Genomic DNA, 44140 nt, shown 5'->3' with positions numbered 1-44140 from the left:
GCAAGACGCTCGGCTGGAATACCCCAGCCGAGCGTCTACGTGATCTACTCACCACCTAAAACCAAGTGGTGTTGCGACGACCCCTTGAACCCAAGCCACTCCCCGGGGGCCGTCCGTCGTTCCGGCCGTACTGCGGTCGTTCCGGCCGTCCTACTGGGTGACGCGCAGCAGCAGGTTGGGGCTGCCGCTGCCGATCGAGGTGAGCACGCCGCTGGTGGCGGCCGCGGTGAGGGCGCTGGTGACGCTCGCCGGGGTGTCCCCCGGGTGGTACGAGAGGTAGATCGCGGCGGCGCCGGCCACGTGCGGACTGGCCATCGACGTACCGGAGATGGTGTTGGTGGCCGTGTCACTGGTGTTCCAGGCCGAGGTGATGTTCGTGCCGGGGGCGAAGATGTCCACCCGGCTGCCGTAGTTGGAGTAACTGGCCTTGGCGTCCGTGTCGGTGGTCGCGCCGACGGTGATCGCGGTCGGGACCCTCGCCGGGGAGTAGTTCTGCGCCGGGGCGGCGGAGTTGCCGGCCGCGATGGCGTAGGTGACGCCGGAGGCGATCGAGTTGGCCACGGCGCTGTCCAGCGTGGTGCTGGGCGAGCCGCCGAGGCTGAGGTTGGCGACGGCGGGCTTCTTCGCGTTCTGGGTGACCCAGTTGACGCCGGCGATCACGCCGGCCGTGGTGCCGGAGCCGTTGTTGTCGAGCACCCGGACGCCGACCACCTTGGCGCTCTTGGCCACGCCGTAGGCGCTGCCCGCGATGGTCGCGGCGACGTGCGTGCCGTGGCCGTTGCCGTCCTGGGCGACGGCGTCGTTGTCGACGAAGTCGTAGCCGTCGGAGGCCCGGCCGCCGAAGTCGGTGTGCGAGACCCGTACGCCGGTGTCGATGACGTACGCGGTCACCCCGGCGCCGGCCGCGTCGGGGTAGGTGTAGCGGGAGTCGAGCGGGAGAGCCGGCTGGTCGATCCGGTCCAGGCCCCAGGACGGCGGGTTGACCTGGGTCGCGGCGACGGTGAAGGTCTGGTTGGCCTCGACCGCCGCGACGGCCGGATCGGCGGCCAGCCGGCGGGCCTGTTCGGCCGTCAGGGCGGCCTCGTAGCCGTTCACCGCCCGGTCCCAGGTCTGCCGGACCTGGCCGCCGTGCCGGGCCACCACCTGCCGGCCCTGCGCGGAGCCGGCCTTGATGCCCGAGGCCGCCTTGAGGATGACGATGTAGCTGCCCGGGACGGCGGTCGGCGAGTCGGCCTGCTGGACGACGCCTTCCGGGAGCTCTGCCGCGCCGGCCGGCAGGGTGGCGGCGCCGCAGAGGACGGCGGTGGCGATCGCGGTGGTGAGGGCGGCCGCGGTCCGGCGGCGGGTGATGCGCTGCACTGCCATGAGAGGTGTTCCTCCTCGTCGGTGGTACGGAGCGGGGTCCGGGCGGTGTCACGGCCCGGGGTCATCAGGATTCGGCCGATGGCAGGAACGCGACAAGAAGGGTTTCGGGTCGTCATGGGGCCGCTATGCCGGGGACATTGCGGAGACACTCCGGGGACACGCGGAGTCGCGGCCAAAGCGGATGAAACGGGCATCCGGCGGGCGTCGGCCCGGCCTCGGTGCCACCCGGGGCCATCCGGGCGTCACCGGCCGATACCGTTCCTCAACGCCGTGGTCGCGCGGTGCCCCGTCGAGGCGGCCGGAACGCGTCGGACGGCGCCGCGGAACGCCGTCCGGGCGGCGTGCCCGGGGGCGCCAGGGGTGTCAGGGGTGTCAGGGGTGCCCGGGAAGTGCGGGAGGCACAGGAAGTGCGGGGAGGCGCTGGGAGCGCCGGGAAGGGCCGGAAACGCCGAAGCCCCGGCGCGGTGGCCGGGGCTTCGGACGGGACGGCTGAGTGGAGGTCAGTTCTCCAGCCGGATCGAGGAGCGCGCCGAGACCTGGCCGCCGGAGAGGCCGGCGAGGTCGGCGACCACCAGGTAGGTGCCGGCCGTGGCGGGCGCCGGGTCGGCCGTGGCGCACTGCTGCTTGCTGCGGCTGCGGTCCCAGGTGAAGGTCTCGGTCATGCCGCCGTTCGCCGGGACCTGCACCCAGCTGCTGCCACGGTCCGCCGGGCAGTCGCCGGAGGACCAGATCCGGTCGCCGTTGGCGGCCGTCACGGTGATGGCGGAGGTCGTCCGGCCCAGGTCCACCCGGCAGTTGCTGCCGGCGGCGTTGTGGATGGTCAGCGCCAGCCGGGGCTTGTCCTTGGGCTGGTAGGAGTTCTGCGCGCTGGCCAGCTCCAGCGTCACCTGCGACGAGGCGCAGACCGGCAGGGCCATCACCTCGGTGGTGTTCACCGGCGGCGTGCCGCCACCGTTGCCGCCGGTCGAGCCGCCGCTGCCGCCCGCGCCGCCCGTACCACCGCCCGCGCCGCCGGGGGCCGGGCTGGGCGCACTGCCCCCGCCGGTGCCGCCGGTGCTGAGGCTGACATCGCCGCCGCCGGAGCCGGCGACCGCGCCGCCGCTCGGAGCGGCACCGCCGCCGGGGCGTGCGCCGCTCACGGGGCCGCTCGGGGAGGCGCCGGGCGTGATCGCCTGGGCGGGTGACTGGGACTGGGACTGGGACGGCACGGCCTGGGCGGCCTTGCCCTGGGAGTCGTCGCCACCGCCGCCCTGATCGGACATCAGCCAGAGAATCAGGGCGATGACCACGACGGCGGCGGCGAGCACGACGATGCGCCGGCGCCAGTAGATCGAGGCCGGCAGTGGTCCCACGGGTTGACGCAGAGAAGGCACGCCCAAACTCTACGAGACAGTGTGTGTCCCTTGACGTACCAACACCGCACAGTCGCCCCTTCCTTCACATGATCCGCCATTTGCGCCGTTCGGGGGAGACCGAAACGAGGGTTTTTCCGTAGACCATCCGGAGCAGCGCGCTCCGATTCGGCCGGGGGCGCGGGCGTGAGCGCGGTCGTGGGAGGATCGAAGGGCCATGGCTGCCATCACCGTCACCCCCGCCGTCCCCGCACCCGCCGCCGCCCCGTCGGCGCTGCCGCTGCCGGTGCTGCACTCGACCGTCCTCGGCTGGTACGAGGCCAACGCGCGCGATCTTCCGTGGCGGACGCCGGAGGCCTCGCCCTGGGCGGTGATGGTGAGCGAGTTCATGCTCCAGCAGACCCCGGTGAAGCGGGTGCTGCCCGCGTACCGGGCGTGGCTGGAGCGCTGGCCCACCCCCGCGGACCTGGCGGCGGACGCGCCCGGCGAGGCCGTCCGGATGTGGGGGCGACTGGGTTACCCCCGGCGGGCGCTGCGGCTGCACGCGGCGGCGGTGGCGATCACCGAGGGGCACGACGGCCAGGTGCCGGACGACCACGCGACGCTGCTCTCGCTGCCCGGGGTGGGGGAGTACACGGCGGCGGCGGTGGCCTCGTTCGCCTTCCGCCAGCGGCATGTGGTGCTGGACACCAACGTCCGCCGGGTCTTCGCCCGCGCCGTGACGGGCGTGGAGTACCCCGCGCAGGCCACCACGGCGGCCGAGCGGCGGACGGCGACCGCGTTGCTGCCGGACGCGGCCGAGACGGCGGCGACCTGGGCGGTCGGTGTGATGGAACTGGGCGCGCTGGTCTGCACCGCGCGCAGCCCCGAGTGCGGCGGCTGCCCGCTGTTCAGCCACTGCGCCTGGCAGCGGGCCGGCTGCCCGCCCTACGAGGGCCCGGCCCGGCGCGGCCAGTCGTACGAGGGCACCGACCGGCAGGTGCGCGGCAAGCTGCTGGCGGTGCTGCGGGACGCGCACGGCTCGGTGGAGCAGGCCCGGCTGGACGCCGTCTGGCCGGACGCGGTGCAGCGGGCCCGGGCGCTGGACGGGCTGGTGGCCGACGGCCTGATCGAGCCGGTCGAGCAGGGTGTCTACCGCCTGCCGCAATGACGTGACGAACTCCGGGGCGGAGCCCGGAGAAAAAGAAATCCCCCCTCTCGGGTGAGAGGGGGGATTTGCGTAAGGTCAGATCGCCACTGCCTCGGCGTTGAGCTCGGCGGACTTCCCGCCGTCCTTCCCGTCCTCCGGCGGCGTCCCGGCGCCGCGCAGCGGCACCTCGCGCATGAAGACCGCGGCGGCGATCGCGATCACCGCGACCCCCGCGCCCCAGAGGAAGACGGTGTGCATGCCGTTGGCCACCGCGTGGTGGTAGGCGTCCTGGACCGGGGCGGGCAGCGCCCGGAGCGCGGCCGGGCTCATCTGGCCCGGGTCGGCCTGCGCGCCGCCGCCCGAGGCCGCGTCGCCGAGCCGCTCCTTCATGGTCGCGGTGACCCGGTTGTTGAACAGCGCGCCGAACAGCGCCACACCGAAGGAGCCGCCGATGGTGCGGAACAGGGTGGCGGTGGAGCTGGCCACGCCCATGTCCTTGAGCTCGACGCTGTTCTGCGCGACCAGCATGGTGATCTGCATCAGGAAGCCCATGCCGGCGCCCAGTACCACCATCCAGCAGGCGGAGGTGAAGCTGCTGGTCTCGGTGGAGAGGGTGGAGAGCAGCGCCATGCCGACGGTCATCACGATCGTGCCGATGATCGGGAAGATCCGGTACTTGCCGGTCTTGGTCACCGCCTGGCCGACCACCAGCGAGACCACCAGCATGCCGAACATCATCGGCATCAGCAGCAGGCCGGAGTTGGTGGCCGAGGCGCCCTGCACGGTCTGCTGGTAGAGCGGCAGGAAGACGGTCGAGCCGAACATCACGAAGCCGACGACGAAGCCGATCAGCGAGACCAGGGTGAAGTTCAGGTTCTTGAACAGGTCGAGCGGGAGCATCGGCTCCTGGACCCGCTGCTCGACGTAGCAGAAGGCGATCAGGGTGGCGGCGGCGAGCGCGGCCAGGCCCAGGATCTGCTTGGAGCCCCAGGCGTACTCCTGGCCGCCCCAGGTGGTGATCAGGGTGAGGGAGGTGATGCCGGTGGTGAGCAGGACGGCGCCGAGGTAGTCGATCCGGGCCTTGCTGCGGACCTTCGGCAGCTTCAGGGTGACCACCACGACGGCGAGGGCGACGACGCCGAGCGGCAGGTTGATGTAGAAGGTCCAGTGCCAGCTCAGGTGGTCGGTGATGAAGCCGCCGACCAGCGGGCCGCCGATGGTCGCGAGCGCCATCACCGCGGCGAACATGCCCTGGTACTTGCCGCGGTCGCGCGGCGGGACCAGCGCGCCCATGATCGACATCACGCCGACCATCAGACCGCCGGCGCCGAGGCCCTGGAGGGCGCGGAAGCCGATCAGCTCGTTCATGTTCTGCGAGAGCCCGGAGAGGGCCGAGCCCGCCAGGAAGATCACGATCGAGGTGAGGAAGGTGCCCTTGCGGCCGTAGAGGTCGCCGATCTTGCCCCAGATCGGGGTGGAGGCGGCGGTGGCCAGGGTGTACGAGGTGACCACCCAGGACAGGTGCTCGGCACCGCCCAGGTCGCCGACGATCGTCGGCATCGCGGTGCCGACGATCAGGTTGTCGAGCATGGCCAGCAGCATGGTGACCACCAGGCCGACCATGACCAGGCGGATCTCGCGGGGTGACCGCGGCACCTCCTCCTCGGCCGTCCTCTTCTCCGGTGCCGGGTTGTCGGCCTTCGGTTGTGACATGGGTTCCGTGTCTCCCGGACTGGATGTTGGACGACCGTCGGGCCTGCAACGGCTTACTTACTTGTCGCCCGGCTAGTTTCCTGACCGTCGGCACGGTAGGTTGTTTACCAGCCGGGCGTCAAGCCAGTTTTCCCACGGATCTCCGGGCCAGGGAGAATGAGCCCGAGGCGGGCGCTCCGACCGGCGCCCGCCGAGCGCAGCAGCAGTCACCGACGCAGTCATGAGGCAGGCCATGGGCACCACGCACAGCCCCCGAAGCGACACCCGGGCCCGCATCATCGCGGTCGCACTGGAGCTCTTCGCCGAGCACGGCTACGAGCAGACCTCGCTGCGTGAGATCGCCGACCGGCTCGGTGTCACCAAGGCCGCGCTCTACTACCACTTCAAGACCAAGGACGACATCGTCCACGGCATCGTGCAGAGCATGGCCGCGCCGATCGACGACACCATCGCGTGGGGCCGCGAGCAGCCGTGGACGCCGGAGCTCCGGGACGAGCTGATCCGGCGGTTCGCGGCCGGAATGTCCGAGCGGGCGCCGCTGCTGCGGTTCTTCCACGAGAACCAGCCCGCGCTGCGCGAGTCGCCGGCCGGGCTGGAGTTCAAGGAGCGCATGGTCGCGATGATCCGGCTGGTGCACGGCCCGGACGCGAGCTTCCAGAACCGGCTGCGCGCCGCGATGTCGCTGTTCACCATCAACTCGGCGCTGTTCATGCTCAAGCAGGACATCTCCGAATGCCAGGCGGCGGACCACCCGCAGGACGGCGAGGCGAAGGTGGCCACCCTGGGGGAGGCCATGACGGCCGCGCAGCAGGTCGCGCTGGAGATCGGCGGCCTGATCGGCCACCCGGCCGCGCACGTCTGACCCGCCCGCGCCCGTCCGGTCCACACGCCCGGTCCACACGTCCGGTCCACACGTCCGACCCGCAGCCGGCTCGTGGCCGCCCGGGCCGACCCGCAGCCGGCTCGTGGCCGCCCGGGCCGCCCCGCGGCGGAGCACACCGAAGGGCGGCCCGACCGGCGAAAGCGCCGGTGACCGGGCCGCCCGGCCACCGGCGCGGTCGTCAGAACCCGGTGACCCCGTGCCCGGAGAGGTACGCGATCGGGTTGATCACCGCGCCGTAGTGGTTGCTGGCACGGATCTCGAAGTGCAGGTGGGGCCCGGTCGAGTTGCCGGTGTTCCCGGACCGGCCGATCTCCTCGGCCGCCGCCACCCGGTCGCCCGTCGACACCGAGACCGACGACAGGTGCGCGTACTGCGCGAAGCGCCCGTCCGCCAGCCGCAGGACGACCTCCTTGCCGTAGGCGCCGTCCCAGCCGGCCGAGACCACGGTGGCGTTCCCGACCGCGAGCAGCGGGGTGCCCGGGGCGACCGCGAAGTCCACCCCGGTGTGATAGCCGGCCGCGTACTCCGGGTTGGCCACGCCGTACGGGTTGCTGGTGGGCGCGCCGGGCACCGGGGCGGACCACTCCGGCGCGGGGGCGGGCGCCGGCTCCGGGGCCGGTTCGGGCGCGGGCGCCTGGTCCTCGGCGGGGGCCGGCTCGGCGGGCACCTCGGCGGGCGGCTCGACGGGCAGGAGATTCGCGGCGACCGTCACGTACTCCTGTGCCGAGTCCTGCTCGTGCGGCAGCTTGTACGGGCTCGGCCCCGACACCTGGACCAGGCCTGGGGCGGGGGCCGCGCCCTGCGGGGCGGTGAAGGCCGAGCTGCCGGGGGTGGTGGGTATGACCGTCTGGGCCGAGGCGCTGCCCGGGGAAGCGACCAGCAGGGCGCCGGACAGTATCACCGCGGTGGCGCCGACCGCGGTGACGGTGCGGTGCCGGTCGTCCCAGAGCCGGGTGCCGGGCAGGGCGGGAGCGGGCGCCGCGAGTGCGCGCAGCGGTGCGGTATGGGTGCGGACGGCGCGGCCGAGCCTGGGCTGCCAGGCCGCCGCCTGGGCCGCCGTGCGGGCGGCGAGGCGGCGCAGAGCCGGCCCCATGGGCGGGACAGAGGACATCGGTAGCTCAACCTCACGAACGTACGGGGGCAGCACAGGGGCCCGTTCGGGCGTGCTGAGCGGGGGACCACTCAGGTTTAACCGTCACCGAGCGGAGTCCCAAACGGTGTGACCTACTACGGCGTGTAGTCAGCGTTGCGTCGGAGATTCAAGCCGACGGAGTAACGATCATGTGATCCGATCGTCAGTTCACGGCTTTCGTCGCCCCGGCCGGCCACCGCACCGCTCTACTACCGCCGCTCGTATCGGAGCGCGGCGCTGTGACCAGTGCCACCCGCCGCCGGGGTTTGGCCGTCCGCCCCTGTCCGCACCGCTGACCGGACGGTCCCGCTGCGGGACCATCAACGCATGTATGCCAATAGGAGCAAAGAGACCGAAGGCGGCGACCGGCAGAGCATCCAGGACCGCCGCTTCGCCGCACTGCGCGGCTGTGAGCGGCTGCTCTCCGGCGCCCGGCCGCAGAGCCTGCGCGACCGCCTCGCCGCCCTGGCCGAGGAGGGCGCGAGCGTGTACGACCTGGACCGCCGGCCGGACATGTACGGCGACGGCGTGGTCCGGACCCTGGAGTGCCGGATCGCTGGGCTGCTCGGCACCGAGGACGCGGCCTTCTTCCCCACCGGCACCATGGCGCAGCAGATCGCGCTGCGGATCCACGCCGAGGCCGCCGGGCTGCGGACCGTCGCGGCGCATCCGCTCGGCCACACCGAGCAGCACGAGCGGCACGCGCTCAGCGCCCTCAGCGGGCTGCGCAGCGTCTGGCCCACCATCGCGCCGCGTCTGCCCACGGTGGCCGAGCTCCGCGGCTTCGACGAGCCGTACGCCGCCATGATCCTGGAGCTGCCGTTGCGCGAGGCCGGGTTCGTCCTGCCGGACTGGGAGGAACTGGCGGCCGTCGCCGAGGTCGTCCGGGCGGAGCACGGCGCGGCGCTGCACCTCGACGGCGCCCGGATCTGGGAGTCGGTGGTCCATCTCGGCCGCCCGCTGCCGGAGATCGTCGCGCTGACCGACTCGGTCTACGTCTCCTTCTACAAGACCCTCGGCGGGCTCAGCGGCGCCGCGCTGGCCGGCGGGGCCGGCTTCGTCCGGACCGCCAGGACCTGGCGGCACCGGTACGGTGGCCAGCTCTTCCAGCAGTGGCCGGCCGCGCTGGCCGCGCTCGCCGGGCTGGATCGTGAACTGCCGCTCCTGGAGGGGTATGTGACGCATGCGAGGACCGTCGCGGCGGCCCTGGCCGAGGCGTTCGCGGCCGTGCCGGGGGCCCGGGTCCACCCGGCCCCGCCGCACACCCACCAGTTCCAGCTCTGGCTTCCCCACGCTCCCGGGGAGCTGGAGGAGGCGGGTCTGCGGCTGGCGGAGGAGTCGCGGACCGCGCTGTTCGGCGGCTGGCGCGAGAACGGCCTGCCGGGTCTGTCGATGACGGAGGTCACGGTGGCCGCCGACGCCCTGGAGTGGACGGCCGCGGACGTCGCCGAGGCCGCGGCGGCCTTCCTCGCCCTGCTGCCGCGCCGGTCGGCCTGAACAGACGTCCGGCCCGCCCCCCGCGCGGTGCGGGGACGGGCCGGACAGGGTGTATCAGTGCTGCCTGGTCACAGGCTGATCGTCACTGCTCGGTTCGATCAGTTGTCGACGGGGCGGACGCGGATCCAGGTCTCGAGGTAGTTCGAGGACTCGTTCTCGACCTCGATGCTGGTGCCGGTCTTGGGGACGATGACGCTGCTGTACGGGTTGTCCGCCGACCAGTACGACTTCAGGTCGCTGAACGAGTCGATGCCCTTGGCCTTCGGGACGACCGTCTCGACGCCGTTCTTGTGCAGGGTCAGGCTGTCGACCTTGCGCGAGCCGAAGGTGGAGTCGTAGCCCTGGATGCGCGGGCGCATCAGGGTGCCGTCGTTCCACTTCAGCGGGGTCGGGTGCGAGTCGATCGGGAGGAGCAGGCCCGAACCCTTGTGGTTGGTGACGTTGTTGTCGCTCTGGGAGGTGTCCCACAGCCAGATCAGCAGACCGGCCTGGTAGGGGTAGTGCTCCACCCAGTTCGGCCTGTCGGCGAAGCCGAAGTTGTACGGGCCGGTCTTCAGGGTCCGGTCGTACGAGATCGGCTGACGGTTCTCGGCGATGTAGTACTGGGCGTAGTCCTGGGTGAACTTGCCGGTGGTCCGCGAGAAGCCGTTGGCGGTCCAGCCGTTGTCACCGTTCTCGGCACCGTCGGAGAAGACGGTGGCACCGTTGGCGGTGACGGCGATGTCGTCCAGGGCCAGGCCCTTGAGGTGCAGGCCGCCGTCCGTGGTGTTGTGGAAGCGGACCTTGACGGCCTTGCCGGCGTAGGCGTCCAGCGGGAAGACCAGGTCGCCCCACTTGTTGCCCGAGGTGCCGCTCAGGGCGGCGTTGTCGGCCGGGTCGTGCGGGAGGGCGACGCCGTTGAAGGTGCCGTCCAGGGCCTTCCAGGTGGCGCCACCGTCGGTGGAGACCTCGCCGTAGGCGTAGTCGAAGTCCTGCTCCAGCTCGTACCAGGCCTTCGCGGTGAGCGAGGCGGTGGTCTTGCCGGTCAGGTCGACGTCGCGGGTCAGCGTGACGTTCAGGTCGTCGGCGCTGCCGCTCCACCACTCGTTGGCACCCGCGTACGGGGTGTTGATCACGGTGGTGACGGGCTTCTTCGGGAGGTCGACGACCAGTGCCTGCGGCAGCTTGGTGTTGAACTCGACCGGGCCGATGTGGTGGGTCGACTCGGTGCCGGCCTTGGCCTTGTCGAACTTCAGCCAGCCGAGCTTGAGCTTGCTCCAGGCGTCGAGGTCGTTCGGCATGTCGCCGATCGAGTTCTTGCCCTCGCCGAGCCAGGAGCCGGAGGACATCAGCGACCAGAAGCCGACCGAGTTGTCGATTCCGCTGCCCGTGGTGTCGTACAGGTCCGGGAGGCCGAGGTCGTGACCGTACTCGTGGGCGAAGACACCGAGGCCGCCGTTCTCGGGCTGCATGGTGTAGTCGCCGATCCAGATGCCGGTGTCGCCGACCGGGGTGCCACCCAGCTTGTTGTCGGACGGGCCGGTGGAGCCGGCCTGGGTGCTGTAGACGTACGAGCGGTGGGCCCAGAGCGCGTCGGTGCCCTGCTTGCCACCGCCGGCCGACTGGTCCTCACCGGCGTGCACGATCTGGAAGTGGTCGATGTAACCGTCCGGCTCGTTGAAGTTGCCGTTGTGGTTGTAGTCGTACCGGTCCCACTGGTCGTACTGCGAGATCGTGGCCTTGATCTGAGCGTCCGTCTGGCCCTTGGCCTTCTGGTCGGCGACCCAGGCGTTGATGCCGTCGCGGATCAGGTCCTGCGCGTTGTTGCAGACGTGCTGGCCGCAGAAGTCCGAGCCGTAGCGGGCCTCGTTCCACGGCACCCGCACCCAGTCGGTGACCTGACCGTCCACCGAGTAGCGGCCCGAGGACTGCTTCTCGTAGTAGGTCTTCAGCGAGTCCTGGTTCTTGCTGAAGTACAGGTCCTGGTAGTGCTGCTGGTTGTAGTCGGCCTGCCACAGCGTCGAGTTGTTGGTGGCCGGGTCCGGCTTCTCGATCTGGTTGCGCTGCGGGCCGGGGGTGCCGCCGTACTTGATCTTGCCATCGGCGGTCTTGGTGGTGTTGTCCACCTGGTCGCTGAAGTCGACCAGGATGGTGAAGATCTTGTCCGTGCGCTCACGGGCGAGCTCGACGTACTTGTCCTTGCCGAGCTTGATGCTGCTGCCGCCGCCGTGCTGCTCGATCTTGGCGGTGCCGGCGAGCAGCTGCTCGGTGGCGAGCTTCTGCTCGGCCTCGACCTTCTCGGTCAGCGGGCCCGGAATGTTGTGATCAGTGCTGATCTGAACGGCGTCGGCCGGGTCGTTCGGGACGGGGGCAGAGCCGGCCGCGACGGCCATGCTCGGGAACAGCCCCGCGCCGAGCGCGGCTATGACCGCCCCGGCCGTGGCGGCCGCAGCGGCTTTCCTGGTCATCTTCAACGTTGTGACGTCCTCCCCAAACCGGTCCGGCTCTTGGCCTTCCGGTGAACCAATGAAAGACAGGTGGGACGTATTTGATCCAAGCGGGGGCGGAAAAGATAGACCTTGACCGTGACATGGCCACAGCGCTATGCTCCGCGACTCCCTATCAGCTGACGATCTGTCAATATCCGTAGCGTTAAAGTTGCCTTGAAATCCGGTCGCACGCACACCAGCCCCCGGCCGGGCCCGCCAGCTGCGACTTCGTGGGACGCGTCACGGCTTCCGCGACGCCACGCAAAACGGCCCGGGCCCCTGGCGCGAACGCCAGGGGCCCAGACCGTGTGCTGTTATCTGTTAACTGTTGCTACTTCGTCAGGTCCGGACCCGACGAGGCGACCGCGGCCGGAGTGTCCGCGACCGCGGACTTCTCCTCGCCCCGGAAGGTGAACTTCGCTTCCTTGCCCTCGCCCTCGACCCCGACGACCACGATGTGGCCGGCCCGCAGCTCGCCGAAGAGGATCTTCTCGGAGAGGTGGTCCTCGATCTCGCGCTGGATGGTGCGGCGCAGCGGACGGGCACCGAGCAGCGGGTCGTAGCCGCGCTTGGCCAGCAGCTTCTTGGCCTCGATGCTGAGCTCCAGGCCCATGTCACGGTCCCTGAGCCGACCGTCCACCTTGTCGATCATCAGGTCGACGATCTGGATGATGTCTTCCTCGGACAGCTGGTGGAAGACCACGATGTCGTCGACACGGTTCAGGAACTCGGGGCGGAAGTGCTGCTTGAGCTCCTCGCCGACCTTCGCCTTCATCCGCTCGTACCCGGTGGTGGAGTCGCCCGTGGCCGCGAAGCCCAGGTTGAACCCCTTGGAGATGTCCCGGGTGCCGAGGTTGGTCGTCATGATGATGACGGTGTTCTTGAAGTCGACCACGCGGCCCTGGGAGTCGGTCAGCCGACCGTCCTCCAGGATCTGCAGCAGCGAGTTGAAGATGTCCGGGTGGGCCTTCTCCACCTCGTCGAAGAGGACGACGGAGAACGGCTTGCGGCGCACCTTCTCGGTCAGCTGGCCGCCCTCCTCGTAGCCCACGTAGCCGGGGGGCGAACCGAAGAGCCGGGAGACGGTGTGCTTCTCCGAGAACTCGGACATGTCGAGCGAGATCAGTGCGTCCTCGTCGCCGAAGAGGAACTCGGCGAGCGTCTTGGACAGCTCGGTCTTACCGACACCGGACGGGCCGGCGAAGATGAACGAGCCGCCGGGGCGCTTCGGGTCCTTGAGGCCCGCGCGGGTGCGCCGGATGGCCTGGGAGAGCGCCTTGATGGCGTCCTTCTGGCCGATGACGCGCTTGTGCAGCTCGTCCTCCATGCGCAGCAGCCGCGAGGACTCCTCCTCGGTGAGCTTGAAGACCGGGATGCCGGTGGCGGTGGCCAGGACCTCGGCGATGAGCTCCTCGTCCACCTCCGCGACGACGTCCATGTCGCCGGCCTTCCACTCCTTCTCGCGCTTGGTCTTGGCCTGCAGGAGCTGCTTCTCGTCGTCGCGCAGGGACGCGGCCTTCTCGAAGTCCTGCGCGTCGATCGCGCTCTCCTTCTCGCGGCGCACGTCGGCGATCTTCTCGTCGAACTCGCGCAGGTCCGGCGGCGCGGTCATCCGGCGGATGCGCATGCGCGAACCGGCCTCGTCGATCAGGTCGATGGCCTTGTCCGGCAGGAAGCGGTCCGAGATGTACCGGTCGGCCAGGGTGGCGGCGGCGACCAGGGCGGCGTCCGTGATGGAGACCCGGTGATGGGCCTCGTAGCGGTCGCGCAGACCCTTGAGGATCTCGATGGTGTGCGGCAGCGAGGGCTCGGCGACCTGGATCGGCTGGAAGCGGCGCTCCAGCGCGGCGTCCTTCTCCAGGTGCTTGCGGTACTCGTCCAGGGTGGTGGCACCGATGGTCTGCAGCTCGCCGCGGGCCAGCATCGGCTTGAGGATGCTGGCGGCGTCGATGGCGCCCTCGGCGGCGCCCGCGCCGACCAGGGTGTGCAGCTCGTCGATGAACAGGATGATGTCGCCGCGGGTGCGGATCTCCTTGAGGACCTTCTTCAGGCGCTCCTCGAAGTCACCGCGGTAGCGGGAGCCGGCCACCAGGGCGCCCAGGTCCAGCGTGTAGAGCTGCTTGTCCTTGAGCGTCTCCGGGACCTCGCCCTTGACGATCGCCTGGGCCAGGCCCTCGACCACGGCCGTCTTGCCGACGCCGGGCTCACCGATCAGCACGGGGTTGTTCTTGGTGCGGCGGGACAGCACCTGCATGACCCGCTCGATTTCCTTCTCGCGCCCGATCACCGGGTCGAGCTTGGCCTCGCGGGCGGCCTGGGTGAGGTTGCGGCCGAACTGGTCCAGGACCAGCGAGGTCGACGGGGTGCCCTCGGCGGGCCCGCCGGCCGTGGCCGACTCCTTGCCGCCCCCGGTCTGGTAGCCGGAGAGCAGCTGGATGACCTGCTGGCGCACCCGGTTGAGGTCGGCGCCGAGCTTCACCAGGACCTGGGCGGCGACGCCCTCGCCCTCGCGGATGAGGCCGAGCAGGATGTGCTCGGTGCCGATGTAGTTGTGACCGAGCTGCAGGGCCTCCCGGAGCGACAGCTCCAGGACCTTCTTCGCCCGGGGGGTGAAGGGAATGTGACCGGACGGGGCCTGCTGGCCCTGGCCGATGATCTCCTCGACCTGCTGGCGAACGGCCTCAAGAGAAATCCCGAGGCTCTCCAGGGCCTTAGCGGCGACACCCTCACCCTCGTGGATCAGACCCAGGAGGATGTGCTCGGTGCCGATGTAGTTGTGGTTGAGCATCCGGGCTTCTTCCTGAGCCAGGACGACAACCCGCCGCGCGCGGTCGGTGAACCTCTCGAACATCGTTTATCGCTCCTCAGAGCGGTCGGGCAGTTCGGGGTCGGTCCCCGCCCTGTCCTTCCGCATGCTAGTCCCGCTCAGCGGCGCGGCCCACGGATTCACTCCCCGCTACGGGAGCGAGATGCTGCGCGACCAGCCGACACCAATCCCAACCTGATGCTGGGAGACGGTGTTCCCACAGGTGGGCCGGATGCACCGGATACCGCTACGCCATCGGCGAACAACACCTGCCTCGGCGCAGCCGGACGGCCCCCGGCCGGTCACGCGTACTGCCCCGGGCGGGGTACACGACCCCGTCCACCGGCATTCATACCCGGTATCGGGGTGGTTCTCGCGCAGTTTCCGTGGCGATGGTGTTCGCCTGGCGAGAAGTCGGCCGGCGGTGACGGTGGTTCAGCCGCGGCCGTCGCACCGTCCCGGTGGTGTCCGCGTTACCGCTTCGCCCTTACAGCGTTGCACGGCTCGTGATTGTTCCGCCGCCCGAGCCGGTGCCCCGGACGCCCGGGCCGGCGGCGGGCACCGGGGGCGCACCGCGGGGCGCGGAGGAGATTCCCCCCGCGCCCCGCACGTGTGCCGTGTGACGTCTCACGCGGCCGCCGGAGCCCCGCATCCGCTCCGGCGGTCGGACGGCGCCGGAATCAGGACGCGTTGGCCTTGTCGTAGGCCTCGCGGACGGTGCTCGGCACCCGGCCGCGGTCGTTGACCTCCAGGCCCTGCTCCTTGGCCCACGCGCGGATCTTGGCGGTGTCCGGAGCGCTGCCGGACGGGCGCGGTGCCGTGCCGCGGCCGGGGCGCCGGGCGCCGGCCAGCCGGCCGCTCTGCTTGCGGCCCTTCTCCACATACGGCGCCAGCAGACCGCGCAGCTTGTCCGCGTTGGCGCTCTTCAGGTCGATCTCGTAGGCAACGCCGTCGAGCGCGAACGTCACCGTCTCGTCCGCCGAACCACCGTCGAGATCGTCTTCAAGAATGACCTGCACCCTCTGTGCCACGGGCTTCCCTTTCCGTTAAACGACCCATTGCCTAAGGAAAGGAAAGCGCCTTTCCCCGGAAAACACAAACCCCTGACCGCGCCGGGAGCCGCTCAGAGGTGCAGCAGCATGCGTGAGTTGCCCAGTGTGTTGGGCTTCACCCGCTCCAGGTCCAGGAACTCCGCGACACCTTCATCGTACGAGCGGAGAAGTTCTTCATAGACATCCGTAGCGACCGCCGCCGGGTCTGTCGTACCATCATCGGTTTCCTGGAGCTCATCGATCTCGACGAAACCGTGTTTCGCGAAGAAGGGCACCTCGAACGTCAAGCAGAAAATCCGACGGACGCCGAGCCAGCGCGCGGTCTGCAGCAGCTTCTCCAGAAGGAGGTGTCCCACCCCGTGTCCGCGGCAGGACGGATCCACCGCGAGTGTGCGCACCTCGGCGAGGTCTTCCCACATCACGTGCAGCGCGCCGCAGGCCACCACGGCCCCGTTGTCGTCGCGTTCCGCGACCCAGAACTCCTGGACGGATTCGAACAGGGTGACGGTGGGCTTGTCGAGCAGAATGCCGTCGCGTGAGTAGGCGTCGATGAGCCCGCGTACGGCCCGCACGTCCGTGGTCCGCGCCCGGCGGATGGTGACCTCCATGGCGGGACGCTATCGCGTCGGGCCCGGCGCGGTCTCCTCGGTATCCGGGCTATCCGGATCGGGCGGGAACAGAGCGGCCACCCGCAACGCGTCGCGGAGTGCCTCCCGTTGCTCGGGGGACATCAGGCCGAAGAAGTGCACCAGGGCCGCCGCGGGATTGTCACTGGTGGCCCAGGCATCGTTCATCAGGGCCGCCGTGTAGGCCTCGCGGGACGAGACCGGCTCATATCGATAGGCCCGTCCGGCGCGCTCGCGGCGCAGCCAGCCCTTTCTGTGGAGCTTGTCGAGGACGGTCATCACGGTGGTGTACGCGATATCGCGTTCCGACTGCAGATCCACGAGAACCTCGCGAACCGTCACCGGTCGGTTCCACTGCCACACCCGGGTCATGATGGCGTTCTCAAGTTCGCCGAGTTGCCGGACCATAGTGCGGCCAGGATAGGGAGTGAATGGGGCAAATCTTGTGAAGTACCGCCAAACCGGCGCGCCGCCACCCCCGGAATCGGGAATGGCGGCGCGGTGGTGTTCGCGGACGGCCGACAGGTCAGTCGGCCAGATCCTCCTTGGCCTTCTGGGCTCCGCCCTGGCTGCGGATGATGGCCCGCACCAGGAAGCCGAAGCCGATCGCCATGACCAGCGGCGGGACGATCGCGCTGACGTAGTCCATCAGGTCACTCCTCCTCGGTCTTCTCCGCCGCGGTGGCGGCGGACGCCTTGGGTTCCGGCTTCACCAGCGGGAAGAGCACGGTCTCCCGGATGTTCTTGCCGGTGAGCAGCATGATCAGGCGGTCCACCCCGAGGCCGAGGCCGCCGGTGGGCGGCATCGCGTACTCCAGGGCCCGCAGGAAGTCCTCGTCGACCTGCATCGCCTCGACGTCGCCGCCGGCCGCCAGCAGGGACTGCGCGGTGAGGCGGGCCCGCTGCTCGACCGGGTCGACCAGCTCGGAGTAGGCGGTGCCGATCTCGGTGCCGAAGATCACCAGGTCCCACTTCTCGGCCACGCCCGGGACCGAGCGGTGCTGGCGGGTCAGCGGGGAGACCTCGGTCGGGTAGTCCTTGATGAAGGTCGGCCGGACGGCGTTCTCCTCCAGCAGGCGCTCGACCATCTCCAGCACGATCTGACCGTGGCCCCAGTCCTTCTCGAACGGGATGCCGTGCTCGGCGGCCAGCTCGCGCAGCTCCTCCACCGAGGTCTCCGGGGTGACCTCGGTGTCCAGGCGGGCGGAGATGCCCGGGTAGACGCCGACCTCGTCCCACGGCTCGGCCAGGTCGATCTCGTGCTCGACGCCGTGCGGGTCGAGGCCGCGGATCACCGTGGTGCCCAGCGCGTCCCGGGCGGCGTTGACGATCGTCGCCCGGATCAGCTCGGCCTGGGTGTCGTAGTCGCCGTAGGCCTCGTACGACTCCAGCGAGGTGAACTCGGGGTTGTGGGTGGAGTCCGCGCCCTCGTTGCGGAAGTTGCGGTTGATCTCGAAGACCTTCTCCGCGCCGCCGACCACCAGCCGCTTGAGGTACAGCTCCGGGGCGATCCGCATGAAGAGGTCGATGTCGTACGCGTTGATGTGGGTCTTGAACGGGCGGGCGTTGGCGCCGCCGTGCACCGGCTGCAGCATCGGGGTCTCGACCTCGATGTAGCCGCGCTCCTCGTAGGTGCGGCGGATCGAGCGGACCACCTTGCTGCGCAGGTGCAGGATCTCGCGGGCCTCGGGGTTGACGATCAGGTCGACGTACCGCTGGCGGACCCGGGCCTCCGGGTCGGTCAGGCCCTTGTGCTTGTCCGGCAGCGGGCGCAGGCACTTGGCGGTGAGCGCCCAGCGGTCCACCATCACCGACAGCTCGCCGCGGCGGGAGGTGATCACCTCGCCCTCGACGCCGACCTGGTCGCCCAGGTCGATGTCCGACTTCCAGGCCGCCAGCCGCTCCTCGCCCAGCTTGTCCAGGGAGAACATCACCTGGAGGTCGCCGGTCCCGTCGCGCAGCGTGGCGAAGCAGAGCTTGCCGCCGGTGCGGGAGAGGATCACCCGGCCGGTGATGCCGACCCGCTCGCCGGTCGCGGTGTCCGGGGCCAGGTCGGGGTGCTTGGCGCGGAGATCCGCGATGGTGCTGGTGCGGGGGAAGCCGACCGGGTACGGGTCGACGCCGGCCGCCCGGAGCCGGTCGAGCTTCTCGCGCCGGACGCGCATCTGCTCGGGAAGGTCGTCGGTCGCGGGGATGGGGCTCTGATCGCTCACCCCACAAGGGTAGCCAGCCCCCGCCGGTGCTCCGCCACGGGATATCCGCGTCGCACGCCGAAGGGGGAGACCGCGGGTGCGGTCTCCCCCTTCGGCGGGTGCGGCGGACGGTCAGCCGGTGCCGGTGGCGAGTTCCAGTTCCTCCGGGCCGTCGGTCGGCGGAGCCGGGCGGACCGGGGGCTTGGGGCGGCGGCCGAAGAGCTCGGCGGGGGTGGGCATCCGGTGGGGGCGGGGCTCGGTCGGGGGAGCGGCGGGCTGCTCGGCGGGGGAGTCGGTGCTGCTCATCGGAATCCGTCCTCCAACAGGGGTGGGGAGACTGCGCAGGGGTGCGGCAGGACTCGGTACGGCCATGAGGTGGCGCTGGCCGGTGGTGAGGGCGAGCCGCTCGCGGACGGCGGCCTCGGCCAGCGCGTGGCAGCGCCCGGCGAGCCGGGAACGGCGGACCCGCTCGCCGTGGCCGCACGGCTGACGGGTCAGGCCGCGCAGCGCGGTGAGGTCCTCGGGTCCGGGCAGGTAGCCGTCGGCCACGGCCTCCTCCAGACGTTCCAGGTAGCCGCTGGCGCTGCCGGGCAGCGCCGACCGGTACCGGCCGAGGTCGGCGAGGAGGAAGGCGCGCAGCCGGCCGCCTTCCTGGACGGCTTCGTCGATCGCCTCGGTCAGGCGCAGTGCGTCCTGGACGTCCTCCGCCCACAGTTCGGCGCCCGCGCCGGCGAACGGCAGCGGTCCTTGGAGGTGGACGGGTACGGCGGGGTGCAGGGCTTGGGCGAGGGCGCGGCGCAGCACGCGGACTTCGTCGGCGCTGAAGGCCATGCCGCCGCGCGATCCGTGTGGCGTAGGCATGGGCTGACACTACGTGAGGAATATCCGATTTGTCGGTAGCGTCGCGCCGAATCCGCACGTTCGGCCCGGTGCCGGGGGTCCGGGCCGCGGGTGAGCTGCCCCGTTCGCCGGGATGTGGCGCCCGCCACACGCCGATGGCGTGTCCGCGGGGGGACACGCCATCGGGTGAAGCGGCGGGAGGGCCTCAGCTGGGGCGGTTGCGCTCGTACACCAGGCGCAGGCCGATCAGGGTCAGCCAGGGCTCGTGGACGTCGATGGTGGTCGCCTCGCCGAGGACCAGCGGGGCGAGCCCGCCGGTGGCGATGACCTGGACGTCGTCCGGGTCCTTGGCGAGCTCGCGGGCCATCCGGTCGACCAGGCCGTCGACCTGGCCGGCGAAGCCGTAGAGGATGCCGGACTGCATGCCCTCGACGGTGTTCTTGCCGATCACGTTCCGCGGCCGGGCGAGCTCGATCTTGCGCAGCTGGGCGCCGCGGACACCGAGCGCCTCCACCGAGATCTCGATGCCGGGGGCGATCGCCCCGCCGACGTAGTCGCCGCGGGCGCTCACCGCGTCGAAGGTGGTGGCGGTCCCGAAGTCGACCACGATGCACGGGCCGCCGTACAGGTGGTTGGCGGCCAGCGCGTTGACGATCCGGTCGGCGCCGACCTCCTTGGGGTTGTCCATCAGGACGTGCACGCCGGTCTTGACCCCCGGCTCCACGATCACCGTGGGGACGTCGCCGTAGTAGCGGCGGGCCATCTCACGGAGCTCGTGGAGCACGGCGGGGACCGAGGAGCAGATCGCCAGGCCCTCCACCGCGGCCTCGGCGACCGCGGTGTGGGCGCCCATCAGGCCCTGCAGAAGCACCGCCAGCTCGTCGGCCGTACGGCGTGGATCGGTGGAGATCCGCCAGTGCTCGACCACCTCCTCGCCGTCGAACAGGCCGAGCGTGGTCTGGGTGTTGCCGACGTCGATCGTGAGCAGCATGGGGTGCTTTCTGCGGGTCGGAGCGGGCGGGGTCGAGCTGACCGACAAGCCCTAGGCGCGCAGGTCCAGGCCGATGTCCAGGATCGGCGAGGAGTGCGTGAGCGCGCCCACGGCCAGGTAGTCGACACCAGTCTGGGCGACCTCGCGCGCGGTGGCCAGGGTCAGACCGCCGGACGCCTCCAGCCGGGCCCGGCCGGCCACCAGGTCGACGGCCTCCTTCAGCCGCGGGACGGTGAAGTTGTCCAGCAGGATCAGGTCGGCCCCGGCCTCCAGGACCGGCGGGATCTGCTCCAGGGTGTCCACCTCGACCTCGACCGGCAGCTCCGGGTAGGCGGCCCGGACGGCCCGGAAGGCCTCGGCCACACCGCCGGCCGCCACCACGTGGTTGTCCTTGACCAGGGCGGCGTCGGAGAGCGCCATCCGGTGGTTGGCGCCGCCGCCGCAGCGCACCGCGTACTTCTGCAGCGCGCGCAGGCCCGGGGTGGTCTTGCGGGTGTCGCGGACCACCGCGCCGGTGCCCTCCAGGGCGTCCGCCCAGGCGCGGGTGGCGGTGGCGATGCCGGAGAGGTGGCAGAGCAGGTTGAGCGCGCTGCGCTCGGCGGTCAGCAGGTCGCGGGTACGGCTGCGGACCGAGAGCAGCACCTGGCCGGCCACGACCCGGTCGCCGTCCCGGACGTGCCGCTCGACCTCGAACTCCTCCTCGCAGACCAGCGAGACGACGGCCTCGGCGATCCGCAGGCCGGCCACCACGCCCGCCTCGCGGGCGGTGAAGTCGGCGGTGGCGACGGCGTCGGCGGGCACGGTGGCGACCGAGGTGACGTCCTCGCCGCCGGCCAGGTCCTCGGCCAGCGCCAGGGTGGCGATGTCCTCGACCTCGACCGGGTCCAGCCCGGCCTCCTCCAGCAGCTCGGCGAGCCGCGGGTCCAGGCCGGTCTCGTAGCCCTCGCCGTCCCCGCAGGCGCAGCCGTCGCCGCAACCGCCCTGGGAGTCGGCCAGGGGGAGTTCCTCGTGGGAGTGGGTCATGGTTCTACTGCTCCTCAGGGGTGCTGACAAGATCGCCGGAGGCGGTGAGGGTGGTGATCAGGTGGCGCCGCCAGTGGGCGTCGTCCCGCTCGGGGAAGTCCTCGCGCCAGTGGCAGCCACGGGTTTCCGCGCGCTGCGCGGCGGCCGTGACCAGGGCGGTGGCGACCAGCAGCAGGTTGGCGGCCTCCCAGGTCTCCACCCGGGGGTCGGCCGGCTTCGCCTCGGCGGCGTCCGCGTACGCCTGCTCGGCGAGCAGCGCCAGCCCGGCCGCGGAGTCGGCCATCGAGGTGGCCGAGCGCAGCACGCCCGCGCCGCGCGACATCAGCCGCTGGATCTCGGCGCGTGCCTCGGGAGCGGGCAGCGGCACCGGGTGCGCGGCGCGCGCCGCGGCCACGTCCACCGACCGCTCGGGCAGCTCGCCGGCCCGGTGGCGGGCGATCAGGTCGGCGGCGATCCGCTCGGCGAAGACCAGGCCCTCCAGCAGCGAGTTGGAGGCCAGCCGGTTGGCGCCGTGCACCCCGGTGCAGGCCACCTCTCCGCAGGCGTACAGGCCGGGCACGGTGGTGCGGCCCCGCAGGTCGGTGTGGACGCCGCCGGAGGCGTAGTGGGCGGCCGGGGCGACCGGGATCGGCTCGGTGACCGGGTCGATGCCGTGCGCGCGGCAGGAGGCGAGGATGGTCGGGAACCGCCGCTCCCACATGTCGGCGCCGAAGTGCCGCCCGTCCAGGTACATGTGATCGGTGCCCTGGAGCTGTATCCGCCGGGTGATGGCCTTGGCGACGATGTCGCGCGGGGCCAGTTCGGCCAGCTCGTGCTGCCCGACCATGAAGCGCGTCCCGTCGGCGTCGACGAGGTGGGCGCCCTCGCCGCGGACCGCCTCGGAGACCAGCGGCTGCTGGCCCTCGGCGTCCGGTCCGAGCCAGAGCACGGTCGGGTGGAACTGGACGAACTCCAGGTCGGCGGCGGCGGCGCCGGCCCGCAGGGCGAGCGCCACGCCGTCGCCGGTGGAGACCGCCGGGTTGGTGGTGGCGGAGAAGACCTGGCCCATGCCGCCGGTGGCGAGCACCACCGCGCGGGCCCGGATGGCGCCGACGCCGTCGCGCTGGCCCTCGCCCATCACGTGCAGGGTGAGGCCGGCCGCGTGGCCGTCGGCGTCGGTCAGCAGGTCGAGGACGAGCGCGTGCTCGATCAGTTCGAGGTCCGGGTCGGACCGCACGGCGGAGACCAGGGCACGCGATATCTCGGCACCGGTGGCGTCCCCGCCGGCGTGCGCGATCCGGCTCCGGTGGTGACCGCCCTCGCGGGTGAGCAGGATCTCGCCCTCGGCGTCGCGGTCGAACGCCGCGCCGGTGGCGATCAGATGGCGGACGGCCTCCGGGCCCTCGGTGACGAGGACCCGGACGGCCTCCTCGTCGCAGACACCGGCGCCGGCCACCAGGGTGTCGTCCAGGTGCTGCTCGGGGGTGTCGCCCTCGCCCAGGGCGGCGGCGATGCCGCCCTGGGCCCACCGGGTGGACCCGTCGTCCAGCATCGCCTTGGTGACCACCGTGGCCCGCAGGCCGGCCTTGCGGACGTTGAGGGCGACGGTGAGGCCGGCCACCCCGGAGCCGACCACCACGACGTCGGTGGTGGCCGTCCAGCCGGGGGCGGGGGCGGTGAGGCGGTGCGTGACGGACATGGCGTTCAGTGGCTCCTTCAGCGCGCGGTCGGGGTCGCGCCGTTGCGGTCACCGTACGCGCCCCCGGCCCGGCGGCCGGGGGGTGCCCCCAGGTCGCCGCGGACCAGCCCGGTGCCCTCCCCGGCCTCGGCCGGGTCGCCGCCCAGGCCGGTGATCCGGTTGCGGTCGTCCACGAAGACGACCCTGGGCAGGTAGCCCTTGGCCTCGGCGGTGTCCATCTGCCCGTAGGCGATCAGGATGACCAGATCGCCGGGGTGGACCAGGCGGGCGGCGGCGCCGTTGATGCCGATCACGCCGGAGCCGCGCGGGCCGGCGATGGTGTAGGTCTCCAGCCGGGCGCCGTTGTTGATGTCGACGATGTGGACCAGCTCGCCGGGGAGCAGGTCGGCGGCGTCGAGCAGGTCCTCGTCCACCGTGACCGAGCCGACGTAGTGCAGGTCGGCCTGGGTCACCGTGGCCCGGTGGATCTTGGACTTGAGCATGGTGCGGAGCATGGGGTCACGCCTCCTGTGAGTGCATGCCTGAGGGGTGCTGCTGCGTTATCGGACGATCATGCGGACGTTGTCGATCAGGCGGGTGGTGCCCACCTTCGCGGCCACGGCCAGCACCGCCTCGCCCTGGAAGCCGTCCGCCGCCTCGGTGAAGTCGTGCGGGTCGACCAGGGCGAGGTAGTCGAGGGTGACGCCCCCGGCGGCGTCGAGGACGGCCGCGGCCGCCTCGCGCACGGCCTTCGGGCCCTGCGCGGCCACGTCGCGGCCGGCGAACAGCGCCTTGGAGAGGGCGAGCGCGTGCTCGCGGTCCTCGGCGGAGAGGTACCGGTTGCGGGAGGACCGCGCCAGCCCGTCCTCCTCGCGGACGGTCGGCACGCCGACGATCTCGACGTCGAAGTCCAGGTCGGCGGTCATCCGCTGGACGATCGCCAGCTGCTGGGCGTCCTTCTCGCCGAAGAAGGCGTAGTCGGGGTCGGTGATGTGCAGCAGCTTGGCGACCACGGTCAGCACCCCGTCGAAGTGGCCGGGCCGGGTGGCGCCCTCGTAGCGCTCGCCCATCGGGCCGGCCGCCAGGCGCACCTGCGGCTCGCCGTTCGGGTAGACCTCCTCGACGGACGGCGCGAAGACCACGTCGGCGCCGTGCTCCTCGGCCAGCCGGACGTCCTCGTCCAGGCTGCGCGGGTAGCGCTCCAGGTCCTCGCCGGCGCCGAACTGCAGGGGGTTGACGAAGACCGTGACGGCCACCCGGCCCTCGTGGCCGACCTGCTTGCGGGCGGCCCGGATCAGCGCGGCGTGGCCCTCGTGCAGCGCGCCCATGGTCATCACGACCGCGTTGTCGACCGGCTGCTCGTCCGGCCAGAAGGCGGCCTCGAAGTCGGCGACGGTGTGGGTGACGACGGCCCGGTGGACCTTGGGTGCCCGCTGCGCCTTGCCGGGCTGCTTGCCGCGTGCCATCAATGCTTCTCCTCGTTCAGTACGTCCAGCAGCGCCGCCGCCGACGCTTCGTCGATCGTCCCGTTGGCGAGCGCCCGCTGGGCGGTGGCCCTGGCCATCGCCCGGTAGGCCGCCGGGATGTCCGGGGACACCGTACTGAGCTGCGCCAGGTGGCGCCGTACGGTGCCCGCGTCGCCCCGGGCGACCGGGCCGGTGAGGGCCGCGTCGCCGGAGCGCAGGCTGTTGTCCAGGGCGGCGCCGAGCAGCGGGCCGAGCAGCCGTCCGGGCTCGGCGACGCCGGCCGTGCGCAGCAGCTCCAGCGCCTGCGCGACCAGCGTGACCAGGTGGTTGGCGCCGTGCGCGAGGGCCGTGTGGTAGAGCGGGCGGACGCCCTCCGGCACCCACTCGGGCTCGCCGCCCATCTCGACCACCAGCGCCTCGGCGACCGGGCGCAGCTCCTCGGGGGCGGTCACGCCGAACGGGCAGCCGGCCAGCCGGGCGAGGTCGACGGAGGTACCGGTGAAGGTCATCGCGGGGTGCAGCGCGAGCGGCAGCGCGCCGGCCCGGGTGGCGGGCTCCAGGACGGCGACGCCGTGCGCGCCGGAGGTGTGCACCACCAGCTGGCCGGGGCGGACGGCGCCGGTCGAGGCGAGGCCGGCGACCAGGTCGGCGAGGGCGTCGTCGGGGACGGTGAGCAGCACCAGGTCGGCGGCGGCGAGCACCTGCGGCGGGGTGACGATCCGGACGCCGGGCAGCAGCGCCTCGGCGCGGCGGCGGGAGGTGGCGGAGACCCCGGAGGCGGCGACCACGCGGTGCCCGGCGAGCTGGAGGGCGGCGCCGAGGGCGGGGCCCACCCGGCCGGTGCCGACCACGCCGACGGAGAGCCGGGCCGGGCGGTTGCCGGGGTCGGTGGGGTCGCCGAAGCCGTCGGGGAACGGGGCGGGGTCGCCGAACGCGGGGAAGTCGGCACTGTCGGACGTGCTCACGGCCAGGCCCTCGTCCTCACTCTCCGTTCCGGTCCTCCTCGGGTACCGGACGTACCGGCCCATTCTACGGCCGGGCCCGGCGGCCCCGGGCCGGGATCAGTCCGAGGCCCCGGCCCGGATCAGGCCAGCCTCGTAGGCGAGGACCACGGCCTGGACCCGGTCGCGCAGGCCGAGCTTGGCCAGGATCCGGCCGACGTGGGTCTTCACGGTGGCCTCGGAGAGGACCAGCCGGGCGGCGATCTCGCCGTTCGACAGGCCCTGGGCGACCAGCAGGAAGACCTCGCGCTCGCGCTCGGTGAGCGGGCCGAGGGTGTTCGGGCCCGGCGCGTTGTGCGGGGTGGGCAGCACCTCGGCGAAGCGGTCGATCATGCGGCGGGTGGTGGTCGGGGCGACCACCGCGTCCCCGCCGTGCACCGCCCGGATCGCGGCCACCAGCTCGGTCGGCGGCACGTCCTTGAGCAGGAAGCCGCTGGCGCCGGCCTTGAGCGCGGCGAAGGCGTACTCGTCGAGGTCGAAGGTGGTGAGGATGAGCACGTGCGGGGCGTCCGGCAGTGGGCTGCCGTCCTCGGCGAGGCAGATCCGGCGGGTGGCCTGCACCCCGTCCAGGCGGGGCATCCGGACGTCCATCAGGATCACGTCCACCTCCGTGTGCCGCAGCTTCTCCACGGCCTGCGCGCCGTCGCCGGCCTCGGCGACGATCTCGATGTCGCCCTGCGACTGGAGGATCATCCGGAACCCGGTGCGCAGCAGCTCCTGGTCGTCGACGAGCATCACGCGGATGGTCAAGGTGGCTCCTAGGGGGCGCGGCGGCGGGGTCAGTGGGCTGCCTTGAGCGGCAGTACGGCGCGGATCCGGAAGCCGCCGCCGGGGCGGGGGCCGATGTCCAGGCTGCCGCTGACCATACCGACCCGCTCCCGCATGCCGATCAGGCCGTGGCCCTGGCCGTCGGTGCCACCGGAGGACAACTGCTCGTCGGTGGTGCCGCGGCCGTCGTCCTCGATCAGGACGGCCAGCTCGCGCTCGCCGAAGTCGACCGCGACCCGGGCGTGCACGTCGGGGCCGCCGTGCTTGCGGACGTTGGTCAGCGCCTCCTGGACGATCCGGTAGACCGTCAGCTCGACGCCGCGCGGCAGTTCGCGCGGGTCGCCGGAGGTGGCGAAGTCCACCTGGAGGCCGGCCGTGCGGACCTGGTCCAGCAGCTCGGGCAGCTCCTCGACGCCGGGCTGCGGCATGTACTCGTCGGCGGTGTCGGCGGTGCGCAGCACGCCCAGCAGGCGGCGCATCTCCACCAGGGCCTGGCGGCCGGTGGAGGCGATCGTGCTGAGCGCCTGCTTGGCCTGCTGGGGCGAGTTGTCCAGGACGTACGCGGCGCCGTCGGCCTGGACGATCATGACGGAGACGTTGTGCGCGACCACGTCGTGCAGCTCGCGGGCGATCCGGGCGCGCTCGGCGGCGACCGCCACCTTGGACTGGGCGTCGCGCTCGCGCTCCAGCCGGGCGGCGCGGTCCTCCAGCTCGACCAGGTAGGCCCGGCGGACCCGGGTGAGCCGGCCCCACGCCCAGCAGAGGATGAACGGGGTGCTCATCAGGAGCGTGATGACGACCGACTCGCCCAGGTGGTACGGCTGCTGCAGGATGTTGCCCTCGCCGTCGAGCTGCGTCTTGGTCGGGTGGAGCCGCCAGAAGACCAGCGGTCCGGCCGCCAGCCCGGCCGCCAGCGCCAGCCGGGACACCCAGGTGGAGGCGAACGCGGCACCGGTGTAGGCGAAGACCAGGTACGCGATGCTGGAGATGGCGGGATCGACGTCCAGCGCGACCTGGCCGACGCCGATCGCGGCGGCGGTGGCCACGGTGGCGTCGGGCCACCGGCGCCGGACGACCATCAGCAGCGGGAGGACCACCGCGATGGCGAGCTGGACGCCGTACCGCCAGCCGTGGTTGCTGCCGTTGTCCGGCAGTACGCCGAGGAAGAGCACGATCGACGCCCAGGCGGCGTCGACCACCATGGGGTGACGGCGGAGCCAGGCGTTGAGTCGATGCACGCCTCAAGGGTAGGCAGCCACCTGGCGTGTTCAGGTCCACCGGGAGGGCGATCCCGCCTACTCCCTAGGTCGGAGAAGCCCCGGTTCCGGTTGGGCAGGTCGTGGCCGGTCCCGGTAGCGTCCCGCCGCATGAGCTGGATGCGGTGGCGGCCCGCCATGGAAGAGGCCCTGTACGCCCCGGAGGGCGGTTTCTACCGCCGGCCGGAGGGCCCGGCCGGGCACTTCCGCACCTCGGTGCACGCCTCCCCGCTGTTCGCCCGGGCGGTGGCCCGGCTGCTGCTGGAGGTCGACGCGGCCCTCGGCCGTCCGGCGGAGCTGGCCTTCGTGGACGTCGGGGCGGGGCGCGGCGAACTGCTGACGGGGGTGCTGGCCGAGCTGCCGGACGCGGTGCGTTCCCGGCTGCGGCCGTACGGCGTGGAGATCGGGGCGCCGCGCCCGGCGGGACTGCCGTCCACAGCCCTGTGGACGACCGTGGTGCCGCGCGGTGTCACCGGCCTGCTGTTCGCCAACGAGTGGCTGGACAACGTGCCGCTGGACCTGGCCGAGGTGGGCGAGGGCGGGCGGCTGCGCTATGTCGAGGTGGACACCGCGACGGGCGCGGAGCGCCCGGGCGAGCCGGTGACCGAGGCGGACGCCGCCTGGGCCGCCCGCTGGTGGCCGGGCGGCCGTCCGGGGGACGTGGTGGAGCTGGGCGGCCCCCGGGACGCCGCCTGGGCCTCGGCCGTCGGCGCCCTGGAGCGCGGGCTGGCGGTCGCGGTGGACTACGGGCACACGGCCGCCGCCCGCCCGCCGCTGACCACCCTGACCGGCTTCCGGGCCGGCCGCGAGGTGCCCCCGGTGCCGGACGGCTCCTGCGACCTCACCGCGCACGTCGCGCTGGACGCCGTGGCCGTGCCCGCCGTCCACAGCCTGTGGACGACGCAGCGGGAGGCGCTGCGGGCGCTCGGGGTGAGCGGGACCAGGCCGCCGCTCGCACTGGCCTCCTCCGACCCGGTGGCCTACCTGCGCGCGCTCGGTGGCGCGGGCGAGGGCGCGGAGCTGACCGACCCGGCCGGCCTCGGCGGTTTCGGCTGGCTGGCGCAGGCCGTCCGGATGCCGCTGCCCGAAATCCTGAAGGGGGCACAGGGGCTGGAGCGGCCGGCGGGATGGCAGACTCTGACCCCATGAGGGAGACCACGGTCGGCATCGGAGCGGGAGCCGAGAGCTTCACGGGCGAGGCCGGCAGCACCGACATGGTGCTCAACATCGGCCCGCAGCACCCCGCGACGCACGGCGTCCTGCGGCTGAAGCTGGTGCTGGACGGCGAGCGGATCGTCACCGCCGAGCCGGTGATCGGCTATATGCACCGGGGCGCGGAGAAGCTCTTCGAGGCCCGCGACTACCGGCAGATCATCATGCTGGCCAACCGGCACGACTGGCTCTCCGCCTTCGCCAACGAACTGGGCGTGGTGCTGGGCGTCGAGCGGATGCTCGGCATGGAGGTGCCCGAGCGCGCGGTGTGGATCCGCACCCTGCTCGCCGAACTGAACCGGGTGCTCAACCACCTGATGTTCCTCGGCTCCTACCCGCTGGAACTGGGCGGCATCACCCCGATCTTCCACGCCTTCACCGGCCGTGAGGACCTCCAGCACGTGCTGGAGGAGGCCTCCGGCGGGCGGATGCACTACATGTTCAACCGGGTCGGCGGCCTCAAGGAGGACCTGCCGGCCGGCTGGCTCGGCCGGGTCCGGGCGGCGGTCGCCACCGTCCGCTCCCAGCTGCCGGTCTTCGAGGAGCTGGTGCTCGGCAACGAGATCTTCCGGGTCCGCACCGCCGGCGTCGGCGTGCTCACCAGGGCACAGGCCGAGGCGTACGGGGTGAGCGGCCCGATCGCGCGGGCCAGCGGCCTCGACTTCGACCTGCGCCGGGACGAGCCCTACCTGGCGTACGGCTCCGAGGAACTGCGCCGGGTGCTGACCGTGGTCACCCGCGAGGAGGGCGACTGCCTGGCCCGCTTCGAGTGCCTGCTGGAGCAGACGGTCAACTCCCTCGACCTGGCGGACGCCTGCCTGGACAAGCTGGCCACGCTGGCGCCCGGGCCGGTCAACCTGCGGCTGCCCAAGGTGCTCAAGGCACCCGAGGGCAGCACCTACGCCTGGACGGAGAACCCGCTCGGCGTCAACGGCTACTACCTGGTCTCGCGCGGTGACAAGACGCCGTGGCGGCTCAAGCTCCGCTCGGCGTCCTTCAACAACATCCAGGCGCTGACCGAGCTGCTGCCCGGCACCCTGGTCGCCGACATGGTGGCGATCCTGGGCTCGATGTTCTTCGTCGTCGGGGACATCGACAAGTGACCGGCGGGTAGCCGTCCGCGACCCCGGCGCGCGGCGGGCCGGCCGGGTACGGCGGCCACCCGCGCGCCGCGGCTACGCCTTCTTCTTCGGCTTCGCCGGGTCGGCCGGGTGCGGGGCCACCTTGCGGTCGCCCTTGGTGGCGATCCGCTGCTCGCAGAGGCCGGCCAGCACCTGGTACGCGGCCTTGCCCATCAGCTCGGTGAGCTCGGGGCGGTAGCTGACGTACACCGGGTCCGGGCCGGTGTGCGCGTCCGGGCTGCCGGTGCACCACCAGTGCAGGTCGTGGCCGCCCGGGCCCCAGCCCCGGCGGTCGTACTCGCCGATGGTGACCTGGAGGTAGCGGGTGTCGTCCGGGCGGTCGATCCAGTCGTAGGTGCGGCGCACCGGGAGCTGCCAGCAGACGTCCGGCTTGGTCTCCAGCGGCTCCTTGCCCTCCTTGAGGGCGAGGGTGTGCAGCGCGCAGCCGGCGCCGCCGGGGAAGCCCGGGCTGTTGAGGAAGAGGCAGGCGCCGTTGACCCGGCGGGTCTGCCGGTCGCCGTCCTCGTCCAGCATGGTGATGCCGCCGTCGAGCCTGATCCGGCCCCTGTCGTCGGTGCCGTGCTCGAAGTTCTCCCAGATCTCCGGCGTCAGCCGGGCCGCGTGACCGGCCACCCGCTGCTCGTCGTCCTCGTCCGAGTAGTGGGCGCCGAGCGTGCAGCAGCCGTCCGACTCGCCCCGGCCCTCGCGGATGCCCTGGCAGCCGCGGCCGAAGATGCACGTCCAGCGGGAGGTCAGCCAGGTGAGGTCGCAGCGGAAGACCTGCTCCTCGTCGTCGGGGTCGGTGAACTCGACCCAGGCGCGCGGGAAGTCGAGCGGGACCTCGGCGCGCAGGGTCGGCATGGCGAGATCGATCGCGGTCGTTCCGGCCCTGGGCTTCTTCTTGGACGTTTCTGCTGCTGCCACCCGGCAAGGGTAGAGCCTTCGCGGAGGTGCGAACCGCCCGTGGCCGGGGCATTTGCGGTGATTTCACCGGCGGTCCACCGCCCGTGGGCCCGCGGTGGGGGCCTCGGGGGGAGGTGGAGGCGGGGCGAAGAGGTCACCGGCGTCCTGCGGCCGGGGCGGGATCCGGCTCCAGGACTTCAGCTCTAGGATGGGCGGCCGGTCCGCGACGGGAGGTACGGGGATGGCCGGCGGCAGCGGCAAGTTCGTCATCAAGCCCTGGGAACTGCACGGCGAGGGGCGGGAGTTCGAGAAGATCTCGGCGGACCTCGGGAAGGCCGCGGCCGCCCTGGAACAGGGCCTCGCCGCGCTCGGCAGCCCCTGGGGACCGGACCGGCCGGGCAGCGGCTTCGCCACCGTCTACCGCGAGGCGCACGGCGAACTGCTCGGCGGCCTGCGCGGGTTGGCCGGGCGGCTCGGCCAGGTCGGGGCCGGGCTGCACACCATGGCCGAGCGGACCACGGACGCCGACACCTCGGCCGCGGCGGGCTTCGGCGCGACGGCCGGCACCGGGCCGGACGGCAGGCCGACGGCGGCCCCGGCACCTTCGACGGCCCCGGTGACGTCCGCAACCCCGGCGGCCGTGGGGACCGTCCCCGAGGACAGGCCGGCCTGACACCGGCCCTCCCCGCCCGCCCGCCCGTGCCGCCGCCCGGCGGTGATCCGCCTCCCGAAAGGGGAACGCGCGTGTCCCGGAAGCTGCCCGAGGAGCTCGCACCGTTGCTGGCCAGGACCGGCCACCGGTGGCCGCAGGCCGACGAGGACGGGCTGCGCAAGGCGGCCGGGCTCTGGCGCGAACTCGGCGCCGAGGCGGAGCGCCTCGGCAGGCGCGGCGGCGACTCCGCCAGGCGCGTCACCGGGGAGAACTCCGGCCGGGCGGTGGAGGCCTTCGGCGAGTACTGGCGGGCGTTCAGCGGCGGTGGCAAGGGCCACCTGGACGACGCCCACTCCGCCGCCGGGCTGGTGGCCGGCGCCTTCGACCGGGCCGCCCGGGCCGTGGACGGCTGCAAGGCCGATGTCGTCGCGGCCCTCACCGAGCTGGCCGCCGAGCTGAAGCAGGCCGAGGAACAGGCGGCCAGGGCCAGGGCGGCCGCCGTCAAGGCCGCCGAGGCCGCCGAGTCCGCCCGGAACGGGAGCGGCGCCGCTCCCGGCGGGGTCTTCGGCGGGCTGGCGGCCGGGGTGCGGAACACGGCCACCGGGCAGGTCGCCGAGGCGATGGCGGCGGTCGCCGTCGAGGCCGCCCGGCTGAGGATCGGCGGGCTGCTGGACGAACTCGGCCGGGCCATGAAGGACGGGCTGGCCACGGCGCTCAAGGAGCCCGCGGTGGTCGCCCTGCTGCGCCTCGGGCCCAGCACGCCCGGCGCGGCCGGGGTGCGGACGGCCTCCTGCGCCACCGGCCCCGGCGGGGCCTTCGACCCGCTGGCCGCCGGGCTGCCGGCCGCGCTCGCCGAGCCGGGCGTGCTGGGCGCGGGCGGTGCGGGCCTGGCGGTGGTGATCGGCGCGGACGGAAAGCCGGTGGCCGGTGCGGACGGGCAGCCGGTGGTCGGGGTGCCCGGTCTGAGCGTCAGGCTCGACGAGGCCGGCCGGCCGGTGCTGGACGAGGCGGGCAACCCGGTCATCGTCCGGGCGGACGGCACACCGGTGGCGGACGCGAGCGGGCTGCTCGTCGTCCAGGGCCCGGACGGCAGGCCGGTGGTCGGGGTCGAGGACCTGACCGTGCGGCTGGACGAGCACGGGCGGCCGCTGCTCGGCAGGGACGGCCGGCCGGTGCTGACCGACAAGGACGGCACGGAGGTCCTCGGTGTGCCGCTGACCGGCCTCGCGGCGGGCGACGCCGGGCCGGGCCGGGCCCACCGCGCGGGTGTCGGGCCGGACGGTGTCCTCGGCGGCTCCCCGGACGGCACACCGCCGGGGGAGCCCGGTCCGGTGGTGCCGGGCGCCGGGCCGGACGCCGTGGTGCGGGCGGCCGGCCAGGAGTCCGGCTCCGGCGGGTCCGTCGGCCTGGCGGGTGACCCCGGCGTTGCGGCGGGCGGCTCCGGTGACGGCCGACAGGTGCGGACCGGGCCGGTGGGCGCTGCCGACCGGGCCCCCGCCCAGGCCGAGAGCCCGGTCCGGGCCCCGGCGGCCCCGGCACACCAGAGTGGCGGCGGCTCGGACGGCGGCGACTACACCCTGGCGCCCGCGTCCTCGCACTCCGGCGGTGGTGGAGGAGGAGCTGGTGGCGGCGGAGTGCCGGTCACCGTGCGGACGGACTCGGTGCTCGCGCCGCCCGCGTCCGCGGCGCCACCCTCCTGGTCCGCGCCGTACCACCCCGGTCCGGACGCGGCCACCGGCGGCCCGGGCGGCGGCTCCTACCCGGGTGCGTACGGGGGTTCGTACGGGGGCGGCTACGGCGGGCCGGTGGGCGCGGGAGCGGTCGGCCCCGGCCCGCTCGCGAGCAGTGCGGGCAGTGCGGGCAGTGCGGGCGGCGCGGGCGGCGCGGGTGGTTACGGCGGAGGCCCCGGTGCGGCCGGGCACGGCCCGGCGCCGTTCGGCAGCGGAATCGGCGCGGGCGCCCCGGCCGTACCGGTCGCCCTCCCCGGCGCGGGCGCCCCGGTGCCCGGGCAGCCCGGATCAGGCCCGGCCGCCCCCGGACAGCCCGCGCCCACCGAACCGCGTCCGGGCGCCGTCGGAGCGGGCCCGGGCGGACCTCGCGCGGCCACCGGTGCCCCGCACCCGGTCACCACCCCCGGCCCGCTGCCCGTCCCCCCGCCGCCGGTCGCCCCACCGCTGCCCGTCCCGCCGCCGGCCGGGCCGGGCGGCGGACGCCCCGAGCCCCACCCGGGCGACACCCGCCGCCGTCCGGACGGATCACCGGCCGAGGGCCAGCCGGGGACCGGCTGGGGAGCCGTCCCGGTCGCCACCGCCCACGCGATGGCCCTCCAGCTCGCCCTGCGCGCCCCGCGCACCGGCGCCGCCCCCGGCGGTCCGGTGGTCCGCCTGCGGACCATCGCCGACAGCCGCCCGTACGGCCGGCCCGGCGGGCTCGCCCAGGTCGACCCCGAGCACCAGCGCGAGGTCGAACGCCGCGCGCCCCGGGACGGCGACGGCCTGCCCGTCCGTCACCCGGCCCCGGCGGCCGGCGGCTGGGCCGAGGCCGTCAACGACGGCGGCCCCCGCGAACCGGGCCGGGCCAACAACAGCCTGGAGATCGCGCTCTCGGCCGTGGACACCTTCACCGGCCGGCCGACCTGCGCCGCACCGCGCGTCCCCACCGAGGGCGACGCGGGCGAGCGCGGCGGACGCGACCGCGCGGAGCGCGAACTCGGCGCGCCGTTCCGGGACCTCGGCGACGGCGGCCCGGCCTTCGGCCGGCTGGCCGGCGAACTGCGCCGGGCCGGCCACGGCTCCCAGGCGCTCCTGCTCACCCTGGACGGCTTCGGCCGCCCGCACGCCTGGAACGCCGTCAACCACCGGGACACCGTGACCTATCTCGACCACCAGGTCGGCCGCCAGGGCCCGGCCCCGCTGCACGACGGCCGCCACGGCCTCTGGGCGATCGCCCTCGACCCCGAGGGCCGCCCGCTCGATCTCGCCGTCCGCCGGTTCGAGGCCGTCGAGGCCGTCGAAGCCGCGCCCGCGCCGGGTGCGGCCTCGACGACCGTGCCGTCCGTTCCTTCCGGTTCCGGCCGGGCCGCCGCTAGGAGCACCACCCCGTGACCACTCGCGCGCAGGCGATCGAGGCCGCCCACCGCTGGATCAACGGCGAACTGCCCGGGGCCTCGGCCGGGAGCCGCCCGGTGCGCTCGCACGAGTTCGACCTCGGCTGGGTGCTCTGGGCCGAGCCACCGCCGGTCCGGGTCGACCCGAGGACGGGCGAGCGGCGGGCCCCCGAGGAGATCGGCGCGGCCTGCGCCGTGGTGGACCGGGAGACCGGGCGGTTCACCGTCTGGCCGTCCGTGCCGGTGGACGAGGTGGTCGCGCTGTACCGGGACTTCCTCGGCGCGGGCGGATACGACCCGGCCCTGCCACCGGCCACCGGCCGGGGCACCCGGGCCGAACTCACCTACCGGGACGGCTTCGGCGAGGTCCGCACCATGGCGCTGCGCTCGGCGCCCGGGCTGCCGCATCCGGCGCTGCGCGGCTGGTGGCGGCTGCGCGAACTGGGCGTCCGGGCCGAGGACGTGCTGGCCGTCCACACCGACCTGCGGCTGGGCGCGCTGCCCGGCGGCTACTGGGCGCACGCGCTGGCCGCCGAGCTGCCCGGGGCCCGGGTGGGCTTCGACCTGCCGTACGGGCCGCGCTTCGACCACCGGGCGGCGGCCGTCCGGTGGCTGCCGGCCGTGCCCGGCGAACCGGCCCCCAACCGGGTGCCGTTCCCGCGCACCGCGCCGTCGGCCGCCGTCGAGCGGGCCGCCGCCGAGCCGGCCGGGGCACTGGCGGCCCGGCTGGTGCGGCGGTTCGGGGCGGGCGGCGTCCAGCGCTTCGGCCCGGACGACGTCGCCCGGGCCGATCTGCCGGAGGACTGCGCCGGACTGCTGCTCACGGTCGGCGTGCCGGTGGCCGTCGAGGGCTTCTTCGCGCTGCACCACCCCCGGCCGGAGGCCATCGCGGACGGTACCCGGCCCGGCCCGGTGCTGCCGCCGCTCGCCGCCCACCTGGCGGACGCCGGACGCGGCACCAGGATCGCCGATCGGGAGCGCCGGGCGCTGGCCCCGCAGCTGCTGCTCGGCACCGACGGCTGGGCGCTGATCACCGTGGACACCGCCCGCGGCGCCGTCCGGGCGGTCGACCCCGACTACGCCACCGCCCGGCACTGCAACGACGGCCCGGCGGCCTTCGTCCGCTGCCTGGAGCTGTTCGCCGGGCGGCTCCCCGGCCTGCGCGGCCCGGACCGACGGGCCGCCGGGACCGCCGTCGCCGACCTCCAGCGGGGCCTGGCGGCGATCGACCCGACGGTCTTCGACGATCCGGAGAACTGGTGGGCCGTCATCGTCGAGCAGCTCTGGGACGGCCTGTTGTGAGCCCCGCCGCCGGCCCGTCGGCGCCCGCACCGGCGCCCGCGTCGGCCCGTCGCGCGCGGTGACCGGCCGGGGTCCGTGCCGGGTCCGTACCGACCCACCCGGACCAGCGCGAATACCGCCGCGGCCGGGTGGGCGCGGCACCGTATCGCGTAGCGTGGAGAGTTATGCGACTCGGTGTTCTCGACGTAGGTTCCAACACGGTCCACTTCCTCGTGGTGGACGCCCATCCCGGTGCCGCCCCGCTGGCCGCGTACTCCCACAAGGCCGAGCTGCGGCTCGCCGAACTCCTCGACGAGCAGGGGGCGATAAGCGAGGCCGGGGTGGAGCGGCTGGTCGGCATGGTCGCCTCGTCCATCCGGGTCGCCGAGGACAAGGGCGTCGTCGACATCCTGCCCTTCGCCACCTCCGCCGTCCGCGAGGCGGCCAACGGCGAGGAGGTGCTGCGCCGGGTCGCCGAGGAGACCGGCGTCGAACTGCGGGTGCTCTCCGGACAGGACGAGGCGCGGCTCACCTTCCTCGCCGTCCGCCGCTGGTTCGGCTGGTCCTCCGGCCGGCTGCTCAACCTCGACATCGGCGGCGGCTCGCTGGAGATCGCCTGCGGTCAGGACGAGCAGCCCGACATCGCCTGCTCGCTGCCGCTCGGCGCCGGCCGGCTCACCGCCCGCTGGCTGCCCGGCGACGTCGCCGACCCGGACGGCCTGCGCGAGCTCAGACGCCACATCCGGGCCGAGATCGCCAGCGTGGTCGGCGAGATCTCCCGGCTCGGCGCCCCCCACCACGCCGTCGCCACCTCCAAGACCTTCAAGCAGCTCGCCCGGATGAGCGGCGCCGCCCCCGCCGAGGCCGGCCCGTACACCGACCGCCGGCTCACCCGCAGCGGCCTGGCCGCCTGGGTGCCCCGGCTCTCCGCGATGACCGTCGCCGAGCGGGCGCAGATCCCCGGCGTCTCCGAGGGCCGGGCCAAGCAGTTGCTGGCCGGCGCCCTGGTCGCCGACGCCGCGATGGACCTCTTCGGCCTGGACGAGCTCGACATCTGTCCGTGGGCGCTGCGCGAGGGCATCATCCTGCGCCGCCTGGACGCCATGGACAGCCCGACCGACCGGCACCCCGCCCTCGCCGGCTGAGGCCTTCGGCCCGCACCGGCGGGGGGACCTGGCTCCGTTCCGGGCGCGGTCCGCTTACGCTGTCTCCCGTGGCGCAACCAGCGGACGAGGACGGGACGCAGGGGGGCCGCGCTGCCGGAACCGGGCAGCCGCGGCCGGACGGCCCGCGCCGCACCCGCCCGGACGAGGGCGGCGCCGAACCCGGGACCACCGGCCGTGCCCGCAAGCTCGGCAAGGCCGTGAAGGGCGTCAAGACGGCCAAGGCCGCCAAGGCGGCCGGGGCGACGAAGACCGCCAAGACCGCGAAGACCGTGCAGGCGGTGAAGACGGCGGCGAAGACGGCGGCGAAGAAAGCCGTCCAGAAGACCCCCGGCGCCGAACGCGGCCCGGAACGCGGCCGCGGCACCGGACGGGCCGCCGCCCGTGCCGCCAAGAGCCCCCGCGACACCCGGACGGCCCGGGCCGCCGGCGCCGCCAAGGCCGCCGTGCAGTCGGTGAAGTCCGTCAAGGCCGCCCGGCAGGCCGCGGCCCGCCCCGCCCCGCTGCTGCGCACCACCGACCGCCTGGTGCTGCCCCCGCACCCCGCCCTGCACATCCCCGACACCAGGATCGCCCTCTCCACCGCCTCGGTGTACCCGGCCGGCACCGCCATCGCCTTCGAACTGGCCGCGAAGCTGGGCTACGACGGTGTCGAGGTGATGGTCTGGAACGACCCGGTCAGCCAGGACATCGAGGCGCTGCGCCGGCTCTCCGACGCCCACCGGATGCCGATCCTGGCCGTCCACGCGCCCTGTCTGCTGATCACCCAGCGGGTCTGGACCACCGACCCGTGGACCAAGCTGGTCCGGGCCCGGGCGGCGGCCGAGAAGCTCGGCGCCGACGCCGTCGTCGTCCACCCGCCGTTCCGCTGGCAGCGCCAGTACGCCCGCGAGTTCGTCGAGGGCATCGACCGGATGGCGGGCGAGACCGACGTCCGCTTCGCCGTCGAGAACATGTACCCCTGGCGCTACCGCGACCGCGAGATGCTGGCCTACGCCCCCGGCTGGGACGTCACCGAGGAGGAGTACCGGCACTTCACCATCGACCTCTCGCACGCCGCCACCTCCCGGATCGACGCCCTCACCATGGTCGAGCGGATGGGTGACCGCCTCGCCCACATCCACCTCGCCGACGGCAGCGGCTCCGGCAAGGACGAGCACCTGATCCCCGGCCGCGGCAAGCAGCCCTGCGCCGAACTGCTGGAACACCTGGCCAGGACCGGCTTCGACGGCCATGTGGTGCTGGAGGTCAACACCCGGCGCTCCGCCTCCCCCGCCGAACGCGAGGCCGACCTCGCCGAGGCGCTCGCCTTCACCCGCTTGCACCTCGCGACCCCCTCCCGCGTACGCTGACCGAACGAACCAGGTTTCCCTGGAGGGGATATGACGGGCGAACAGGACTATCGGGGCCTCGCCAAGTCCTTCGACTCGGTCGCCGCCGAGTACGACCGCGCCCGGCCCTCCTACCCCGACGAGCTCTTCGACGAACTGGAGCGCCTGGCCGGCCGCAGCCTCAAGGGTGCCCGGGTGCTGGACGTCGGCGCCGGTACCGGCATCTCCACCCGCCTGCTGGCCGCCCGCGGTGCCGATGTCGTGGCCGTCGAGCCCAGCCCGGGCATGGCCGCCCGACTGCACGCGGTCTCCCCGGAGATCCCCCTGGTCAAGGGCACCGGTGACGAGCTGCCCTTCCACGACCGCTCCGCCGACCTGATCACCTACGCCCAGGCCTTTCACTGGACGGTCGCCGAGCGCTCCGTCCCCGAGGCGATCCGGGTGCTGCGCCCCGGCGGCGCCCTCGCCACTTGGTGGAATGTCAGGGACGGCGGCGTCGGCTGGGTGCGGGCGATGGGCGAGCGGCTCTCCGCCGCGCTGCCCGGGCCCTACCGCTGGTACGGCCGGCTCAACGAGGTCACCGATCAGCTGCTCCCCTTCGGCCTGCGGACCCGCACCGCCGTGCTGCGCTGGGAGCGCCGGATCACCGTCGAGGGCGTCATCACCGACCTCACCTCGCATTCCTACATCGCCGCCCTCGCCCCCGAGGAGCGCGAGCCGCTGCTGGCCGTCGAACGCGAGGCGCTGCTCGCCGAATTCCCCGACGGCTGGGTGACCGAGTCGTACCTGCTGGACCTCACGGTGGCGATCACCCCGGGCGGCGACGCCTGACCGCATCGCGGACGCGCCGTCCACCGCCCGGACGGCGGGCGTAGGCTCGATAGCCACAGCGGCGCCGCACCCTCCTACCCGCGGGGCCGCCAGCAGCCCCGAAGGAGTGGAGCACAGTGCCCGAGCTGAGGTCCCGTACGGTCACCCACGGTCGCAACATGGCAGGCGCCCGGGCGCTTCTCCGGGCCGCCGGCGTAGCCCGCGAGGACTTCGGCAAGCCGATCATCGCGGTCGCCAACTCCTTCACCGAGTTCGTCCCCGGCCACACCCACCTCCAGCCGGTGGGCCGGATCGTCTCCGAGGCGATCAAGCAGGCGGGCGGCATCCCGCGCGAGTTCAACACCATCGCCGTCGACGACGGCATCGCGATGGGCCACAGCGGCATGCTCTACTCGCTGCCCTCGCGCGACCTGATCGCCGACTCGGTCGAGTACATGGTCAACGCCCACTGTGCCGACGCGCTGATCTGCATCTCCAACTGCGACAAGATCACCCCCGGCATGCTGATGGCCGCGCTGCGCCTCAACATCCCGACCGTCTTCGTCTCCGGCGGCCCGATGGAGGCCGGCAAGGCCACCCTGGTCGACGGCACCGTGCGCAAGCTCGACCTGGTCGACGCGATCGCCCAGGCGGTCAACGAGAACGTCTCCGACGAGGACATCGCGATCATCGAGGAGAACGCCTGCCCCACCTGCGGCTCGTGCTCCGGCATGTTCACCGCCAACTCGATGAACTGCCTCACCGAGGCGATCGGCCTCTCGCTGCCCGGCAACGGCTCGCTCCTCGCCACCCACACCGCCCGCAGGGCCCTCTACGAGAACGCCGGCCGGACGGTCGTCGAGATCACCAACCGGCACTACCAGCAGGACGACCACTCCGTCCTGCCGCGCTCCGTCGCCTCCCGCGCCGCGTTCGAGAACGCCATGGCGCTGGACATCGCGATGGGCGGCTCGACCAACACCATCCTGCACCTGCTCGCCGCCGCCCAGGAGGCCGAGCTGGACTTCGACATGCGGGCCATCGACGCGATCTCCCGCAAGGTGCCCTGCCTCTCCAAGGTCGCGCCCAACGGCTCGTACTACATGGAGGACGTCCACCGGGCCGGCGGCATCCCCGCCCTGCTCGGCGAGCTGTACCGCGGCGGACTGCTCAACGAGGACGTGCACACCGTCCACTCCGGCTCGCTCGACGAGTGGCTCAAGACCTGGGACATCCGCGGCGGCTCCCCGTCCGCCGAGGCCGTCGAACTCTGGTACGCGGCCCCCGGCTGCGTCCGCTCCGCCGAGGCCTTCTCCCAGTCCGAGCGCTGGGATTCGCTGGACACCGACGCCGCCAGGGGCTGCATCCGCGGCGTCGAGCACGCCTACTCCGTCGAGGGCGGCCTCGCCGTGCTGTACGGCAACCTCGCCGAGGACGGCTGCATCGTGAAGACCGCCGGCGTCGACGAGTCGATCTGGACGTTCAGCGGCCCGGCCGTCGTGGTGGAGTCCCAGGAGGACGCCGTCGAGGCGATCCTCGCCAAGCGGGTCAAGGAGGGCGACGTCGTCGTCATCCGCTACGAGGGCCCCAAGGGCGGCCCGGGCATGCAGGAGATGCTCTACCCGACGTCCTTCCTGAAGGGCCGCGGCCTCGGCAAGGCCTGCGCCCTGGTCACCGACGGCCGTTTCTCCGGCGGCACCTCGGGCCTCTCGATCGGCCACGCCTCCCCGGAGGCCGCGTCCGGCGGCGCGATCGCGCTGGTCGAGGACGGCGACCTCATCGCCATCGACATCCCCGGCCGGAAGATCTCCCTGGAGGTCTCCTTCGAGGAACTGCACGAGCGCCGGCTGAAGCTGGAGGCCGAGGGCGGCTACCGGCCGAAGAACCGCGACCGCCAGGTCAGCCAGGCCCTGCGCGCCTACGCCGCGATGGCCACCTCCGCCGACAAGGGCGCCGTCCGCGACGTGACCAGGCTCGGCTGAGCCCGCAGCACGGAGGAGGGGTCGTCCCGCCAGGCGGGACGACCCCTCCGCGTTCCCGCGACACCGGGTGATAATCGGACCTGTGACCCAGGACCCCGCCCCCGCCCCCAAGCCCGCCGGCGCCCCCGAGCCGGAACCGATCCGCTGGTTCGGCACCACCTGGGTCGACCGGGGCGCCGACTACCGGCTGCGCCGGCTCGTCGTGCCGATCGGCGCCCTGCTGGCCGCGCTGGCCGGAGCCTTCGTGCTGCGCTTCGGCGTCGAGGGCGTCCGGCTCTCCTCCGGTGGCGGCTTCGTGAACGGGCTGCTGGTCGCGGCCATCGCGGTCTGCTCGCTGATGGCCGGTCTGCGCACCTGGAAGCTGCTCAGCGAGGGCAGGGACCAGCTGAGCGGCTGGATGGCCGAGGACAAGTCGCTCGGCGTGGTCTGGCTCATCGGCGGGGTCGGCGCGCTCCTCGCCTACTTCGTCCGCAGCCTCATCGAGGCCCCCGGCGAGGCCGTCCGGCGGGCCGGGTACGAGCGGGCCGTCGCCCAGTACGAGCGCCGGCAGGCGACCCGCGGCGGCCGGCCCGACACCAAGGCGCCGGGCCGGGGCAAGCGCAGGCGCTGAGCGCGGCCGGACCGGTCAGCTGCGGCTGACCGAGCCGCACTCCCGCTCGCCGTCGATGTCCTTGCTGCGGTCGTACGGGTCCAGGCTCGGCCCGGTCCGCTCCGGGTCCGGCTGGGCGAACTGGTCGAACTGCGGGTGGTAGTAGCCGTCGTGGACGTTGCAGGCGCTGTTGCCGGACTCGGAGTCGTACCGCCGCAGGTTGATCTTCTTCGGGTTGGACTGGTACCTGGCCGGGTCGTAGAAGCGGAAGTCCGTGATCCGCCGCACGATGGTCCTGGCGGTCCAGGTGTCGCCGGGGACATCGCCGTTCACGCTGGTCAGCGCCACCGGCTTGGCCACTCCGGGGCCGCTCGGCAGGCCGGGTGCGGGCTCGCCCGTCGTGGACGGCCTGGTGGACGGCTTCCCGGGGAGGGCCTGCTTGGCCGCCTCGGGCCCGGGGCGGATCGCGTAGACGAAGGTGTAGTCGGTGTGCACCAGCACGCCCTTCTCGCCGTCGCTCTCGAACGTCGTCCGGCCCTGCACCTTGACCACGTCGGTCACGGGGATCGCCTCGGCCGGGTTGAAGCGGCTGAAGTAGGAGATGGCGTTCCGCTCCTCGGACGGCTTGGCGAGCGCCGCCTCGGCGCTGTCCCGGTCGCCGCGGTCCAGCAGGGCCAGTGCCGCCTCGGGGCGGCCGCCCGCGGTCACCTTCGGGTCCAGGTTGGCGGCCGTCAGGTAGTCCTTGACCAGCTGGAGCTGGCCGGCCACCTCCTCGGCGCCGAAGACCCCGGTGGCCTGCGCCGCGGGCAGCACGAAGGCCTCCGCCCCGCTCGGCCAGCCCTCGGCCGGGGAGCCGGCCCACGGGTGGTCGACGGTCGGCTGCTGCTCGGCCGCCGACGGCGGGGCGGCGGTCGGCCGGGCGGTCTCCGGGGCGACGGTGGGCGCCGGCGCGACGGCGGACGAGCCGGGGGTGCCGGCGTCACCGTAGTGCTCGGAGTACCAGCTCCGCAGCCCGTCGATGTTGAGCGCGGCGAGCAGCACCGCGATGGTCAGCACCACGTACAGCGGCGCCCGCCACTCCAGGCGGCGGCGCGGGCCCGGGTTGCCGAAGGCGTCGGGCCGCCGGGGCCCGCGGCCGAACCGCTTGCCCTTCGAGGGGCCGTCGTTCACCGAGCGGCGGCCGCCCGGGTCGACCGGCGGGGTGTGGCGCCAGCGGGCGGCGAGCATCCGGGTCCGGCCGGACTGCTCCTTCACGGTGGCGCCCTTGACGAACTCCTCGTCGAGAACGAGGTCCGCGAACGGGTCCTTCCCGCCCGCCTCGGACGGGTCGGACCCGCCCGGCTCCCGGCCCTCGGACGGGCGCGGTTCTGGATCTTCGGCTATCGGCATCGCGCCAGTATGCCGACGGGGTGTGACGATTCGCTGATCGGGGGCACACCAGGTGGTGAACGCGTGCGCGATGTGCGGAGATCGCCCCTGTTTCCGCCGTTCCGGAAACGGCGTCAGCCCTTGCCCCGGGCCTGCTTCACCGAACCCACCACGCCCGCCACGGCGAGCAGGACGCCGGCCGGCAGCAGCGAGAGGAAGAACGCGCCGAACAGGCCGGCGTCGCCGAGGAACGTCTGCGCCAGCATGTTCAGCACCAGCAGTCCGCCGGCCGCCGGCAGCGCCGACTGCCACGGGTGCTCGGCCGCCCACCGGCGCAGCCGCCGGTCGCCGGTGTCGCGGCGCAGCTGGCCGCCCACCGTGCCGACCAGGAAGAAGAAGAACAGCGCCCAGCCGGCCGGTCCGGCCAGCATGCTCAGCGACCAGTCACCGGTGATCGCATCGATCCCCAGGGCCGTCGCCCCCACCACCGCACCGACTCCCGCGGCCGTCCGCCACGGTCCCACCGTCGCGGCGGCGACGGCGAGTTGCCGGTTCTCACGTCGGGACATCTCTTCGTGTGCCATACCTCCACGGTGCGCCCGCACACGGCCCGGGGCCATAGGGGAGAACCCCGAGTTTCTCCCTAGGGCGTGGCGGGCGGCAGTCCGGCCGCTGGGTGGACGCTCCCGCCGCCGGCCCGGTCGCGGTGCGAGGATGGCCGCAGTACCGGAGGTAAGGAGCGGCCATGGCCAGCAGCGGAGCACACGGACAGAAGATCGCCTTCCTGGGCACCGGCAAGATCGGCGAGGCCCTGCTCTCCGGTCTGCTGAGGGCCGGAAAGGACCCGGCGGACGTGCTGGTGACGGCCCGCCGCCCGGAGCGCGCGGCCGAGCTGGCCGGGAAGTACGGCGTCGGCACCGCGACCAACGCCGAGGCCGCCAAGCTCGCCGACACCCTGATCCTCGCGGTGAAGCCGCAGGACATGGGCACCCTGCTGGAGGAGCTGGCGCCGCACGTCAGCCCGGACCGGCTGGTGATCTCGGCGGCGGCCGGCGTCCCCACCGCCTGGTTCGAGGCGCGGCTGGCGGCCGGCACCCCGGTGGTCCGGGTGATGCCCAACACGCCCGTCCTGGTGGACGAGGGCATGAGCGTGATCTCCGGCGGCTCGCACGCCACCGAGGCGCACCTGGAGCGGGCGGAGGAGATCTTCCGCTCGGTCGGCAAGGCGGTGCGGCTGCCCGAGTCCCAGCAGGACGCGGCGACCGCGCTCTCCGGTTCGGGCCCGGCGTACTTCTACTTCCTGGTCGAGGCGATGACGGACGCGGGCATCCTGCTCGGCCTGCCCCGGCAGGTGGCGCACGACCTGATCGTGCAGTCGGCGATCGGCGCCTCGGTGATGCTGCGG

The 44140-nt window shown here is 73.2% G+C and carries 37 protein-coding genes (1 of these 37 running past the window's edge); 14 read left to right on the top strand and 23 right to left on the bottom strand.

Features of this window, described 5'->3' with window-relative positions; translation table 11 throughout:
- Positions 1 to 150 precede the first annotated feature (150 nt).
- Both AB0P06_RS08425 and AB0P06_RS08420 read right to left on the bottom strand, forming a co-directional pair.
- Complete coding sequence (locus AB0P06_RS08425) at positions 151 to 1365, bottom strand: S8 family serine peptidase (RefSeq protein ID WP_363606046.1); 1215 nt, start codon at positions 1363 to 1365, stop codon at positions 151 to 153.
- 500 nt (positions 1366 to 1865) lie between these two features.
- Complete coding sequence (locus AB0P06_RS08420; RefSeq protein ID WP_363606044.1) at positions 1866 to 2738, bottom strand: hypothetical protein; 873 nt, start codon at positions 2736 to 2738, stop codon at positions 1866 to 1868.
- Positions 2739 to 2934: 196 nt separating this feature from the next.
- On the opposite strand from AB0P06_RS08420, the gene AB0P06_RS08415 reads away from it, so the two are divergent.
- Positions 2935 to 3867, top strand: a complete 933-nt coding sequence (locus AB0P06_RS08415) for an A/G-specific adenine glycosylase (RefSeq protein WP_363606043.1) — start codon at positions 2935 to 2937, stop codon at positions 3865 to 3867.
- 75 nt (positions 3868 to 3942) lie between these two features.
- On the opposite strand, the gene AB0P06_RS08410 is transcribed toward AB0P06_RS08415, so the two are convergent.
- Positions 3943 to 5469, bottom strand: coding sequence for an MDR family MFS transporter (locus AB0P06_RS08410; protein WP_363606068.1), 1527 nt, complete (start codon positions 5467 to 5469; stop codon positions 3943 to 3945).
- Positions 5470 to 5791: 322 nt separating this feature from the next.
- Here AB0P06_RS08410 and AB0P06_RS08405 point away from each other — a divergent pair, with 322 nt between their 5' ends.
- Positions 5792 to 6421 (top strand): helix-turn-helix domain-containing protein, encoded by a 630-nt coding sequence (locus tag AB0P06_RS08405; RefSeq protein WP_363606041.1) that lies wholly within the window; start codon positions 5792 to 5794, stop codon positions 6419 to 6421.
- Between the two features lie 199 nt (positions 6422 to 6620).
- Here AB0P06_RS08405 and AB0P06_RS08400 read toward each other — a convergent pair whose 3' ends face one another.
- Complete coding sequence (locus AB0P06_RS08400) at positions 6621 to 7553, bottom strand: peptidoglycan DD-metalloendopeptidase family protein (RefSeq protein ID WP_363606040.1); 933 nt, start codon at positions 7551 to 7553, stop codon at positions 6621 to 6623.
- A 348-nt stretch (positions 7554 to 7901) separates the two neighbouring features.
- On the opposite strand from AB0P06_RS08400, the gene AB0P06_RS08395 reads away from it, so the two are divergent.
- Positions 7902 to 9071: a beta-eliminating lyase-related protein gene (locus tag AB0P06_RS08395; RefSeq protein ID WP_363606038.1), complete on the top strand. Its 1170-nt coding sequence runs from the start codon at positions 7902 to 7904 to the stop codon at positions 9069 to 9071.
- Positions 9072 to 9169: 98 nt separating this feature from the next.
- Here AB0P06_RS08395 and AB0P06_RS08390 read toward each other — a convergent pair whose 3' ends face one another.
- From AB0P06_RS08390 to AB0P06_RS08315, 16 genes are all read right to left on the bottom strand, one after another.
- The gene (locus AB0P06_RS08390) at positions 9170 to 11518 is read right to left on the bottom strand and encodes an immune inhibitor A domain-containing protein (protein WP_363606036.1); all 2349 of its coding nucleotides are present in this window, start codon (positions 11516 to 11518) and stop codon (positions 9170 to 9172) included.
- Between the two features lie 352 nt (positions 11519 to 11870).
- A complete protein-coding gene (locus AB0P06_RS08385; RefSeq protein ID WP_363606034.1) occupies positions 11871 to 14390 on the bottom strand; it encodes an ATP-dependent Clp protease ATP-binding subunit in 2520 nt (839 codons plus the stop codon).
- A gap of 635 nt (positions 14391 to 15025) precedes the next feature.
- Complete coding sequence (locus AB0P06_RS08380) at positions 15026 to 15376, bottom strand: Lsr2 family protein (RefSeq protein WP_363606033.1); 351 nt, start codon at positions 15374 to 15376, stop codon at positions 15026 to 15028.
- Positions 15377 to 15468: 92 nt separating this feature from the next.
- Positions 15469 to 16005: an amino-acid N-acetyltransferase gene (locus AB0P06_RS08375; RefSeq protein ID WP_363606031.1), complete on the bottom strand. Its 537-nt coding sequence runs from the start codon at positions 16003 to 16005 to the stop codon at positions 15469 to 15471.
- A 9-nt stretch (positions 16006 to 16014) separates the two neighbouring features.
- Positions 16015 to 16431 (bottom strand): BlaI/MecI/CopY family transcriptional regulator, encoded by a 417-nt coding sequence (locus tag AB0P06_RS08370; RefSeq protein WP_363606030.1) that lies wholly within the window; start codon positions 16429 to 16431, stop codon positions 16015 to 16017.
- Positions 16432 to 16549: 118 nt separating this feature from the next.
- Positions 16550 to 16672, bottom strand: coding sequence for a hypothetical protein (locus AB0P06_RS08365; protein WP_030304873.1), 123 nt, complete (start codon positions 16670 to 16672; stop codon positions 16550 to 16552).
- Between the two features lie 4 nt (positions 16673 to 16676).
- On the bottom strand, positions 16677 to 18236 hold the full coding sequence (gene lysX / locus AB0P06_RS08360; protein WP_363606028.1) for a bifunctional lysylphosphatidylglycerol synthetase/lysine--tRNA ligase LysX: 1560 nt from the start codon (positions 18234 to 18236) through the stop codon (positions 16677 to 16679).
- 111 nt (positions 18237 to 18347) lie between these two features.
- A complete protein-coding gene (locus AB0P06_RS08355; protein ID WP_363606026.1) occupies positions 18348 to 19076 on the bottom strand; it encodes a hypothetical protein in 729 nt (242 codons plus the stop codon).
- Positions 19077 to 19260: 184 nt separating this feature from the next.
- Positions 19261 to 20046, bottom strand: coding sequence for a type III pantothenate kinase (locus tag AB0P06_RS08350; protein ID WP_363606025.1), 786 nt, complete (start codon positions 20044 to 20046; stop codon positions 19261 to 19263).
- 51 nt (positions 20047 to 20097) lie between these two features.
- On the bottom strand, positions 20098 to 21069 hold the full coding sequence (gene nadC, locus AB0P06_RS08345; protein ID WP_363606023.1) for a carboxylating nicotinate-nucleotide diphosphorylase: 972 nt from the start codon (positions 21067 to 21069) through the stop codon (positions 20098 to 20100).
- Positions 21070 to 21073: 4 nt separating this feature from the next.
- The gene (locus AB0P06_RS08340; protein WP_363606022.1) at positions 21074 to 22747 is read right to left on the bottom strand and encodes an L-aspartate oxidase; all 1674 of its coding nucleotides are present in this window, start codon (positions 22745 to 22747) and stop codon (positions 21074 to 21076) included.
- A gap of 17 nt (positions 22748 to 22764) precedes the next feature.
- Positions 22765 to 23241, bottom strand: a complete 477-nt coding sequence (panD, locus tag AB0P06_RS08335; RefSeq protein ID WP_363606021.1) for an aspartate 1-decarboxylase — start codon at positions 23239 to 23241, stop codon at positions 22765 to 22767.
- A gap of 45 nt (positions 23242 to 23286) precedes the next feature.
- Complete coding sequence (panC, locus tag AB0P06_RS08330; protein ID WP_363606020.1) at positions 23287 to 24192, bottom strand: pantoate--beta-alanine ligase; 906 nt, start codon at positions 24190 to 24192, stop codon at positions 23287 to 23289.
- Positions 24192 to 25043, bottom strand: coding sequence for a DUF2520 domain-containing protein (locus tag AB0P06_RS08325; protein ID WP_363606066.1), 852 nt, complete (start codon positions 25041 to 25043; stop codon positions 24192 to 24194). The genes panC and AB0P06_RS08325 overlap by 1 nt, the downstream gene beginning before the upstream one ends.
- Positions 25044 to 25253: 210 nt before the next feature.
- Positions 25254 to 25943: a response regulator transcription factor gene (locus tag AB0P06_RS08320; RefSeq protein ID WP_363606019.1), complete on the bottom strand. Its 690-nt coding sequence runs from the start codon at positions 25941 to 25943 to the stop codon at positions 25254 to 25256.
- 29 nt (positions 25944 to 25972) lie between these two features.
- Positions 25973 to 27199, bottom strand: coding sequence for a sensor histidine kinase (locus AB0P06_RS08315; RefSeq protein ID WP_363606018.1), 1227 nt, complete (start codon positions 27197 to 27199; stop codon positions 25973 to 25975).
- Positions 27200 to 27328: 129 nt separating this feature from the next.
- Here AB0P06_RS08315 and AB0P06_RS08310 point away from each other — a divergent pair, with 129 nt between their 5' ends.
- Positions 27329 to 28366 (top strand): SAM-dependent methyltransferase, encoded by a 1038-nt coding sequence (locus AB0P06_RS08310; protein WP_363606016.1) that lies wholly within the window; start codon positions 27329 to 27331, stop codon positions 28364 to 28366.
- Complete coding sequence (locus tag AB0P06_RS08305) at positions 28363 to 29532, top strand: NADH-quinone oxidoreductase subunit D (protein WP_363606014.1); 1170 nt, start codon at positions 28363 to 28365, stop codon at positions 29530 to 29532. Before AB0P06_RS08310 ends, AB0P06_RS08305 begins: the two co-directional genes overlap by 4 nt.
- Positions 29533 to 29604: 72 nt before the next feature.
- Here AB0P06_RS08305 and AB0P06_RS08300 read toward each other — a convergent pair whose 3' ends face one another.
- A complete protein-coding gene (locus tag AB0P06_RS08300) occupies positions 29605 to 30411 on the bottom strand; it encodes a hypothetical protein (RefSeq protein WP_363606065.1) in 807 nt (268 codons plus the stop codon).
- Positions 30412 to 30694: 283 nt separating this feature from the next.
- On the opposite strand from AB0P06_RS08300, the gene AB0P06_RS08295 reads away from it, so the two are divergent.
- The 8 genes from AB0P06_RS08295 to AB0P06_RS08260 all read left to right on the top strand — a co-directional run bounded on the left by AB0P06_RS08295 (position 30695) and on the right by AB0P06_RS08260 (position 41388).
- Positions 30695 to 31126 (top strand): hypothetical protein, encoded by a 432-nt coding sequence (locus tag AB0P06_RS08295; protein WP_363606013.1) that lies wholly within the window; start codon positions 30695 to 30697, stop codon positions 31124 to 31126.
- 71 nt (positions 31127 to 31197) lie between these two features.
- Complete coding sequence (locus AB0P06_RS08290; RefSeq protein ID WP_363606011.1) at positions 31198 to 34209, top strand: toxin glutamine deamidase domain-containing protein; 3012 nt, start codon at positions 31198 to 31200, stop codon at positions 34207 to 34209.
- A complete protein-coding gene (locus AB0P06_RS08285) occupies positions 34206 to 35513 on the top strand; it encodes an SUKH-4 family immunity protein (protein WP_363606010.1) in 1308 nt (435 codons plus the stop codon). The genes AB0P06_RS08290 and AB0P06_RS08285 overlap by 4 nt, the downstream gene beginning before the upstream one ends.
- A gap of 164 nt (positions 35514 to 35677) precedes the next feature.
- Positions 35678 to 36637, top strand: a complete 960-nt coding sequence (locus AB0P06_RS08280) for a Ppx/GppA phosphatase family protein (RefSeq protein WP_363606009.1) — start codon at positions 35678 to 35680, stop codon at positions 36635 to 36637.
- A 566-nt stretch (positions 36638 to 37203) separates the two neighbouring features.
- A complete protein-coding gene (locus AB0P06_RS08275; RefSeq protein WP_363606063.1) occupies positions 37204 to 38007 on the top strand; it encodes a sugar phosphate isomerase/epimerase in 804 nt (267 codons plus the stop codon).
- Between the two features lie 30 nt (positions 38008 to 38037).
- On the top strand, positions 38038 to 38817 hold the full coding sequence (locus AB0P06_RS08270; RefSeq protein WP_363606008.1) for a methyltransferase domain-containing protein: 780 nt from the start codon (positions 38038 to 38040) through the stop codon (positions 38815 to 38817).
- A 116-nt stretch (positions 38818 to 38933) separates the two neighbouring features.
- The gene (gene ilvD, locus AB0P06_RS08265; RefSeq protein WP_363606007.1) at positions 38934 to 40778 is read left to right on the top strand and encodes a dihydroxy-acid dehydratase; all 1845 of its coding nucleotides are present in this window, start codon (positions 38934 to 38936) and stop codon (positions 40776 to 40778) included.
- A gap of 82 nt (positions 40779 to 40860) precedes the next feature.
- The gene (locus tag AB0P06_RS08260; protein ID WP_363606006.1) at positions 40861 to 41388 is read left to right on the top strand and encodes a hypothetical protein; all 528 of its coding nucleotides are present in this window, start codon (positions 40861 to 40863) and stop codon (positions 41386 to 41388) included.
- A gap of 15 nt (positions 41389 to 41403) precedes the next feature.
- Here AB0P06_RS08260 and AB0P06_RS08255 read toward each other — a convergent pair whose 3' ends face one another.
- Together AB0P06_RS08255 and AB0P06_RS08250 are read right to left on the bottom strand one after the other, a co-directional pair.
- On the bottom strand, positions 41404 to 42756 hold the full coding sequence (locus tag AB0P06_RS08255) for a hypothetical protein (RefSeq protein ID WP_363606005.1): 1353 nt from the start codon (positions 42754 to 42756) through the stop codon (positions 41404 to 41406).
- A gap of 113 nt (positions 42757 to 42869) precedes the next feature.
- Entirely contained in the window at positions 42870 to 43319 is a 450-nt protein-coding gene (locus AB0P06_RS08250) for a hypothetical protein (RefSeq protein WP_363606004.1), read from the bottom strand.
- 161 nt (positions 43320 to 43480) lie between these two features.
- Here AB0P06_RS08250 and proC point away from each other — a divergent pair, with 161 nt between their 5' ends.
- On the top strand, positions 43481 to 44140 hold the 5' portion of the coding sequence (gene proC, locus AB0P06_RS08245) for a pyrroline-5-carboxylate reductase (RefSeq protein WP_363606003.1). The gene runs 168 nt beyond the window's last position; the window shows 660 of its 828 coding nt (coding positions 1–660); its start codon is at positions 43481 to 43483; the stop codon falls past the right edge of the window.

Source organism: Kitasatospora sp. NPDC088351, from assembly GCF_040685575.1.
Classification (GTDB): Bacteria; Actinomycetota; Actinomycetes; order Streptomycetales; family Streptomycetaceae; genus Kitasatospora.
Note: the sequence above shows the minus strand (reverse complement) of the source record. Positions and strands in the feature narration are given on the sequence as shown.

Excerpts from the sequence above, each read along its gene's own strand:
- AB0P06_RS08270 (WP_363606008.1), top strand. The coding sequence starts at position 38,038 with ATGACGGGCGAACAGGACTATCGGGGCCTCGCCAAGTCCTTCGACTCG.
- AB0P06_RS08405 (WP_363606041.1), top strand. The coding sequence starts at position 5,792 with ATGGGCACCACGCACAGCCCCCGAAGCGACACCCGGGCCCGCATCATC.
- AB0P06_RS08300 (WP_363606065.1), bottom strand. The coding sequence starts at position 30,411 with ATGCCGACCCTGCGCGCCGAGGTCCCGCTCGACTTCCCGCGCGCCTGG.
- AB0P06_RS08350 (WP_363606025.1), bottom strand. The coding sequence starts at position 20,046 with ATGCTGCTCACGATCGACGTCGGCAACACCCAGACCACGCTCGGCCTG.
- AB0P06_RS08340 (WP_363606022.1), bottom strand. The coding sequence starts at position 22,747 with ATGTCCGTCACGCACCGCCTCACCGCCCCCGCCCCCGGCTGGACGGCC.
- AB0P06_RS08395 (WP_363606038.1), top strand. The coding sequence starts at position 7,902 with ATGTATGCCAATAGGAGCAAAGAGACCGAAGGCGGCGACCGGCAGAGC.
- AB0P06_RS08355 (WP_363606026.1), bottom strand. The coding sequence starts at position 19,076 with ATGCCTACGCCACACGGATCGCGCGGCGGCATGGCCTTCAGCGCCGAC.
- AB0P06_RS08370 (WP_363606030.1), bottom strand. The coding sequence starts at position 16,431 with ATGGTCCGGCAACTCGGCGAACTTGAGAACGCCATCATGACCCGGGTG.
- AB0P06_RS08305 (WP_363606014.1), top strand. The coding sequence starts at position 28,363 with ATGAGGGAGACCACGGTCGGCATCGGAGCGGGAGCCGAGAGCTTCACG.
- nadC (WP_363606023.1), bottom strand. The coding sequence starts at position 21,069 with ATGACCCACTCCCACGAGGAACTCCCCCTGGCCGACTCCCAGGGCGGT.
- AB0P06_RS08310 (WP_363606016.1), top strand. The coding sequence starts at position 27,329 with ATGAGCTGGATGCGGTGGCGGCCCGCCATGGAAGAGGCCCTGTACGCC.
- AB0P06_RS08400 (WP_363606040.1), bottom strand. The coding sequence starts at position 7,553 with ATGTCCTCTGTCCCGCCCATGGGGCCGGCTCTGCGCCGCCTCGCCGCC.
- panD (WP_363606021.1), bottom strand. The coding sequence starts at position 23,241 with ATGCTCCGCACCATGCTCAAGTCCAAGATCCACCGGGCCACGGTGACC.
- AB0P06_RS08385 (WP_363606034.1), bottom strand. The coding sequence starts at position 14,390 with ATGTTCGAGAGGTTCACCGACCGCGCGCGGCGGGTTGTCGTCCTGGCT.
- AB0P06_RS08375 (WP_363606031.1), bottom strand. The coding sequence starts at position 16,005 with ATGGAGGTCACCATCCGCCGGGCGCGGACCACGGACGTGCGGGCCGTA.
- AB0P06_RS08425 (WP_363606046.1), bottom strand. The coding sequence starts at position 1,365 with ATGGCAGTGCAGCGCATCACCCGCCGCCGGACCGCGGCCGCCCTCACC.
- AB0P06_RS08365 (WP_030304873.1), bottom strand. The coding sequence starts at position 16,672 with ATGGACTACGTCAGCGCGATCGTCCCGCCGCTGGTCATGGCGATCGGC.
- AB0P06_RS08295 (WP_363606013.1), top strand. The coding sequence starts at position 30,695 with ATGGCCGGCGGCAGCGGCAAGTTCGTCATCAAGCCCTGGGAACTGCAC.
- AB0P06_RS08255 (WP_363606005.1), bottom strand. The coding sequence starts at position 42,756 with ATGCCGATAGCCGAAGATCCAGAACCGCGCCCGTCCGAGGGCCGGGAG.
- AB0P06_RS08410 (WP_363606068.1), bottom strand. The coding sequence starts at position 5,469 with ATGGTCGGCCTGGTGGTCACCATGCTGCTGGCCATGCTCGACAACCTG.
- AB0P06_RS08250 (WP_363606004.1), bottom strand. The coding sequence starts at position 43,319 with ATGGCACACGAAGAGATGTCCCGACGTGAGAACCGGCAACTCGCCGTC.
- AB0P06_RS08390 (WP_363606036.1), bottom strand. The coding sequence starts at position 11,518 with ATGACCAGGAAAGCCGCTGCGGCCGCCACGGCCGGGGCGGTCATAGCC.
- panC (WP_363606020.1), bottom strand. The coding sequence starts at position 24,192 with ATGGCACGCGGCAAGCAGCCCGGCAAGGCGCAGCGGGCACCCAAGGTC.
- AB0P06_RS08415 (WP_363606043.1), top strand. The coding sequence starts at position 2,935 with ATGGCTGCCATCACCGTCACCCCCGCCGTCCCCGCACCCGCCGCCGCC.
- AB0P06_RS08280 (WP_363606009.1), top strand. The coding sequence starts at position 35,678 with ATGCGACTCGGTGTTCTCGACGTAGGTTCCAACACGGTCCACTTCCTC.